This is a genomic window from Acinetobacter sp. NS-4, from assembly GCF_037402435.1.
Lineage (GTDB): Bacteria > Pseudomonadota > Gammaproteobacteria > Pseudomonadales > Moraxellaceae > Acinetobacter.
Genome location: NZ_JBBEUE010000010.1, coordinates 1 through 57,671, shown reverse-complemented (window position 1 = coordinate 57,671; position 57,671 = coordinate 1). Strand labels below are relative to the sequence as shown.

Genomic DNA, 57,671 nt, shown 5'->3' with positions numbered 1-57,671 from the left:
TAGTTAATAATAATTATCAATAACTTAATTAAATATTAACACATTGTACCATCCATATAAACACTTAATTGTTTATTTTTAATCGCCAATTTCAATTCAACTTAATAGTTATGTAAAATAAGAATCATTATTATTCTCATACATTTTCACAATACCATATTGAGTTAAAAATGGCCTTCATTAAAACACGCAAAAAAATCGTATCTTCTGCGATTGTGTCATCACTTTCAATGATGGCAGCTAATGCAATTGCACAAGATCAGGTTGCTCAGCTTGACACTATTCATGCTCAAGCAGAAGCAGAAACAACTCAAGGTTTAAAAGTAGATAAATCTGCAAACTCCAAGTTCGTTGCTCCTTTGCTTGATACGCCTAAATCAGTTTCTGTTATTTCTAAACAGCTGATTGCAGATACTCAAGTGACAACTTTAAGCGATGCTTTGCGTACAGTACCGGGGATTACTCTAGGTGCTGGTGAAGGTGGTAACCCGAATGGTGACCGTCCATTTATTCGTGGTTATAACTCTGAAAGTTCGATGTATATAGACGGTGTACGCAATGCGACATCGCAAAACCGTGAAATGTTTGCAGTAGAACAGGTTGAAGTGACCAAAGGTTCTGCATCTGCAATGGGTGGTGCAGGTACTACTGGCGGTAGCATCAACATGATTTCTAAAGTTGCTAAAAAAGGTGACTCATTAGAAGGTTCTATTGGCGCAGGTACAGATAATTACCAACGTATTACTTTAGATGGCAACAAAGATTTTGGTAACGGTATTGCTGCTCGTGTTGCAGTGATGGGCCATCACAATGAAAAAGCCGGTCAGGCGGATGGTACTGAATACAAACGTGCCGGGATTGCACCAAGCATTAGCTTTGGTTTAGACACCCCTACCCGTGCAACTTTAAGCTATTACTACTTAAAGACAGATGATATTCCGGATTCTGGTATTCCTTATAACAACCCTTTCGGTGCGCCAAGTGCCGGGGCGACTGATTACCGACCATTAAATGGAAATGGTAAGCCTATCGATGTGAAACAGGGTAAATATTACGGCTGGAAAGACCGTGATTTCCAGAAACAGGAAAACCAGTCTGCTACGATTAAACTTGAACATGACCTGACTGACAATCTAACCATTTCAAATACCGCTGTTTATAGCAATTCTAAAAATGATTATCTATGGACTAATCCGGATGATTCTCAGGGTAATTTCTATAACAAAGCTGGTTTTACAAATGAATTAATAGGTAACGTTTGGGCACGTACCAACTCACGTGTAGCTGATACCAATACCTTTACTGACCAGCTGGCTTTAACCGGCAAGTTTAATACGGGTGCCTTACAGCATAGCTTTAACCTGGGTGCAGAGTACTCAGATCAGGAAACTGACCGTACCCAATACATTATTGATGGTCTAAACGCGACAGGTAATGCACATAATGCCTGTAATGCTACTGATATTGCTTCGGGCTGGTGTACTTCAGTACAAAACCCAAACCGAGGCCCATGGAACGGCTCTATTAGCACAGAGGGGGCTGATCAGTACAATATTCAAAGTAAATCAACATCGGTTTATTTCTTGGATAGTATTGAATTCAATCCACAATGGATTTTAGATTTGGGTGTACGTTGGGACAAATTTGATACCCAGCAAACCATGATTGCAGGTAGTAAAAATACTGTTGTTCCCCCAGGCACTGTACGCAAAGCAGAAAATGACAATGATTTCTTCAACTATCAAGCCGGCATTACTTACAAACCTGTAGAAAATGGCTCTATTTATGCAAGCTATGCGACTTCAGCGAATCCGGTCGGTGTTGATGGAGGTGATGGTTCTGAATCATTCAGCAATCAAAGCGGCTCTACTAGCCTAGAACAGGCAAATTACCTCAACAATCTAAAACCTGAAGAAGTCCGCACTATGGAGTTAGGCACCAAGTGGGATGTTCTGAATGACAAGCTGAACTTAACTGCCGCGATTTTCCGTACCGAAAAAACCAATACCCGTGCAGTAGATTCTGATGGCTTCACGCGTAATATTGGTGAAACTCGTGTCGATGGTCTTGAGCTTGGTGCAAACGGTAACATCACGGATAAATGGGCAGTTTCTGCGGGTTATACTTATTTAGATAGTGAATTGGTTGATGATGGTGCTGGTACAAATGATGGCAAACAAGTTCAAAACGTTGCGAAAAACAGCGCAACCCTTTGGACAACTTATCAAGTATTACCACAGTTAACACTGGGTGGTGGTGCAACTGCAATGGATAAAGTCTACGGTAATGCTGCTAATACCAAGTTTGTTCCAGGTTATGTACGTTACGATGCTATGGCACGTTATAACGTCAACAAAAACGTTGATTTACAACTTAACCTAAACAACTTGTCTGACGAACGCTATTTCACTAAAGCTTATGCATCTCACTATGCCACTGAAGCGGAAGGCCGTAGCGCAGTATTGTCTCTAAACTTCAAATACTAAAATCGACTTTAAAAATCCCATAATTTATTTATGGGGTTTGATTTAAAATAGCCTCATAATGAGGCTATTTTTATAGCTAAAAGAATTCATCCTTCCAAAGGTATATTGCCGTGATCCATCATATTCCTAACGTCCTGAGCAAAGAACAAGTCCAATATTTCCGTGAAGAAATGAATAAAATTGAATGGGGCAATGGTAAGGTCACAGCCGGCACGCTTTCGGCAACTGTTAAACAAAACCAGCAACTGCCTGAAGATCATCCCCTCACTCACCATTTAAGTACCATTATTCTAGAGTCATTGGGGCAACATCCGCTATTTTTATCTGCGGCCATTCCGCTCGACATTATTCCACCGCTGTTTAACCGTTATGAAAACAATGAAGCTTTTGGTTTTCATGTCGATAATTCAATTCGCCGGATCCGTGGCAGTAATGAGCGCCTGCGTACAGACTTGTCCTGCACAGTTTTTTTGAGTGAACCAGAGGAATATGAAGGCGGTGACCTGGTGGTAGAAGATACCTATGGTTACCATGAGGTTAAACTACCTGCAGGCGATATGATTCTCTACCCTTCCACCAGTGTGCATGAAGTCACGCCAGTGACCTCCGGCTGCCGTCTCGCTTCATTCTTTTGGGTACAAAGCATGATTCGTGATGATGCAGAACGCCACATGCTGTTTAACCTAGACCAGTCCATTCAGAACTTGCGTATGCAGTTAGGCGATCAGTATCAAGAAGTCATCAAGCTGACCAATCTTTATCATAATTTAATGCGCAAATGGGCTGAACTCTGATTTTTTAAAGCCATAAAAAATGAATAGCTTAAATGCAGAATTGCGGCTGATATGGGTTTAATTTCGTAAAAAACCCAGCAGTAGAGTTAAGCATTTCATTGTGAGCCAGTAAAAAATCACAGCATAATCATCATTCTTGTTCATTAGCGCACTGGATTAAGCACATCCATTGCGCTTTTTTAAGCAACATTTCAAATAAAGCCTGACAATCTCATACAAACTTATTGCAAATAATAATAATTATCATTAATATTTACACCATTGTTACAACCCATAACAATATGTTCACTTTTAGTTCCAGATTACTGACCTCAAAAGTTGCAAAACAGTATTGGAATTCTGTCATATACGAAACCAGAGATTACCGACCATGGCACAAATCAAAAGCCGTAAACACCACAGAAACGCTCAACTGGTTGCATTAGCGGCATCGTTCCCGCTTATGACTCATGCAGCAACCAGCAATGGTGTAACCCAGCTGCCAACCATTACCGTGGAATCTAAAGCGGAAAATAAATATAAAGCCGATAGCCTCAGTTCCCAAAAATATACTCAGCCGCTGGTCGATACCCCGCAAACCATTTCAGTGATTAAAAAAGAATTATTAAAAGAACAAGGTGCAACATCCCTAGTTGAAGCCTTAAGAAACACCCCGGGAATTACCCTGCAACTGGGTGAAAATGGCAATACCAGTGCTGGCGATGCTTTTCAAATGCGTGGCTTTTCTACTCAAACCTCGACCTATGTCGATGGTATTCGCGATTTGGGTGCGGTCACCCGTGATGTCTTTAACGTGGAACAGATTGAAGTGGTCAAAGGCCCTTCTGGTGCGGAAGCCGGTCGTGGTGCAGCATCAGGGTATATCAACCTGGCCAGCAAACTGCCACAGACTGAAAATAGCCGTGAAGTTTCTGCCACTTACAATACTGCAGAACATGCCCGCCTGACTGCTGATATCAATCAGGTGATTAATGATGGCATTGCAATTCGCTTAAATGCCATGGGACAGGACGGCGGCGTTGAAGGCCGCGATTTTATTGAAAATAACAGCTGGGCGATTGCACCCTCGATTGCCTTTGGCCTGGATAGCGATACCCGCCTGTATCTCTATTCACAGCATATTCGTCAACGCAATATTCCGGATGGCGGTATTCCGACCATTGGCATGACAGGTTTCTACAATGCCGATTCAGCTTTAGCCGTAGCACCTAAAGTCAACCGTGAGAATTATTATGGCCACGTCGATGACCATGAAGATGTCGATGCAGACATGTACACGGCAAAAATTGAAAGTGATCTGGCTGAAAACGTCAAACTGACCAACATCACCCGTTTGGGTAAAACCAGTATGAACCGTGTTTTAACCGGGATCAATACCGGTTCAGCAGGTTTAAGAACCAATGGTTCAACTGATCCAAAAGACTGGGAAGTTAACCGTTCACGTCAGGGTATCGATCAGGAAAATAAGATTCTGGCTAACCAGAGCACCTTGAACCTGAATTTAACAACCGGTGCGATTGAGCATGATGTGGTTGCCGGTCTGGAATTCTTAAAAGAACAGCAACATACAAAAACCATGGCTACGCAAATGCCGGGTCAAGCGACGGTCGCAACCTCTTGGGCCAATCTTTATAATCCAGATCGCAATGAAGCAATGCCCGGCCTGATGTATAACGGGGGCTATACCCATGGTGAAACCGATACAGCTGCCGCCTATTTATTCGATACGCTTAAATTTGGTGAACGCTTCCAGCTGAATGGTGGAGTTCGGATCGACTATTACGACACCGAATATGATGCTTTGACGCTGCCATCAGGTAGCAGCAGCTTGGTTCCATCCAGTTTTGGTGCCCATGACACCCTGGTCAGCTGGAAACTGGGAGGATTATTTAAACCTACAGTTAAAAGTAGCATATATGCTTCTTATGCCAAATCTCTGACTCCTCCGGGAAGTGCCAACTTTAGCCTTTCAGCAGACGGGATTAACAGTGCTGCAGCAAAACCGCAAGAAACCCATCACTATGAAATTGGCACCAAGTGGGATGTGTTGAATGATCAACTGGCACTCAATGCTGCTGCCTATTACACTGAAAATGAAAACCAGTTTACCCAGGATGCAATTACCCAAGAATCCATTCAACAAGGTAAAACGACCGTGAAAGGGGTTGAACTGAGTGCTGTGGGCAAAATCACGGATGCATGGAATGTGTCTGCCGGGGTTGCGCATATGAAAACTGAACAAGAAGATCAGCTCAGCGTGAATGCAACCACAGGAGCAATTACCCGAACCAACAATGTACGCTGGTCACCGGAATGGACAGCAAGCTTATGGTCGACCTATGACATTGCCGGCTTTAAACTGGGCTTGGGTGCACGTTATGTCGATGAACAAAAACGTGTGATTACCGATAGCACGGCAGCGGCGAATATGCCTAACATTCCAGGCTATGTGGTATTTGATGCTATGGCGGGTTATAGCCTGAATAAAAATGCTTCAGTCAACTTGAATGTCTATAACCTGGCAGACAAGGAATACATCAGCACCTTGAACAATGGTGGTGGTCGTGTGATTTTAGGACAACCGCGTTCAGCAGCTTTAACCTTTAACTATAAGTTTTAAGTCATTCGCTAAGTCTTAGCAGATTGAGTATAAATGTAGTGTATTAGAGCTCTAATGCACTACATGATTTATTTTGAGTCCAATTAACGTTAGGGATGCAGATCAAGCTGATGATGTTACATATTCCTGAAATTCTGAGCAAACAGCAGGTTGCCGAGCTACGACAACAATTAGATAACAGTCAGGCCTGGATTCAGGGTCAGCACAGCGCCGGCTTTCAGGCTCAAAAAATTAAAAATAATTTGCAGATTGATCCCAACAGCATTGCTTATCAATCCTTTGCGGCCAAAATTCTTCAGGCCTTACAACACAACATCCTGCTCAAATCTGCGGCATTGCCCAAACATATTCTTCCGCCTTTATTTAACTGCTATCAGGATCAGGGGCATTATGGCAATCATGTCGATAATGCCGTGCAATATTCCAGCAGCATCGGACAAGCCATTCGGACTGACGTTTCCATCACCGTATTTTTATCTGAACCCGATGAATATGCAGGCGGTGAACTGATTGTAGAAGACAATTATGGCAGCCATGAAGTCAAGCTCGATGCGGGAGATGCCATACTCTACCCGGCGACCAGCTTACATCGGGTGGAACCGGTGACCCAAGGCAAGCGGATTGCGGCATGCACTTGGATACAAAGCATGGTCAAAGATGACTGGCAGCGCAGCATGCTGTTTAACCTGGATATGAACATTATTAAATTACGCCAGCAGATTGGCGATAACGAAGAAATTCTGGGTTTGACCAGTCACTATCATAATTTATTACGCCAATGGGGAGACCTATGAAAACCGTTGCTCCCCTTGCTCCCCTCTCGCAGATTCCGCCCTATTTACAGACTATCGCCGATTATGAAATTCAGGCACAAAAGCATCTTTCCGATATGGTCTGGCAGTACTTGCAGGGCGGTGCTATGGATGAGGTCAGTGTTCGCGACAATCTGGATCAGTTTCAACAAATTCACTTATTGCCCCGAATGCTCACAGACCTGACTCAAGGTCATACCCGCTGTAAAATTTTAGGGCAGGAATATCCGCACCCGATTTTTCTGGCCCCGATTGGACACCAGCAACAGTTCCATCCTGAAGCTGAAGCAGCAACCGCACTGGCAGCAGAAGTGCTTGGTAGTAATATGGTTCTGAGCACTTTCAGCAATACCGACATGCGTCAACTGAAACAGGAAAATCCATACAAATGGTTTCAGCTGTACTGGCAAGGTGACCGGGAAAAATCGCTGGCGCTGGTAAAACTGGCCGAACAGCAAAACTTTAAAGCCCTGGTGATTACCGTGGATTCACCGCATACCGGCATCCGAGACCGTGAACGACGGGTATTCTTTCATTTACCTGAAGGCATGCAGCATCCGCATACAGCGGCGCATATTCCCTTGCCTGAACTGCATGAGGGAGATCATCCCATATTTAATGGTTTGATGAAAATTGCACCCACCTGGGAGGATATTGCCTGGATGGTTCAACAGACCTCATTACCCGTTATTTTAAAAGGGATCGTCAATCCGCAGGATGCTCTGCTGGCCATACAGCACGGCGTACAAGGCCTGATTGTATCCAATCATGGCGGTCGTGTGTTAGACACCTGCATTCCGCCACTCACCGCATTGCAAATGATTAAAAAAGTGGTGCCGGCCGATTTCCCACTGCTATACGATGGCGGGATTCGCCGTGGTTCAGATGTATTTAAAGCTATTGCGCTAGGCGCTTCCGCGGTTTTAATCGGTCGTCCTTATATTTATGGGCTGGCAACTGCGGGGGCATTAGGTGTGGCGCATGTGATTAAAATATTGAAGGAAGAATTTGAAATTACCATGGCATTAATGGGAACAGCCACGCTAAAAGACATCAACAATGATTATATTTTCCACAATAAATAAGATTGGTGAAAAATATTTTCTTAAGTTAGCCCCTAAATGCAAAAATAGAAAAATATTTTCGGAATAAATGAATTAATATTAAGTTATAGATTTACAAGTGCTACGGTAAAACTAAATCATAATAATGCATTGGTTTTATTACAACTTTCGACTAATGTCTTCCAGTGTCAGACTTGTAAATTGCTAGAATAGACACAATCTATATAAGTAACAGGTTGCCGTTATCCACGACTTTAAGCAACCCATGTTACACAAGGAGTTACCTCATGATGTTGGCTGATCCAAGTAAAAAATATCGTCGCATGTACCAACGTGTCGACTTGCCAGACCGTCAATGGCCGAATAATGAAATTACCAAAGCGCCAATCTGGATGAGCACCGACCTTCGTGACGGTAACCAAGCCATTTTTGAACCTATGGATATGGATCAAAAATTCAAGATGTTCCAGATGTTGGTGAAAATCGGTTTCAAGCACATTGAAATTGGGTTCCCTTCTGCATCGCAAATTGATTTTGACTTTACCCGAAAATTGATTGAAGAAAACCATATTCCGGATGATGTTTACATCGAAGTATTGGTGCAGGCACGTGATCATTTGATTCAGCGTACTTTCGAATCATTGGTCGGTGCAAAACGTGCCATCGTGCATATCTATAACTCAAACTCTCCAACTTTCCGTCAAAAAGTCTTGAACGTGGATGTGGAAGGTGCACGTCAGTTAGCGATTAATGCTGCACAAAAAGTGAAACAATATGCAGCGCAATATCCTGAAACTGAATTTATTTTTCAGTACAGCCCGGAATGTTTCTCTGCAACTGAATTGGAAGTGGCAAAAGCAGCCTGTGATGCAGTGACTGAAATCTGGGAAGCCTCTCCTGAGAATAAAGTGATTTTGAACTTGCCAGCCACTGTTGAAGTTTCAGGTCCAAATGTTTATGCCGACCAGGTAGAATGGATGCACCGCAACATTCAGCGTCGTGATGGCGTGATCATTTCTGTACACTGCCATAATGACCGTGGCTGCGGTATTGCAGCATCAGAATTGGCGATTATGGCCGGTGCTGACCGTGTTGAAGGTTGTGTGTTTGGTAATGGTGAACGTACCGGTAACGTCGATGTTGCAGCTATTGCCTTGAACATGTATACCCAAGGTGTGGCACCTCACTTGGATTTCTCCAACATCAACGAAATTATTGCCACTGTTGAAGAATGTACAGGCTTGCCAGTGCACCCTCGCCACCCATATGCCGGCGACTTGGTGTTCACCGCATTCTCCGGTTCGCATCAGGATGCCATCAAAAAAGGTTTTGAATTTCAGAAAAACGAAGAAATCTGGGATATGCCGTACTTGCCAATTGACCCTAAAGACTTGGGCCGTGACTATGATGCGGTGATTCGCGTTAACTCACAGTCAGGTAAAGGCGGTATTTCTTACTTGTTGGAATCGAACTACAACGTGGTGTTGCCGCGTCGCTTACAGATTGAGTTTTCGCAAGTGGTTCAACAGGTGACTGACGAGCAAGCCAAAGAAGTTTCTGCACAAGACATCTGGACCTTGTTCAAAGACACTTATGTAGCAGCGAAAGATGCTCATTACTCGGCCAAAAACTACAAATTATCAGATGAAAATGGCAATCAGGTCATTGAGTTGGATATTGAAGTAAACGGCGAAGTTCAACACTTGCGTGGTGAAGGTAACGGTCCGATTTCTGCAATCTTGAATGCATTACAGTTGCCAATTGACGTGTTGAACTATGAAGAACGCAGTATTGGTTCTGGTGCAAATGCCAAAGCATTGGCCTTGGTTGAGCTTCAGGTCAAAGGTACCGGTAAATCAGCCTTTGGTGCCGGAATGCATGACAACATTGTGACCTCATCTATCGAAGCGATTATTGCCTGCACCAACCGCTTGATTGAGCAAGGTGTATTAAGTACCGATCAGGTGATTGCTGCTGCGGTATAAGTATTAGCAATAATATTTAGCATTAAAATGACTTTAGAAGGATACCCGCTAGTGGTATCCTTTTATTTATTGATCCTAAAGATTTAAGGCGAAAATTTCCTGTGTCTTTTCCAGCTGATTCAGTGGGCTTAGTTACCCCGCAAAAGTTTATTTTTGAAGAGCCGTTAGAGCTCGAATGTGATCGAATTCTTCCACGTTTTGAGCTCATGGTCGAAACTTATGGCGAACTCAATGCCGACAAATCCAATGCAATTCTGATTTGTCATGCGCTTTCAGGCCATCACCATGCGGCAGGTTATCATCATGAAGATGACCGCAAACCCGGTTGGTGGGATGCATGCATTGGACCAGGCAAAGCAATTGATACTTCTAAGTTCTTTGTGGTTGCACTAAACAATATTGGCGGTTGCAGCGGTTCGACCGGCCCGATTTCGCCGAACCCTGAAAATGACAACCGTCCTTATGGACCGGATTTCCCACTGGTCACCGTGCGTGACTGGGTCAAAACCCAGGCCCTGCTCTCTGACCGTATGGGCATTGATGTCTGGTATGCCATTATTGGCGGTTCTCTGGGCGGCATGCAGGCTTTGCAATGGTCGGTGGATTATCCTGAGCGTTTAAAAAAATGCGTGATTATTGCCAGTGCACCGAAACTATCGGCACAGAATATTGCCTTTAATGAAGTGGCGCGTCAGTCCATTTTGTCTGATCCCGACTTCCATAATGGCCGTTATCTGGAAAATGACAGCTATCCGAAACGCGGGCTGATTTTGGCACGTATGGTCGGTCATATTACCTACCTCTCTGAAGAAGCCATGAAACAGAAATTTGGCCGTGACTTGAAGTCGGGCAAATTTATGTACGGTTTTGACGTTGAGTTCCAGGTCGAAAGTTATTTGCGTTATCAGGGCGAGCAGTTCAGCCGTAACTTTGATGCCAATACCTACCTGATTATGACCAAGGCGCTGGACTACTTTGACCCATCACGCGAGTATGAGCAGTCATTGAAAAAAGCCATGGCAAATACCCAATGTAAATTTCTGGTGGTTTCATTTACTACCGACTGGCGTTTTACCCCGCAACGTTCACAAGAAATTGTCGATGCACTGATCAGCAACCATAAACCGGTAAGCTATGTCGATATTGATGCCGAACAGGGTCACGACTCGTTCCTGTTCCCGATTCCGCTTTACGTTAAATCATTACGTGCATTTTTAGGTGGTGTAGAACACCTCGAAGCCACACCTAAGGAGACTGTGTAATGCGTATCGATCATCAACTGGCAGAAACATGGATTAAACCCGATTCCAGCGTACTGGATTTAGGTTGTGGCGATGGTGAACTGCTGGCACATATGAGCAAAAAGCACAATATTCGTGCATATGGCCTAGAAATTGATCAGGAAAAGATTGCAATTGCAGTCAGTCGAGGGTTAAATATTATCCAACAAGACTTGAACCTCGGTTTAAGCCGCTTTGCAGACCAGTCCTTCGACTATGTGGTGATGGCACAGGCTTTGCAGGCTGTAGATGCACCGGACGTATTATTGCGTGATATGGTGCGTGTGGGGAAACAGGCCATTATTACCTTTCCTAACTTTGCGCATTGGAAGACCCGTTCTTTCTTGGCATTAAAAGGGATGATGCCTGTTTCAGAAGCATTACCGTATATGTGGTATAACACGCCAAATATTCATTTATGTACTTTCCGTGATTTTGAAGCACTTTGTGCCGAAAACGATATCCGGATTATTAATCGACTCGCCGTGAATGGGGATCAGCAAGGTAGTTTACTCAGTAAACATATCCCGAATCTGTTTGGTGAAGTCGCTATTTATCGAGTGAGCGCACTATGAAAAAAATATTATTAAGCACACTATTCGTTGGACTGTTTAGCATTCAAGCCCATGCAGAATATGTTGCACCTACAGCTTCGGTTTCAAGCCAGGCTGCGCAGTATTCTGTTATGGATATCAACAACCTGACCAAAGCCGCTAAAGCCGGTCAACCCGCTGCACAATTTTATCTTGGTACCAAATATCAATACGGCAAGGATGTTCAGAGAGATGAGCAGCAAGCCTTTACCTGGTACAAAGCCGCTGCGGACAATGGCTTGACCGCCGCCCAGCTGAATGTGGGTCGTATGCTGGCGGATGGTATTGGCACCAAAAAAGATGAAGCTTTGGCACGTAAATATTTTGAAAAAGCAGCAAGCCGTGGCGATAACCGTGCCAGCTTCAATCTAGCCAGGATGGAAGAGCAAAAGAAAAACTATGTTGGTGCATACCAGTGGTATGAATTGTCTACCCGTGACGGCATGCTCGACAATAAAGTTATTTCCCTTTCTGAAGGCAAAAAAACCGCTTTGGCTGCCAACTTGAGCCAAGAACAGATTCGTCAGGCACGTGACCGTGCGGACAAGTGGATTCAGGCACAGTAATTCTGCCTGATTCTAAAAAGCACCTGCGGGTGCTTTTTTATGCACAGGATGATTTGAGCCGAAGCATTTTAATAAAGCGCAAACCGCCAAACTCACAGACACCTGAAATACATTCAAAACCAAATTTTTTATACACAGCAACAGCATTACAACTCGAATTTACACTCACTTGCTGAGGGTTACCATCTTCCAGCCTTTGCAGCAGATAATTCCATAATAATCGTCCAATCCCCTGCCCCTGATAAGCCTGATCTACAAAAAAATGAACCAGATGCGTTGGTTCTCTATAAGCGATTACACCAATTATTTTGCTTGCTCTTTCATAAACAAAATAATGGACTTCTGTTTGTTGTAATAACCGTTCTAAAGCAGACTGGCTAAATTTCTGCTCGCCTTCTGCATGAATAGCAAAGTCAGAAATATAGGGCTGAATCAGCTGCTGTATGTCTACACTATCTGACAACTCGGCAATTCTAATCACAATTTATTTCCTTAATTTTCTTATTATTTAATTCAAACCTACAATCAGCAGCGCTGAAGCAAATTAGGAACTAAAAATCCGTTAAAATAACACTATATTTATTGATACAAAGAGCACAACAATGGCGTCTCAAGACTGGTTATCTCAAGGAACCCTCGTTCTTGCAAGCAACAACAAAGGTAAAATTGCCGAATTTGAAAAAATGTTTGCAGAACTCAATCTTCCTGTTGAAGTCATTCCACAAGGCAAACTGAATATTGAAGATGCTGTTGAAGACGGCTTAAGCTTTGTTGAAAATGCGATTATCAAAGCGCGTCATGCGTCTAAGATTTCAGGCAAACCAGCCATAGCTGACGATTCAGGAATTTGCGTTCCGGTACTGGGCGGTGCACCAGGGATTTATTCTGCACGTTATGCCGGTGAACATGGCAATGATGCCGCCAATAATGAAAAGCTGTTAGCCCGACTTAAACCGCTTCGTAAAGAAGGCGAAGTAATTGAAGGCATGTTTGTTTGTGTTCTTGCATTGGTTCAACATGCAGAAGATCCACTGCCACAAGTTTTCCAGGGTATTTGGACGGGTGAAATACTAGAAGCGGCTCGCGGTGAAAATGGTTTCGGCTATGATCCATTGTTCTGGTTGCCTGAACTGAATGTATCTAGTGCAGAATTATCAAAAGAAGATAAAAATAAAATTAGTCACCGTGGTCAGGCGATGCATTTATTTAAGGCGAGTTTAGAAAGTTAAAAAAACTTCTCAATAAAGTTCTCCCTCCTCTCAGGAGGGATGAGAAGTTCAGCTTCGCAAGGGGAGGTTAATCTTTCAAAACCCTCTCTCTAACTCCCTCCCAAAGGGAGAGAGAACTTTCAAAACTCTTCTAAACATGTCATAAATCATAAATTCGGCACTAAGCTATGTAACACCACTCCATACACGCCAATCAATATCGCACTCGCAATCGTACCCGACGCAATATATTTCGCTGAATATCCTGTGCCCTGATAATGGGTTTCAAGCGCCACAATATTAGCTGCGGGTGGAAGTAGGAAATACATCATCATAACAGCGTAGCTCAGTACTTGATGCGGAATAGGTAAAAACAAATAGGCTCCTGTTACCAAACCTAAAGCGAGAATAAAACGACCGCTAATCAGCAGCAGACTTCGCTTTAAATCGCTTAGTTGAATCCTGACTTTACTCAGCCACATCCCCAAAATACACATCCCGGCAAAAGTCACCAGAACCTTATTGGCCTGATAGCCCCACTGAATGACTGGGTGAGATTCATAAGCACTAAAATCCCAGAAGGATAGAATCCCGGCAATCGTCAGTGCCATCACCGGCGGTGATTTCAGCATATTTTTAACAATAAATTTTGGATCCTGTTTATCAGGACTGACTGCCACGACCGCACTAACATTTCCAAATAGAGAACCACCGATATATAAGGCAACAATGGTATTTAAGGCTTCAGGACCAAACAATGCCAAAGCAAATGGGAAACCGAGCCAGACACCGTTTAAATAACTAAAACACAGTGCACGTAATTTATCTCGGGAAAAAACATAGAACAGGCCAAACAGGAAGAGTGAACTACAGATACTAAAACCGATCAGCCACAAACTCCCCTGCTGATAGAACACCATGTTGTAAATCACAATCAATGGGATCAGCAGGCGTGCCAGCATAGCGGCCATTATCGGGCGAATCGGCTTTAATACATTGACACCCAAATATCCAATAAGAAACGAGATGAGTGGAAGGATAAGTGCCATGGATTGCAAATTGAATTGAAGCAGAAGTTTAAATCCTAGCACAATCCTATAAATAGCATGACCGGGTCTGCTTATTTTTCTGATTCCATCTCCATTCATGATTGTCTTGAAACTGAAATTTTTCAGTCACATTGCTGTCATGGCCAAATGTTCAGATAGAGCTAAATAAAAAAAGAGTAAAGAACATGGCAGGATTATCAATTTGGCACGTAGTCATTTTTGCAATTGTGGTGATTTTATTGTTTGGCACCTCCAAACTGAAAAACCTAGGTAAAGATGTCGGTGGTGCAGTCAAAGATTTTAAAAAATCCATTAAAGATGATGAAGCTATTCCATCTAGATTAAATGAACCCCGTACCATTGAGGCACAGGTGAAAAATCCTGAAAATTCAGTGAAAAGCTAAGAGTACCGTGCCATGCTGAATGTAGGTATGACAGAACTGCTGTGCTTTGCCATTATTGCATTGCTGGTACTCGGTCCAGAAAAGCTTCCTGAAGCTGCGCGCTTTGCGGCGAAATGGTATGGCAAAGCCAAACGTTTCATTCAGAGTGTTCAAACTGAAGTCGATCGGGAACTCAAGCTTTCAGATTTTCGTGAAGAAATCCAAAAAGAAATTGATCGCATGACAGAAATAGAACAGCGCTTGCAAAAGCAGCTGGATCATTTGACTCAGTCAACACAACCACAAAAGACTCAAGCGCCATCTCCACAGCTTTACACATGGCGAAGTCCGTGTCGTTTGACACCCTTTTCAGCGAATTTTGTTCAGTTATATGGCACTGATGCAGTCAAGGTTTCGCGCTCTTATCTCCCCTCTACATTGAAGATTGCCGTATGAGCCCAAGTCAATTGCCTGCCACTGTAGTCAAATCAGAGACTGAGAATCTGGAACAAATGCCTGTGATGCAGCATTTAATCGTTCTACGCCAGTATCTATTTAAAATCGTTGCTATTACCCTGCTGCTGTTTTTCTGTTTATTGCCATTTCGCAATTATACTTATCAGCTTTTGTCGGAACCACTCAGACAGCAATTGCCTGTCAATTCAACCATGATTGCCACCGATGTTACCGCGACCTTTATGGCACCGTTTAAGCTGAATCTATTCGTGGCTCTGATGTTGGCGATGCCGGTGATCATCTACTTCTTATGGTCATTTGTACGCCCTGCCCTGTATGAAAAAGAGCGTCACTTAGCCATTCCACTTTTAGCTGGCAGTATTTCTTTGTTTTACTTAGGCATAGCTTTCGCCTACTTCATTACCCTACCGGCAATTTTGCATTTCTTTATCAGTGTATCGCCGGAGAGCGTTGCACCAATGACCGACATCAACAGTTATTTAAGTTTTTGTTTAAAACTGTTTTTGGTGTTTGGATTGACCTTTGAAATTCCGATTGTCACTTTAGTCCTGATTCTGATTGGTGTGGTCAGCACGCAAAGTCTGGCAGAAAAGCGGCGCTTTATTGTGGTGGGCTGTTTCTTTGTCGCCATGTTTGTGACTCCACCTGATGCTCTTTCCATGGTGATGCTTGCCATTCCCATGTGGTTATTATTTGAAATAGGATTATTTTTTGGAAAGATGTTAGAAAAACGCCACGCATTCAAACCGTAATCAGACTACTTTTACCCGGCTCCAAACCTGAAACGCAAGTTTTGAGTTTTTATTTATATATATTAAAATATTGATTTTATTATTTTTAAATAAAACAAATTGTCTTTAAATTGACCAAAAAGTGTAAAAAAACTGTCATTACCCGTTTATACAATCGCTCATGATAACCAACTAAACAATAACTTAATTACACTTTACGGATTGAATATGACAACCACTTCTCATCAGCCAACTCGTCGCGATCTTTTAAAATGGTTTTCTGGAATTCCTTTTTTACCGCTTGGGGCAATGGCCACAACAGCAGCATTAACGGGGTGTAATAATAGTGATTCAGACGCCATCACTATTCCACCGACAAAACCAGTCAATTTTAAAAGTGCTAAATTTACCCCAATGACTGCACCAAGCACAGTTTCTGACATGGCGACGACATCGGTCAAATCAAAACTACAAATTACTTGGGATGATGCAACAAATACAGAATATCAGCTTGCATATAAACCCTTCTTTGTTACGGGTCAAACTGTACCCAAACATGGTGGCGGAACAATTGTTGCCGGCGGCTATTTTGATGTGAATGGCAACCCGATTATGGATAAATCCGTCGTAGGACAAGAACGTCAGTTCTTTTCTGATGCTCCGGATGGTTCATCACTCATTCATTTAGACGGTGCCAAAGTCGAGGGTGTGACGACTCCCGTATTCCATGTGGTTCAGTTTGAATATAATTCAAAAGACCAGTCAGGTGCAGACACCTACGGTCAATTGCCTTCTCCAATTGCCATTTTGACTCTAGATCAGGATCAAAAGACCGGTCATTTAGAACTTAAAAAGTATTTCAATGTGAATACTGCACCTGTGCACGGTTTATGGATTACCTGTGGTGCCAGTCTTTCTCCGTGGAATACCCATCTTTCCAGTGAAGAATATGAACCTGATGCTTTCAACCAAGGCATTGGCGGTGCAGATCCAGCCGGATTTGGAAAATACTTCTTTAATAATGATATGAGTAAAGTCAAACCATATAACTATGGTCATTTACCCGAAGTGATCGTGAACTTAGATGGCACAGGTAGCATCAAGAAACATTATTGTTTAGGTCGTATTTCACATGAACTGGTTCAAGTCATGCCTGACAATAAAACCGTCATCATGGGTGATGACTATACCAATGGCGGTTTCTTTATGTTTATTGCAGATAAAGAGAAAGACCTCTCTGCGGGAACACTCTACGCTGCTAAATACAAAGATGAATTAAATGAAACCTCTACAGCACGTATTGAGTGGATTAAGCTTGGTTCTGCAACCAGCAAAGAAATTGAAGATTTGGTCAATGTTCAAAATATTCAACCAACAGATATCATGGAAAGCTTAAACGTAAATCCAAATGATGCGAGCTATACTGAAATCACATTGGCGAAGAAAAAGCTTTGGGTCAAACTCAAACCAGGTATGGAAAAAGCAGCCGCTTTCCTGGAAACCCATCGTTATGCGGCACTGATGGGTGCGAGCATGGCATTTACCAAAATGGAAGGCACAACGGTAAATATCAAGGATAAAGTGGCTTACTCTGCCCTTGCCAATATCCAAGACTCGATGGTTGTCACAGGTAAAGGTTATGTTGCTGCACATAATGTTAAATTTGCAAAAGCATTGAAAGCAGGTGGTGTACTTGCTCATGATCTTAAAAGCAGCCAAGTTGACAGCAATGCTACACTCATTAAAAGTGAATGGGTGCCTGCGCAAAGCCATATGTTATTGATGGGCAAAGATATTAACTTTGACAACTTGGGTAACACAGCTGATCCAGAACAAATTGCCAGTCCAGATAACTTGAAGTTCTCGGAAAAACTACGCACTTTGTTTATCGGTGAAGATTCGGGCAACCATTTGAATAACTTCTTGTGGGCTTACAATGTGGATACGAACACCTTGGATCGTATCTTGTCTACGCCAGCCGGCGCAGAGTCCACAGGTTTGCATGCCGTAGATGAAGTGAATGGCTGGACCTACATCATGAGTAACTTCCAGCACCCAGGTGATGAATGGAATCGTTTCTATAAAATCGATGCTACAACTGGTGCACGTAGCGGCTTAAGCGCAGATTTACTGACGCAAATTGACACTGCAATTGATGCAAACTACAACAAAAAGTTCGCTGCGGCGGTAGGTTATATTACGGCTGACCCAATCGCTCCATCAATGCAAAAGAAAGCAACACCAAGTAAATAAACTGCCTTCTAAAAATGCCGACCTCGTGTCGGCATTTTTTTATTTATGTAAAGGTAAATGCATCTGGATAATATTGCCCTGAGTTTCCCCCTGCTGGGATTTTTCCTGCCACAGCCACGCATCATTTTGCAACCTTAAAAAATTGGAACAGCGCGTACCATACACCGGACTTTGAATAAAGGTGGAAGAGAGCAATTCTTCCATCTCTAAACTAATGCCGGTTTGTGGCAAAAGCTCGGGAATAATTTTCCGCTCATCTTCCAGAATGTCCCACACTGCAAATTCCAGATCGGCCTCAGGAGTTCCGGACTGCTGGAGCATCGGTAAAAATTCCTGGGTAAAACGCTTACGCAGATGTTTGGTCTTTTCCCAATGCTCCGTCATTAAACCATTCGATACCACATACACGCCTTTGGCTAACACCTGAGGTGCTTCACCTCTATTACTCATATAAACCGCCTGATGCTGATCACCGACAAATAGGTTAAAACCGGCATAATCACATTGCCGTTTTTCCAGGTCTTGAGCAAAACGAATCGAGGTTAAATCAGATTCTAAAAAGGCCTGAATCAAATGACCACGTGAAGTTGGATACTGCTTTTTATCAGTCGCGTCTCTAAAATTGGTCACGACTGCCCAGCGACCTGATGCAGTAATTCCCATCCATGTGCCACCTGACTGCAGGTCTTTTCCGGCAATAATCGGGCTGTTTTCCCAGTAATGTAATGCCGAACTCGGCCGCTGATAAAACTCATCCCGATTGGAAATCAGACACAGCGGCGTATCATCCAGAACCTGCCAAGCTAAAGCTACAATACACATAATTCATGCTCTTTATCTTTACACATTGAATGTACAACATTTTTCCTTGGTTTCAGCTAAAATCTGTGCAAAACATAATGACAAGGAACAGGAATGCTGAGCTATCCGAATATAGACCCGGTTGCGGTATCGCTGGGACCATTACAAGTCCACTGGTATGGACTGATGTATTTACTGGCATTTTTATTTGCCTGGGGACTGGCGACTTATAGAACCAAACAGCGTGATGGCTGGACACCCGAGATGGTTTCAGACCTGATTTTCTATGGCGCTTTAGGTGTGGTGGTGGGTGGCCGTGTAGGTTATGTGTTCTTTTATGGCTTTGAACAGTTCCTGGCCAATCCGCTATGGCTATTCCAGGTCTGGACAGGTGGCATGAGCTTCCATGGCGGATTTCTGGGTGTCATGATCGCCATGCTGTTCTGGTGCAAAAAATATCAGAAAACCTGGTTCCAGACTTTGGACTTCATTGCACCCTGCGTTCCGACGGGCCTAATGTTCGGTCGTATTGGCAACTTTATTGGTGGTGAACTTTATGGTCGTCCGGTTTCTGATCCGAACTTTGCCTTAGGCATGATCTTTCCTACTGATCCATTGCAGTTGGTGCGTCATCCCTCACAGCTTTATCAGGCACTGGGTGAAGGTTTAATCCTGTTTATTGTGCTGTGGTGGTTCAGCTCCAAGCCGCGTCCACGTATGGCTGTGTCAGCCCTGTTCCTGATCGGTTACGGTATTGCTCGTTTTGTGGTGGAATTTTTCCGTGAACCCGATAATGGCCAGCTGTTTATTGGCTGGATGAGTAAAGGTCAATTCCTGACCGTACCTATGATTTTGATTGGCCTCTGGATGATGTGGTATGCCTATCAGAAGAAAATCTATGATTGGGGCCCAAATAAAAATTCTTAATTTCTAGCGAGGCAAAAGCCTCGCTTTTTTATTGCCGTTTTTGCTAAAGTGCCATTAGCTCTCATTTATCTATCGGAACAATATGCTTGAATTTTGGTTTAATCCTAAAGTTTCCATCCTCCGTAAATTGCTAATCTTTGTGGTCATTGCTATTGCAACAGGCGTGCTGTACTGGATGGAACCTTTAAAACCGGATGCGATTCTGATGTTTCTGGGAACAGGGATTATTTTTCTAATTTGCCGTTATTGTAAAATTCATTTTGCTGCAAAAAATCCGACCGGCCTGTTCTACCGGCTATTGGTCTGGATTCCAATTGCCCTATTACTTGCGCTGATTTTCATGCATATGCAGAACGGAGAAATTCTCATTCCGGGTGCTCAAGGCATTGGTTTTATGGCATTGGCCATTTGTCTGTTTTCGCCTTTATCTTTACTGAATAAAAATGATTCTTTAGATGAGCAAAAATAATGCTGGAGTTCTGGTATTCAGACAAATGTAGCTATCAACTAAAACTGATGGTTTGCATTGCAACTTGTGTGATCATTTATCTCTGCTCTACGGTACAGCAACTTTCAGCTGTATTTACCGGGATCAGTGTGGGGATTGGTATGGCCGTACATGGATTAAGGGCTTTAAACTTAAAAATTGCTGTAGATAATCCCTATAAAAAAGGTTTTGCAATTCTTATTTTGATCATGCCGCTAATGGCTTTAATCAGCTTGATTTCAGTACTGCCAGCACAGCATAAACTGATGCTTGCCATTCAGGCGATTGGCTTTGCTGCGATTGGTTTATTTTTATTATCGGGCTTTCCCAAACGCAGATTTGATTAAAATGAACTGAGCGAACCGTCCTATATTTAGCCCTCAAAATAACCCTGAATGAATAAGGGATATTTTTAAAGCCGAAAATAAAAAAGACCGCTAAAAAGCGGTCTTTTTTTAAGTCTTAAAAGACTTATGCAGCTAATGCGCCTTTAGCTTTTTCAGCTAAAGCAGCAAATGCAACTGCGTCATGCATAGCGATGTCAGCAAGTACGCGACGGTCGATGATCACTTGAGCTTTTTTCAAGCCATCGATCATACGGCTGTACGACAAACCATTTTGACGAGCACCGGCATTGATACGTGCAATCCACAAAGCGCGGAATTGACGTTTCTTTTGACGACGGTCACGATAAGCGTATTGACCTGCTTTGATTACTGCTTGGAACGCAACGCGGTAAACGCGTGAGCGAGCGCCATAGTAACCTTTAGCACGAGCAAGAATTTTTTTATGACGGCGATGAGCCTGTACACCACGTTTTACACGAGCCATTTATAAATCTCCTTAGATGTATGGGCACATACGGCGAACTGAAGCAACGTCACTGACGTGAACCATTACACAGCCGCGTAATTGACGAATACGCTTAGCAGATTTTTTGGTCAAAATGTGGCGTTTGAACGCTTGTTTACGCTTAAAACCGTTAGCAGTCGCTTTAAAGCGTTTAGCTGCACCACGGCGAGTTTTCATCTTAGGCATAACAACCTCTTTTGAACACCTGTTCGGCTCGTTTGCACCATTACAAAACGACCTGCAGGTAAGGGAGCCAGTATTCTAAAGCATCTTTGCTTAAAACAAAAGCACATATGCTGAAAATAGCGCACCGATCATCGAGTTCACTTAGACTTATTTTCACTATCCAAAACGGGATGTTTTTATTAATAAATCAACTATTCGGCATTATAATTATCACAACATAAGAATACTGGACTCCTATGAACCCTGCACAGGATGCTTTTGCAGCCCTGCGTTATCGTGACTTTTCCATTGTGACGATCAACCAGTTCTGCCTCACCCTCGCTATTTTAATTCAAGAAATTATTGTCGCCTATTCGCTGTATCAGATTACCAAAGATCCGTTGACGCTGGGTTTAATTGGACTTGCCGAAGCAATTCCGTTTATTGCCTTGTCATTATGGGGCGGCTATTTTGCCGACCGCTTTAATAAACAGACCATCATGAAAATCTGTCTGTTTTTTGCCTTACCTCTGCCTCTGATTTTATGGTGGCTTTTTCATGCTTATGGCTTAGGTCAAATTCAGGTGAATACCCTGTCTTGGGGGATCTATGCTGTTATTTTTGGCTTGGGCACCATTCGCGGTTTTTACAATCCATCTGCAACATCGCTCAAGCCTTTTCTGATTCCACGTGAGCTCTATGCCAATGGTGCAACCTGGACCACGATTGGCTGGCAAAGTGGGGTGATTATTGGGCCGATGCTCGGCGGTTTTATGCTGGCATTTTTAGGTCGTGAAACTAGTTTACTTTCGGTAGCGGTACTCTTGGCCATCTGTTTTATCCTGATTAACCTGCTGCAAAAGCGCAGTTTTCCCAAGATTGAAACAGACAATTTACTGGAAAGTTTGGGTGATGGTTTCCGCTTTATCTGGAAAACCAAAATTGTGCTCTGGGCCATTTCACTGGATCTGGTTTCAGTACTGTTTGGCGGCGTGATTGCCTTATTGCCGATTTTTGCTGAAGACATTTTAAAAGTCGGGCCTGAGGGTTTGGGTTATTTGCGTGCTGCTCCTTCCATTGGTGCACTCATCACCATGATTGCCTTAACCAGATTTCCACCGACCCAGAATGCCTGGCGCAATATGCTGCTTGCGGTGGCCGGGTTTGGACTGTTTACCTTGCTATTTGCTTTCTCGAACAATATGTGGCTATCGCTGTTTGCCTTGGCCATGACCGGTGCCTGTGACAGTATTTCCGTGGTCATCCGACAAACCATTCTACAAATTTACCCGCCTGAAAATATGCGTGGTCGTGTCGCAGCAGTAAATGGCATGTTTGTATCATCCAGCAATGAGCTGGGCGCTTTTGAATCCGGTTTGGCCGCAAAATATATGGGTACCATTATGGCAACCGTATTTGGTGGCTGCATGACCATGGTGGTGGTGGCCATGAGCTGGGCAAAAACCCATGATTTATTTGGTGTCGATATTACTAAAGCACATGATCATGAACATTAATTGAATTTTTAGACTTGCGAGTATTTCCAATTCAGGAAATACTTCGCACTAACAATACTCCACTCCTGCCGCAAGATCTGGTTTGATTAAGAAATAAATATTTATGAAACAAATACTGTGTTTTTCTCTACTCATGAGCCTCCCGTTCAGTGCTGTCTATAGCGCCGCACCCAAAGCAGCAAAACAACTCGCCGTTCAGAAAAGTGCAGCCCTTCCAGCGCATTTGACTACCCGCATTCAGTGGACCAAATTTCCACGCCCCAACTACAAAAATGAAGATTTAAAAGAGCAGAACCGCAGTGCCATTATTCGTATTTATGCCGATGAAACCGGCAGTATTACCAAAGCTAGCGTACAAGAAAGTACCGGATTGGCACATTTGGATAACCTGTTAATGAATGCCGTGCATGAAGCACATGTTAAACCGCATATGGAAAACGATACTGCAACCCCCCTCATTGGCTATCAAACCTTTAATTTAAGATTAAGCCAAGATGATGCTGAAATTTGTTCTTATCACTTTGAATCGAAAAATTGGCAGGCTCAACAGCAGAACAGAAAAACACCTTTTTCATACCAAACCCAGCCTCAGCTAGACATCAATTCTGAATTGCTCAACGGCCACAATCGTAGCGTTAAATTCACCTTTAATGTCAATAAACACGGCGATGTAAAAAAAGTTAAAGTGAAACAGGGTTCAGGTATTTATGCTTTAGATCAACAGGTCGTTCAAGCTGTATCAAATAGTCAAGTTACTGTACAACGTACTGCCAAGACCTTATGGCTGTATAAAAAATCCAGCTTTAAAGATGAGATTAAGTTCGACTTAAATCACTGTGAATAAGCAAAATAAAAAGAGAGATACTCAGGTATCTCTCTTTTAAAATAGACTAAAAGCCAAATAGATAAATAAATAGCGCCCTATTTTAGCAATTGAAACCATCATTAAAAATCGGGCAAAATTTTCTTTCAGCAAACCGGCAATCAGGGTAATCGGATCACCAATGATCGGCACCCAGCTCAGCAATAATGACCAGTAGCCATATTTGTGATATTTCGCCTGTGCTTTCCACATTTGCTGCTCTGATACTGGAAACCATTTTTTGTCTTTGTAGTGTTCAATCTTAAAACCCAGCCACCAGTTCACACAGGATCCCAGAATATTTCCCAGACTGGCAACAGCAATTAACAGCCACACCGGATGCTGACCCTCGAACAAAAAAGTGAGCAGCACCGCTTCAGACTGCAAAGGTAATAAAGTTGCCGCACCAAAGGCAGAAATAAAAAGTAACAGGTAGGCCGGCATCAGGCTGCTACCGGTTTAAAGCCCGAGTTTTTTCTTGGTTGAGGTATATTCATAAACTGTCCAAAGCAAAGCTAGAACCAGAACCAGATAACGGCTATAGCTATAGCGCTGCGTCAAAGGCTGGATAGCTGCGTATAATGCATTTTGATCCTGCGTATTTAAAGTTGCCATAAAATTCTGGATGTGCACGGCTTCTGCAATATAAAGGATTAGACAAGCCGCTATACCAAAAATGATACTCCAGTAGATTCTGGCATTTCGTTCAAGAATACGGGTTGAATTTAAAAAGAATGCTTTCATAAGGTGCTGATCCAATAAAAAACCACCGCTGGGGTGGTTTATTTTTCTATACCGCCATCTTAACACAATTGCGATTTATGCTAACCCGTCTACCCGAATCGACAATGCTTTCTGCACAGCTGGACGTGCAGTCAGGCGATCTACATATTCTTTCACATGTGGATAATCTTCAAGCTGAATTTGCTGCCATTCATGGCGTAAAATCCACGGTAAAATGGCCATATCGGCAATCGAATATTCCCCAGCCACATATTTTTGACCAATCAGCTGCTTATTCAGCACGCCATATAAACGTTTGCTCTCAGCTACATAACGTTCAATTGCATAGGGAATTTTTTCAGCTGCAAAACGACCGAAATGATGGTTCTGCCCCAGCATCGGCCCCAAACCACCCATTTGCCACATCAGCCATTGCTCGACTTCAACACGCTGCTGTTCATCGGTAGGATAATACAGCCCGGTTTTACGGCCCAAATACTGCAAAATGGCGCCCGATTCAAATATGGAAATCGCATCGCCATTCGGACCATTCTGATCCACAATCGCTGGAATTTTATTGTTAGGAGAAATACGTAAAAAGTCAGGTTGAAACTGATCATTTTCTAAAATATTGATGGGAAAAATTTGATAATCCAAACCCATTTCTTCTAATGCTATTGTAATTTTATGACCATTGGGCGTTCCCCAATAATAGAGATCAATCATGTTTGCTACCTTTTGCCTTTTTCGTTTTACATGACGCTATTGAACTGTGTACTTATTTATAGCATGTTTTTTATGGACAAATCTTAAATCCTTAGTGACGCTTAGAAGCAAAATTACCAATCTAAACACTTATTCTGATTTAGCATGACCAGATTTCTGCATACTTTAAAAAATGAATTTCAGTGATTGAAAATATGCCAAACAGTCTTATATAAAAATAAGGCAATCATCTTTTCAGATGATTGCTTTAAATACTGTGAATGTAATAGCAAACAGGATTTTTTCCTGTTTGTAAAAACTTCGTGATCCTCAGGAGGTTCTATCAATGAGCAGTTTCAGTCTTAGTCCGCTATTCCGTCGAAGTATTGGCTTTGATCGCTTCAATGATCTATTCGATTATGCAATGCAAAGCGATACTCCCAATTACCCCCACTATAATATTGAAAAAACAGGCGATAATAATTACCGTATTGTTGTTGCCACTGCCGGATTTAATCAGGATCAGCTCGAGATTAATCTGGAAAACCAGTTATTGACCATTACTGGTAAAGCCGTTGACGAGTCTTCAGACAGCACGGTCGAGTTTCTGCATAAAGGGATTTCCAGCCGTTCCTTTAAACTGTCGCTACGTCTGGATGAACATATAGAGGTGCAACAAGCCGATTATGAAAATGGTTTACTGAAAATAGACTTACAACGTTCTGTGCCTGAAGAAGCCCTGCCACGCCAAATTCCAATTGGAGCTAAAGCTACTGAACAGCTCGCTTCACCCGAAAAGGACAAATAAAAGATAAAAAGACCCGCCAATAACGGGTCTTTTTTATAACCATCCTAAAATCCTCAAACACGCTGGATTTTCTTTGCCATATACTGACTAAAAAGCGCTTAAAAACTCAAAACAATAGTTTAAATAAAACAGGTCTATCATGAACTATACAAGACAGCTTCCGCTTAACCCGATCAGCTTATTTATGGCCTTGTTCTTTTTCTTGCTATTGGTGCTTCTCTTGCTGTTCGGTTGGCCGCATTATAAAGTGTGGAAACAAGGCATGGACGGTCAAGCTGCACTAGCAGAAGCGGAACAATCCAAAATGATTCAGGTGCAAGTCGCTAAAGCAGAACTGGAAAGCGCCAAGCTTCGTGCTGAAGCGATTAAATTGGTTGGAGAAGCGGCTAAAGATTATCCTGAATACCGTAAACAGGAATTCATTGGCGCCTTTGGTGAAGCATTGCGCGATGGGCGGATTCAACAAATCATCTACGTACCGACTGAAGCCAACATTCCCATTGTTGAAGCAGGCAAGCAGAGTACGGCGCAATAAAGTACATATCCAGGTAATAAGAATTTTAGTATTTCTCACAAAAATCAGCCATAAAAAAGCACTGCCATTGCAGTGCTTTTCTAATCAATGAGTGCTTACTTTTTACGTTTTGGTCCAAGTAGCATACCCATTTGACGACCTTCCATTTTTGGTGTTTGTTCAACTACACCGAATTCAGCTACATCTGCTTCAACTTTTTGCAATTGAGCAAGACCAAGTTGTTGGTGAGCCATTTCACGACCACGGAAGCGTAGAGTGATTTTTACCTTGTTGCCTTCTTCAAGGAACTTGATAATGGCACGTAATTTTACGTTGTAATCACCAACATCAGTCGCAGGGCGTAGCTTGATTTCTTTCACCTGTACTTGATGCTGTTTTTTCTTCGCTTCTTTCTGCTTTTGCTTAAGATCAAACAAATGCTTGTTGAAGTCCATGATTTTACAAACAGGTGGCTCAGCATTTGCTACGATCTCTACAAGATCAAGCTCAACGCTTTCTGCCGCACGTAAGGCATCAGCCAAGCTTACGATACCTTTTTGCTCGCCATTTTCGTCTACAAGACGGACTTCTTTTGCACGAATTTCATCATTCAAGGCAGGACGGTTTGATTTGTTACCGCCCTGTTGATTACGGTCAGGCTGTTTAATCGCTGTTACTCCACAATGTACCGGCCGCGTTCGGCTACGGCTGCTTTTACTAAGTCAACGAAAGCATCGATTGACATAGTACCTAAATTTTTTCCTGAGCGGGTACGCACGTTCACTGTACCTTCCTCAACTTCACGGTCCCCGAGAACCAATAAGTAAGGAATACGCTCTAAAGTACGTTCACGAATCTTAAAGCCGATTTTCTCATTTCTCAAGTCAGAAATTGCTCGAATACCGCTTTCTTTAAGTTTAGCGACGACTGACTCACATGCTTCAGCTTGCGAATCGGTAATGTTCATCACACACGCTTGAACTGGCGACAACCAAGGTGGCATAAAGCCTGCGTAGTGTTCAATCAGTATACCAATAAAACGCTCGAAACTGCCAAGAATTGCACGATGTAACATTACAGGCTGATCACGGTCGTTATCTTCTGTTACATAAGAAGCATCCAAACGCTCAGGCAAGTTAAAGTCACACTGAATAGTACCACATTGCCAGATACGGCCTAAGCAGTCTTTCAATGAGAATTCAATTTTCGGACCGTAGAATGCACCTTCACCCGGTTGAAGATCCCATGCAAGACCTGCAGCATCTAAAGCATCTGCTAAAGATTTTTCTGCCATATCCCAAAGTTTATCATCACCGACACGTTTTTCTGGACGTGTCGACAATTTCATTTGCACTTCTTCAAAGCCAAAGTCTTTGTAGACATCCAGGGTTAACTTGATGAAGTCCGCAACTTCTTGACCAATTTGTTCTTTGGTACAGAAAATGTGTGCATCATCTTGGGTAAAGCCACGCACACGCATAATCCCGTGCAATGAACCTGATGGCTCGTTACGGTGACATGAACCAAATTCTGCAAGACGTACAGGTAAATCACGGTACGATTTTAAACCTTGGTTGAACACTTGTACGTGACAAGGACAGTTCATTGGTTTAACCGCATAGTTACGGTTTTCAGAATGCGTGGTAAACATGTTGTCTGCATAGTTTGCAGCATGTCCTGATTTTTCCCAAAGGGTGAAATCAACCACTTGCGGGGTACGGATTTCAAGGTAACCGTTGTCTTGCTGAACTTTACGCATGTACTGTTCAAGTACCTGGTAAATGGTCCAGCCATTCGGATGCCAGAACACCATACCCGGTGCTTCTTCCTGCATATGGAACAAGTCTAAAGCTTTACCGATTTTACGGTGATCGCGCTTTTCAGCTTCTTCAATACGTTTGATATAAGCTGCTAACTGTTTTTTGTCTGCCCAAGCTGTACCGTAGATACGTTGCAGCTGTTCGTTTTTCGCATCACCGCGCCAGTAAGCACCAGAGATTTTAGTCAGCTTGAACGATTTTAAGAATTTGGTATTCGGAACGTGCGGACCACGACACATATCCAAATAATCTTGATGGTAGTACAAGCCCATTTGTGTTTCTTCAGGCATGTCTTCAATCAAGCGGAGTTTGTATTCTTCGCCACGTGCAGTAAATTCTTTAATTACTTCATCACGCGGTGTCATTTTTTTGATGACATCATAGTCCTGATCGATGAGCTTTTTCATACGCTCTTCGATGGCTGCCATGTCGTCTAAAGTAAACGGACGTGGCATCCAGATGTCATAGTAGAAACCTTCTTCAATGACTGGACCAATCACCATTTTTGCTTCTGGGAACAATTGCTTAACCGCATGGCCGACCAAGTGTGCACAAGAGTGACGAATGATGTGTACACCATCTTCATCTTTAGGCGTGATAATTTGTAAGCTTGCATCTTCGGTGATGAGATCAGACGCATCAACCAAACGATCGTTTACACGACCAGCAACTGTATTTTTTGCAAGACCGGGACCAATGCTAAGCGCAACGTCCATCACAGATACGGCTTGATCAAATTGTTTTTGATCGCCATTTGGCAAAGTGATAATTGGCATAAAAAATCCTTAAGGAGTGATGCCCCGTACCATAGGGCATGTCACCGCGAGATTATGATCAAGGCAGAACCTCAAAAGATAAAAACGGTGGATAAATAAAAATCGCCTAGAATTTTACACGTCTTATCCACAGGATTAAACCTTTTCGCCTAGAAAATTCGCGATTTGGCTCATTTTGAATTTATTTGCCAATGTGCTGCCATCCCCCTAATTAAGGATTTCAGCTGTCATTTTTATTCTCTAAAGCTATCCCCATGCTTCGAATTTACCCTCTGCGTAGGCATAGAGCTGCGCAAATTGAGGGATAATCGCTTCACTCTGGGTTGGTCTTAAAAATACATAATCATCCCGATCAATCTCACAGGATTTCGGCACCAGCAGCATTTCCTGATTGCTACTGCGGCCATACAAGCGATGCTGCTTGCTTTTTTCAGGATAAATAAACCGGCCTGCCAATAGCCACCGTACACAAACAGGGCTTTATATTGATGTAGAAAATGATTCAGCAATTCCAGACCCGGCAATTGGCTATGGCGCAAAACTTTTAAGACTGGCGTGGCAATCCATAAAGCACATTGCAGTTCAGCCAGACTTTGCTGGTCAATATCCCCCTGATTCAGTAGAGCCTGATTGATGGGAGCAAAATATTCGCCTAAAGCCTCCAAGCGCGTGTGCCCGCTTGCACTGTTCATTGCATTTCTGCTTCATCAAAGGCCAGCATGCCTTTTAAATGATCAATATTAAGTAGCACCTCATCCGGTCTTAGCCAAAGCACTAAACGAATGCCCGGCGCCTACTGCACGAATCTGTACATGCGATTTCACCAGTTGCTGCAGTTCATTCAGCTGTCGAGGTTGAAAAATTTCAGGATCAGCCTGCTGGCTTCCAGACCAGTTGTGCCATCCTTTATCTGCCTGTTGTATTTTCATTATTATTCCTTGGCTGATACTATTTTAATTGCCCAGTTAGAGTAAAATACCTAAAAAAGCAAACATGGGAACCCGCGCGTTCAAAAAAAGTAGTACTGCAAAATATTTTATTTATTTTTCAATGTTTTAAAAACAGCTAAATAGTACTCGACTAAAGCATAAATGCAAGATTTCCAAGAAATGCATATCTTTTTCAACAGGATATCAAAATAAATATATATAACGGAGTTTTAACATGGTTAGCGCATACGATGAATTACCGCGTACCCCCGCAAATTTTGTAGCGTTGTCACCTTTACGCTATCTGGATCGCGCAGCGTATATCTATCCAAATCAAGATGCGATTATTCATGGAAAGCGCCGTATTACCTGGCGTGAGAAATACAATCGTTGCCGTCAGTTTGCCAACCAACTCCAAAAATTAGGCATCGGTAAAAATGACACCGTTTCTGTACTGCTGCCAAACGTCCCGGCAATGATTGAAGCGCATTTTGCTGTTCCTATGGCAGGTGCTGTACTCAACACCTTGAATACCCGCCTAGATGCCAAGACAGTTGCATTTATGCTTGAGCATGCTGAAACCAAAGTGTTATTGGTCGATCCTGAATTTACTGCGCTCGCTAAAGAAGCACTGGCACTGGTGTCACAAGACATCTATGTGATTGATGTCGCCGATGAAGAGTTTGAAGGTGAAAACAACCGTATTGGTCAAGTTGAATATGAAGACTGGATTGCGCAAGGCGATGTAAACTTTGAATGGCATTTACCCCAAGATGAATGGGATGCCATCAGCTTAAGTTACACTTCTGGAACTACGGGTAATCCTAAAGGTGTGGTTTACCACCACCGCGGTGCCTACATTAACGCAGCCAGCAATATCATTGCCTGCGGTATGATGCCTCGTGCCACCTATTTATGGACACTGCCGCTGTTCCACTGTAATGGCTGGTGTTTTGCTTGGACCATGGCTGCTAACGGCGGTACCAACGTTTGCTTGCGTAAAGTTGATGCTGAACTGATCTTCAAATTGATTGCTGAACATAAAATCGATTATTTCTGTGGCGCGCCTATTGTCCTGTCGATGCTGATCAATACACCAGAAGAGAAAAAGGCCAAGATTGAACACCGTGTTGAAGTGATGGTGGCTGGTGCAGCACCTCCAGCAGCGATCATTGAAGGTATGCGTAATATTGGCATCAATGTTACTCATGTCTATGGCCTGACAGAAACCTACGGTCCTTCTGCACTTTGTGCATCACAAGCGGGCTGGAGTGATTTGTCGATTCAAGAACAAGCGCAGTTGCATTCGCGTCAAGGGGTTCCATATCCATTACAAGATGGTATGAAAGTACTTGATCCTGAAACCATGCAAGAAGTTCCGCATGATGGTCACACCATGGGCGAAATTATGTTCCGTGGCAATATTGTGATGAAGGGTTATCTGAAAAATCCTGAAGCGACCGCAGAAGCCTTCGCTGGTGGATGGTTCCATACTGGCGATTTAGCAGTTTGCCAACCAGATGGCTATGCCAAAATTACTGACCGTTCCAAAGACGTGATTATTTCAGGGGGTGAAAATATTTCCTCGCTAGAAGTAGAAGAAGTGCTGTACCAGCACCCTGCAGTGCTTACCGCAGCCGTGGTTGCAAAACCTGATCCACGCTGGCAGGAAGTACCGTGTGCCTTTGTGGAGCTGAAACAAGGCAAAACAGCAACAGCTGAAGAACTGATTGAATTCTGCAAACAACACTTAGCACGCTTTAAAGTACCTAAAGATTTGGTGATTACCGAAATTCCAAAAACATCTACCGGAAAACTGCAAAAATTTATCTTACGTGACTGGGCCAAAGAACGTGCCACAGGTGAGTTTAATTAATTTTTTCTGAATAATATCTCAATAACCTCCATCCCAACCTTCCTCCTACAAGAAGGAAGGAGAATGTGGAATATACAAAGAGAAAATTATTAAGGCATAAAAAAGCGACTCCATTGAGCCGCTTTTTTATTTCTATCATGAAACAAAAAAAATCAGTTATCTGAAATCAAAGCCACTTGCTGAATATAGTTAAACAGCTTTAACTTCGACGCGGCTAACTCTTCTTCAGATACTTGCTTGGCCATATCACGATGAATACGCAAAATATGCTGACGAATAGGATGATGCTCCGCCGCATTATGCGCTTTCATAAATTCTTTAATCACCGGATCACCTTGAGCGATCATACGGTCGACCCAACGCTGTAATTGAGCTGTTTTCTTTGCTCCTTGCTGCGGGGTTAAATAAGACAAAATCATTGCCTCATCTTCATTACGCAACAATTTACCAATCCGTAGAAACTGGCGACGACGTGCCTCACCTGAAGTAATACTACGCACATCAAGTAAAGCATCAATTAAACGTTCTTCCACAGGGAGTTTCTGAATCTGTTTAAGGCTCAATTCAGCCAGTTGTTCACCTAAAGCAGCCATACGCTGAACTGCTTTTTTTTGTTCGGTTTTGCTTGCACGTCCTTCTAAAGACTCAAAGTCATCTTCAGTAAAACGCTGTTGCGGTCGACGTGCCACGATTAATCTGCCTCGTAAAATTTTGCTGCAAATAGTGCCTGAATTTCAGATAAAGCTTGTTCTTCATCTGCACCTTCAAGCACTAAACGTAAAGTTGTGCCCTTGCCTGCACCGAGCATGAGCAAGGACATAATATTTTTTGCATCTACTAATTTGTTGCCTTTACCAATTTGAATCGATGAACGAAATTTGGTGGTCACTTCAATTAGCTTTCCAGACGCACGCGCATGTAAACCTAGTTTATTAATTACGTCAACAGTTGTGTCAATCATGACCAGTGCTTCATTTCTCTGTGTAGGACTTGGATAGACCATTTTTCCTCAAGGGCTTTTTTGAGTCTATCGACGATATATACTGAACGGTGCTGCCCGCCGGTACAACCAATGGATACCGTCATATAGTGACGATGCCCTTCTGCAAATGCAGGCAACCACTTATCTAAAAAGTGATAAATGTCTTGGAACATTTCATTGGTTTGTTCACTTTGCAGCAAAAACTGTTGCACAGGCAAATCTAAACCTGAATATTTTCGCAATTCCAGATCCCAATGTGGATTAGGCAAATGACGCACGTCAAAAACATAATCGGCATCAAGCGGAATACCGTGTTTATAACCAAATGATTGTAAAATTAAAATGAGATTATCTGATTGTCCAAGTTTAGACAACAAGGTATGTTTCAGATCATGTACGCTTTTATCGGTGGTATCAATATGTACCGTTGAACGCAACTGTATCGGAAGCAATAAGGTTTTTTCTTCCTGTATACATTCAGTCAGGCTTTTAAAACGGCTGGCTAAAGGATGCGGACGCCGCGATGCACTGAAACGCGAAATCAGTTCCTGATCTTGCGTGGTCAAATAAATGATATCCACCGAACCATATTTCTGTAATTGTTCAAAAACATGGTCAAACTCTTGTAAATCTGCGCGGGTACTGCGTACATCCACGCCTAGTGCCAGTTGTTCTAAATTATTGTCACGATCAAGCTTTTCCACAATTTCCGGCAGCAATGCCAGCGGTAAATTATCAATACAGTAATAGCCCAGATCTTCAAGCACCTGCAGGGCAGATGACTTTCCAGATCCGGATTGTCCTGTAACAATTAAAATACGCTTCATGGCAAGGCTGTCCTTTATAGCAAGAATCTATGCAGTATGCTTAACCTGCAAGTTATCAATCAGACGGGTTGTACCTAATTTAGCAGCGACAAACAGCACCACATCCTGATCAAATGCTTCTATTTTTTGTAATTCTGGAGTACGCGCTTCCACATAATCCACAATAAAACCAGCTTGTGTCAACTTTTGCTTCATATTTTCTAACACTTCCGCAAGACTAACACCACTGTGCAATTGCTTTTCGGCCGCATTTAAACTTTGGTAAATGGTCGGGGCAATGGCACGGTGTTCTGCACTCAAATAACCATTACGCGAACTGAGTGCCAAACCATCTTCAGCACGGGTAATTGGCACACCAATCACTTCCAGCGGAATGTTCAGGTCACGTACAAACTGACGAATCACTGCCAGTTGTTGATAGTCCTTTTGCCCAAAGAAGGCATAATTTGGCTGCACAATATTAAACAGTTTAGTGACCACCACCGCCACGCCATCAAAATGACCAGGACGCTGTAAACCACATAAGTCATTGGTAATATCAGACACGCTAATATTGGTTAAACGTGGCTTATTGCCATACATTTGCTCAACGCTAGGCGCAAAAATAATGTCACAGCCGACATCGGCCAACAAATGGCTATCGCGCTCCAAAGTACGTGGATAACTATCAAAGTCTTCGTTTGGCCCAAATTGAATCGGGTTGACAAAAATGCTGACTACCACAACATCACAGAGTTTTTTTGCTTCACGAACCAGGTTTAAATGCCCTTCGTGCAAATTACCCATGGTTGGGACAAAACCAATAATTTTTCGTGCCGATCGAGCTGGACTCAGTGACGCGCTTAATCCCTGAATGGTAGTTTCTGTTTTCATGTTTACAGCTCAACTTGAAAAGTTTGTTCTTTAGCAGGAAACGAATGATCCTGGACTGCAGCATGGTAGGCTTTAAAAGCATCCAGAATTGCAGTTTCCCCTGCTTGTTCTTTCATAAAATTACGTACAAATTTAGCCACATGGCCACCGGTCAATCCAAGCATATCTTGCACGACCAGCACTTGGCCATCAGTATCCGCGCCCGCGCCAATGCCAATCACAGGCGTATGTGGAAACAACTCACTAATTTCCTTACCGACCTGTGCCGGAACACATTCCAGTAAAAGTATCGCAGCACCGGCTTCCACCACTGCCTTACAGTCGGCAATCAGCTGATCGGCAGCTTCACGGGTACGTGCCTGAACTTTATAGCCGCCAAAGACATGCACAGATTGTGGGGTTAAACCCAAGTGTACGCATACAGGAATACCATTGCGGGTCAAGACCTGAACCGTTTCGGCCAGCCATGCACCACCTTCTATTTTCACCATGTGTGCGCCAGCTTGCATCACTTGTTTGGCACTGATGAGTGCATCATTCAGTGTGGCATAACTCATAAACGGCAAATCAGTCAAAATAAAAGCATGCTGGTTGCCACGGCGCACCGCTGCCGTATGATAAGCCATATCCTGTACCGTCACAGGTAAAGTAGAATCACACCCCTGAATGGTCATCCCTAAAGAATCACCAACCAAAATTGTATCAATTTCAGCAATTTCCATTGCTTTCGCCATACTCGCATCATAGCAAGTCAGGCAGGAGAATTTGCGGCCTTGCGCTTTAAATTTTCTTAAGTCACTTAGACTAATCATCCGGATATTCCTCTTATGACGACTTTCTCAAGCGGTCATGCAAAAAATTAAATATTTGCCCAATTTCCTTCATCCAGCACTGTAAGCGACGGATGTTGCAATAGCGGTAAATCTTTTAATAATTGGCCTTTGAGTTGAAAATTTGCATCCAAATCAAGCAATGGCATCAATACAAAATCACGATCCATGACACCTACATGCGGCACAGTCAAGCGCGCGTTATGAATCTGCTCTTCACCATAAATGAGCAGATCCAGGTCCAAAGTCCGTTCGCCCCAATGACGCAGTCGAACTCGACCTGATTCCTGTTCAAAACGCTGCAATTCATCCAGCAATGCAAGGGGTTCCAAGTCTGTAATGAGCTGTACAGCCGCATTTAAGTAATTGGGCTGATCTTGAGGTCCCATGGGAGGACTTTGATACAACCTGGAGGTTTTCACTGTTCCCAATGTCGCCAGCTTCTGCACTGCTTCGATCAAAATTTGACGCGAATCACCCAGGTTACTGCCTAAGCCAATATAGGTTACTGTCATCATTGTGTCGGTCCAAAAACAACCTGACTTAAATCACGTTTGACCCGTTTGCGTTTTAAAATTGGATGATCGTAGCCAATTTCGGAGCCATTTGACGAAGCAGACTGAACTGGTCTTTCAGGTTTTGCCCGGCTCTTGCGTTCACGGCGGCTACGCGGTTCAGGCTCGTTCACCAAAGGCTCAATCTCAACAGCCACCAATTTAGTTTCTACCACATCTTCTGTTGCAGTTTTACGACGGCTTTTTGCACGTTGACGGTTGTATTGACTAATGGCACGTTCTTTTTCGTCCGTCGTCATCTGTTGATACGCATCCCACCACACGCCCATGCCTTGGGTGGTGTCGTCGCCTGATTTCTCACGCAACAACAAAAAGTCAAACCCGGCACGGAAACGCGCATGGGTGGATAAAGCCTGAATTTGTTGCGGCTTCGGATTGAGCAAACGCGTTTGCATTTCCCACACTTCACGAATAAAGGTTTCTGCAAAACGTGGAATGATGGTACGGGTGGCCTGACGTTTTAAAACATCCAAACCAGCTTGTGCTCTTGCCTCTGCAGGAACAACACCTTTACTTAAATAAAAGTTGCAACGCTCTAAGAACGGTTTCCACAACAATACCGCATAAAAGAATGCCGGGTTGATGGTTTTGCCAATTTGAATACGCTGATCGGTATTAATGGCAGCACGTTCAATAAAGGTCGAGATATCCGGGCTGATGTCTGCAAACAGCTGACGCCAAATATCAAAATCAATCAGCATCGGCAGCACACGATTCAAATGCCCCATGGTGAACAACTTCTGTGATTCATCATATAAGCGGTGCGGAGAGATATCACGCAGCAACTGAGTCATTTCAGGGGTAAAAATCTCTAAAATTTCAGGCGCAATACTAAAATTTAATTTTGCAGCGAACCGCAAAGTTCGGAGCATCCGTACCGGATCTTCTTCAAAACGTAAGGTTGGATCGCCCAATAAACGTAAGGTTTTATTTTTTATATCATCAATGGCATGACAGAAATCCAGCACAATACCTTTACGCGGCTGGTAATACATCGCGTTAATGGAAAAATCGCGGCGGGCAAAATCCTGTTCAATCGTGCCCCAATTATTGTCACGTAAAATCATGCCTGAAGCAGAAGTGACTGCCTTTTTAGGCGGTGCACGGAAAGTGGCAACTTCGATCAGCTCACGACCGGCATAGACATGAGCAAGCTCAAAACGTCGTCCGATAATCCGGCAACGTCGTCCGAAGACTTCTTTCACCTGAGCCGGAGTTGCATTGGTCACCGCATCAAAATCTTTAGGATTTAGCCCTAAAATTAAGTCACGGACACCACCACCGACGATATAAGCTTCATAGCCAGCCTTGGTTAAAGCATCGATAACATCTAATATGGAAGAAGGTAATTGAGCGGTTGATAAACCACATTTTGACGCGCGCAAAGTTTGCAAAAGACGCTGTCTCCTACGTCTGAACGTAAAATATCTAAGATGACGCTAATCATATCTCTAACACAATCAAAGGGCAATTTGATTATCTCAATGCTCAATATTTTGTTTGATATTTTAAGGATCTATTGCCTTCTATTACAAAGCTAAGCGGTCTTTATTCTTGCTAAATAGCGCAGGTCCAATCCCCTTGACCTGTTGCAATTCTTCAATATTTTTAAATTTCCCATTTTTTTGCCGATAGGCAATAATTGCTTCTGCTTTCTTCTGACCTATCCCAGACAGTTCTTGTAATTGTTCAGCATTGGCCTGATTCAAATTGATCTTTGTCGCTGAAGATGTGGAGTTTAAAGCAGGCTTAGCCAGATAATGCTCTCGTGTTGAGACCCGCGGTATTTTCAACCGTGCATCGTGGGCCTGCTGTTCAGCCTTCCATTTTAAATATTGCTGGTCAAACTGTTGAGCATAACTATTAGATATACTCAATAAAGACAGCAAACTAAAAAGATAAGAAATCCCCTTCAGGATAAGTATTATTTTTTTCATTGGGAAACCTATTATTTTAATTGTTTTTTCGCCTGCTCCCAAAGTCGATCCATTTCTTCTAAAGACAGGGCTTCAATATTTTTATGTTGTTGTTGAGCCTGATCTTCAATGAAAGCAAAACGTGTTCTAAATTTATGAATGGTACTTAACAGTGCCATTTCACTAGAAAGCCCTAGTTTACGTCCAACATTGATCAATGAAAATAAACAATCGCCAAATTCGTCGAATATTTCGTCGGAATTTTGCTTTTGCATGGCTTGTTGCAATTCAGCTAATTCCTCATTCAGTTTGCCATAAGCACCTGCCACATCGGCAAAATCAAAACCAATTTTCGCAGCATTTTTTTGAATTTCATGTGCTTGCTGAATTGCAGGTCCATGTTTTATTTCATCTAAACGTGATTGTGCTTTGCCCTGTTTTTCCTGTTGTTTAATTTTCTGCCAAAGTATCGATACATCTTCCGCACTCAATTGTGAATATTGCTCTATCTGAAATACATGAGGATGGCGGCGAATCAACTTCTCGGTAATGGCATTCACCACATCATTGAAATCAAAAGCGCCTTGTTCGCTGTACATTTGTGCCTGAAACACCACTTGCAGAAGCAAATCTCCGAGCTCATCGCGTACTTCCTCTGGCTTGCCCTGCCGTACCGCTGCTTCGACTTCATAGGCTTCTTCTATGGCATATCGGGTCAGGCTTTGCGGTGTTTGCTGCTGATCCCATGGACATTTTTCACGTAGCTCTCGCATTACTGCCAATAATTGATCCATGTTGTTCTCACTCCCATCATTTCAGACACACAACCATTTTCATTATCAATCCTGATGATGCTGAACTTAAATTCGTAAAAAATGCAGCACAGCAAAACTAAATTGAAAGGAAAATCAGTTGCACAGTATAGGGATTAGTGGCGCTGTACAAGGTATTAGACTTTCTTCCATATCTATTATTAATGGACAGCTAGATTGAACTTCTTATTCAGCAGATTCATTTGCTCTACGGGATTTAGCGAAAGTCTGGAATAAAGTGGTAAAAAATGAATCTGCTTTAGGTGTAAAGCAAGTAAGACGCAGCAAAACAGAAAAATAGAACCTCTATTCTTTCATCTACTTTAGAAACAGCCTCAAAGTGCAAGGATTGGAGCAGAATAGTGAAGAACCATTTACCCATAACAATTGGTAAAACTTTACTTAAAAAACACCTATGGGCATTGCCTTATTTTGACTAGAATTATCTTTATCCCCCTTTTCAATAAGGCAATAATAATGAAAAATTCTCTTCTTATTTTAATCAGCAGCTTAAGTTTAATGGCATGCACAACTATGCCACATTCATCCGATAAAAATACTTTTCAGAATAACCCAATAAATTCGGCACCGAATGGCAATGCCAACAAAGAGGTTTCTGTCGAAGGCAGTTATACGGGTGAAATTGTAGGAGATTATAAAAATTCTAAATTTTCCCAGTTAAAAATTGGGATGTCGCAACGTCAGGTAGAAGATCTAGTGGGTGCTTCAACAGACCAAAGAAGCTATCAAACTGCCAAAGCTTGGATACCCGTTGCAGGTGCTTTTTCTAAAGATCAATTCCGTATCGAAACCTATTATCCTGGTGCAGGTCGCTTACTTTATGCAAATAATGGAACGAAATTATATCGAATTGAAGTAGATCGTAGCGAAGATGGCCTTCAATAATCTTTGCGTCTTTCATCAACGATCCGCTCTAGTCGTATCTTAACTATTTATCCATTAAAAACGAGTGATATGCCTAACTCGTTTTTTTGTTTTAAATTTTTTATATTTTTGATCTGCCATTTATTCAGATTAATTTTTTATTCTTAATATCTTATTTTTCATTCCGTTATACAAAAAAACATATTTTAAGATGACAAAAAGATTTTTATTTCAGGAAAAGCAAACCCCTTACAGGAGGCTTCAGATCGCCAGGCAACCGTGAGCATGACCTTGCCCAAATGAAAGTTTTGATAGGCAAAGGTTCCAATTAAAGGATGACTGCACAATCCCCCATCATGCAGCGGGTGAACATGGGTATCCAGCTCATTTAAGTTTAACCGCACTCCCAGTCCGGCAGCTTTTAATACCGCTTCTTTGGTGGTCCAGACTTTAAACCAATAATTTGAATCCTGCTCCAATTCATTCCAGTATGTTAATTCATGAGGATGAAAGGCATGATTCGCCAAGGCTTCAAATCTGACCTTGCGATCCAAGTCTTCAATATCCACCCCGAGATCAGGCATATTGCTACTGGTCGCCAAAGCATAATTTTTTTCGCTATGACTATGATTAAAATAAAATTGTGGAAAATTGATTAAATAAGGTTTGCCATATTCAGTCGTTGCCAACTGCTCTTGCTGAATTGACGTCTGTAACTGTTCTGTGAGTAATTGATTGCGGTAATGATAGATTTGCTGTTTTTGCAGCTGAATTTTAGCTTTACGATCTAATTCATTAGACAGCGTCACTATACGCTCAAGCGCATTCACATCTACCCGTATCCATCTACTCACTTAAGATCGTCCTATCAAAAATACAGTTACATCTTAAAAGAAAAAAGCCCAAAGATCACTTTGGGCTTTTTCAAGATCATTTAAACCTAGCGATTAACCGCGTTTAAATTTCTTCTCGGCTTTCTTGAATTTCTGTACATAACGGCGCTTACGTGCTGCAGTACGTTCATCAATCTGAGTTTTACGACCTTCAAATGGGTTTTCCGAAGTCTTAAACTCAATACGTACTGGCGTACCTTCAAGTTTGTAAACCTTACGAAACACGTTTTCTAAGTAACGACGGTAATCCGCAGGAGTTTTATCTACTTTGTTACCGTGGATCACAATCGTTGGTGGGTTTTGACCACCGATATGCGCATAACGCATTTTAATACGACGACCTTGTACCATACCCGGTTGATGCGCTTCGGTTGCATCATTCAAGATTTGAGTGATTTTTGCAGGTGATACTTTTAAACGTGAAGAATCATACGCACGGTGGATTGAAGGATAAAGATCCCCAACACCTGTACCATGTAGCGCAGAAATTAAATGTACTTTTGCCCATGGAATAAAGTCAAAACGACGATCGACATCAAGCTTACATTGCTTACGATCATACTCAGACATGTTGTCCCATTTATTGATCGCAATCACCATGGCACGGCCTGCTTCTAAAGCATAGCCAATTAAATGTAAATCTTGCTCAACAATACCATCACGCGCATCGACCACAACCACAATGACATTGGCATCTTTAATCGCTTGTAAAGTTTTCACAATCGAGAACTTCTCGATCATTTCATCAACTTTACCTTTACGACGAACACCGGCAGTGTCAATCAATGTGTATTTACGACCATCTCGTTCAAATGGAATATAAACCGAGTCACGCGTCGTACCCGGCTGGTCAAATGCAACCACACGTTCTTCACCAAGAAGACGGTTTACAAGTGTTGATTTACCCACGTTAGGACGACCAATGATTGCTAAACGCAAACCTGTGTCTTTATCGTGTTCATCCGGATTTTCATCTTCAGGTACTTCAGATAATACTTCTTCAAGCATTTGCTGAACGCCACGACCGTGACTTGCAGCGACTTGAAGCGGCTCACCCATACCCAGTTTGTAAAACTCAACCAGTGCAGCTTCAGCGTGAACACCATCTACTTTGTTGGCAACAAGATAAACTTTTTTACCCAAAGTACGCAGGTCACGTGCAATCTGTTCATCCGATGCCAGTAAGCCGGCACGTGCATCTACAACAAAGACAATGATATCAGCTTCATGAATGGCGGTTTTTGATTGTTCCGCCATGTATGAATCGATACCACCTTCACTTTCGCCAATACCGCCAGTATCGACAACGATGAATGATTTATTTTGATAAGTCGCGTCGCCATACTTACGGTCACGGGTCAGACCGGCAAAGTCAGCAACAAGCGCATCACGGCTCTTGGTAATCTGGTTAAATAACGTTGATTTTCCGACGTTCGGACGACCAATGAGCGCAATTACGGGTTTCATAAATTAACCTTTATTCAAGATCAGCCAGTAGGTCTGGTCTGAACAAGCAGAAACAATGGAAGAAATAATGGGCCAAAAATAAATAAAACACGGGGCATTGAATACTCAATCCCCCGTGTAAAAAAATACGGTTAGCTTAGTTTAACATAAGGCTGAAAAAAATTAACGGTTCTGCCAGATGCTTAAAGCACCCTTACGGGTCGCCACATAAAGTTGATTGTCAATCACACGCAGGGTACGCACTTCGCCACTGGTTTTTGAACGACCAATCAGCTGGCCTGTTGCCGGATCAATTAAATGCAATACGCCATCCAAATCACCCACCACCAGATCCTGACCCAAGATCACCGGATTACTGAGTTGGCGATTCAGCAGGCTGTCATTTTGCCATAATTGCTGACCTGTGGTCAGTGCATAAGCGGTGATTTTTCCATCAGCCTGAGCAACATAAACGGTGTTATTAAAGACTTCAGGACGCTGGATACTGCTGGCATCTTCACTCCACACAATTTGTTGTGCAGCCAGATCCATCACCGTCACTTGCCCCTGAAAACTGGTCGTTACCAGGAATTGTCCAGCTACGACAGGCTCACCATCAATATCATTCAGACGCTGAATATCCGAACGTCCGTCACTGACAGCAACACGACGCTGCATACGCGGCACACCACTGATAATATCCAGCGCATATACATACGCATTGGATGAAGCAATCAGGACAGTACGCGGATCAAGCGCCACCGGTGTAGCAACACCACGCAAGCTGAACTGTACATTCGGCAGGTTATAAGTCCAGACTTGCTGACCTGTAGCAAGATCATGCGCATAGACCGTATCATCATTGCTAATGGTAATGACACGACCGGACTGAATTAACGAAGCAGATAAAATGGCGCCTGACAACTGTGCAGTCCATTTTTGCTCACCTGTGGCCTGATCCAGAGCAAACAATTGACCTTTTTTATTGCCGACCACAACAATGCCTTCACCGGCCTCTATACCCGCGCTTAAACCCTGCTTAGAAACTTTTTGTTTCCATAAGCGTTGTTTACCTTGATAGGCAGACACTTCACCATTTGGATCGACGGCAAAAACTACACCATTAGCGGCATCTAAACGCAGACGTAACGGGTCTGCTTTACCGGTCGAAGAAACACTTTGAGAAAATACAGGAACAAGATTTTTTGCTTGCACCAATTTAGGCAATGGATTCGGTTTAACCTCTTCCACCTTGATTTTATTGGTAGAACAACCGGCAAGTGCAAATGTTAAAATTGTTAGTGCAAACGGTATTTTGTATTTTCTATCCATCACGACTCATCCACTTGTGTTTCTAAAATTGGGCGTTCCACATCAGGATCATCAACTAAAACGCCAACACTTTCGAGTTTAATTTGTAAAATTTGACGTTCTTGCTTACGTTCAAGCAACGCATCCCATGCGCTCATATACGATTTTTTAGCATTTTCTATATCATTTTTAGCCACATAGACATCACCACGTGCTTCATCAGCAGTCGCCTTAAAGGCAGGATCGGTCACCGCAGCCAATGTTTTAATTGCATCGTCATATTTCTTTTGTGCCAGCTGAGCATAAGCTAAACGAAGCTTAACCACTTGCACTAAACCGGCATCATCCAGTTTGGAATTTTCAACTTTTTTCAAGGCACGTTCTGCATGTGCATAATCGGCTTTGTCATAAGCCAGCTTAGCCATCAACAATTGAGTTTGAATGGCCTGGACAGAATCTGGAGCTTCCTTAACAATTTTGTCCGCAGTTGCAGATAAGGCATTAAATGCATTGACATCGCCTGAAACACCTTTTGCATCATCCATCAACTGTTGAACTTTGGCTGTTTGCTTTTGAGACTCAGCCAAGTTCTTCTTCTGCCAATATTCCCAGCCAAAAAAGGCAATCAACGCAATTAAAATCCCACTAATCATGGCAGAACCATATTTTTTAGTGAAAGATTTTAAGTTATCAAGTTGTTCTTCATCACTCAATGCGTTCATGGGATTAGCTTTTCCTTATGTTATTTGGCTTATTTTGAAGAAAATTTTTCGATGATAAATGGCACAAAATCAGCCACGGCAATTTCAGTCTGTTCTGCTGTTGCCAGCTCCTTGACCAGAATTTGCTGAGCTTCGGCCTCACGTTCACCAAAGATTAAAGCATAAACGGCACCCGCCTGATCGGCTTTTTTCATTTGGCTCTTCATTGAACCTTGTGAACCGGTTTTCAAACGGATGCTGCTATTGGCTGCTTCAAGCTTGTCTCGGATCTGTTCGGCAAGCATCAAGGCTTGACCTTGAGTTGCAGGGTCTGAAACCAGGAACATTTCACAATCACGAACTGGTGTGTTGTCTTCGACTTGTTCAAGCAAAAGCAACAGACGTTCCATACCCATGGCAAAACCAACGGCGGGTACCGATTGATCAGGTTTACCTTTGAGCTGGCCAACCAAACCATCATAACGGCCACCGGCACACACGGTACCTTGTGAACCTAAATGTGTAGTGGTCCATTCAAATACAGTTTTGTTGTAATAGTCCAGACCGCGAACCAGTTTCTGGTTAATCACAAACTCAATGCCGGCATCAGTCAAATATTGTTGCAATTGAGCAAAATGCGCCAAGGTTTCTTCACCCATAAAGTCATGAAGTTTCGGTGCATTTTCAAGAATTGACTGAGTTTTCGCATCTTTAGAATCTAAAATACGCAGCGGATTCGTGGTTAAACGGCGCTGTGAGTCTTCATCTAAATCAGCTTTATGTGATTCTAAAAACTCAACCAATGCAGCACGGTATTCTGCACGCTCGTCAGACTCACCCAATGTATTCAATTCAAGCTGTACTTTATCGGCCACACCCATGCGTTTCCACAAACGCGCAGTCATCAGAATCAATTCTGCGTCCTGGTCTGGCGTTGCCACACCAAAAGTTTCTACACCAAATTGATGGAACTGACGGTAGCGACCTTTTTGCGGTTTTTCATAACGGAACATCGGCCCGATATACCACACGCGCGGAGTGGCACCACGAAGCAGGTTATGCTCCAGCATGGCACGTACACAGCCTGCTGTCCCTTCAGGACGCAAAGTCAAAGACTCAGGCGGATTACCTTTGTCCAAGAAGGTGTACATTTCTTTTTCGACGATGTCGGTTGCATCACCAATTGAACGCTTGAACAGATTGGTCTGCTCAACCATCGGCAAACGGATTTGCTGGTAGCCATAAGCATCCATAAGTGATGCTAAATGTTGCTCAAGACGTCTCCATGCAGGGGTTTGCGTTGGAAGAATGTCATTAAAACCTTTGATTGCGACAATTGAACTCATGATCTACTCAGAAAAACCTGTGCGAATAATCTCTTTGGATTTAGCTTCTTCAAGCTCGGAAACACGTTGACGAACCATAGATTCGATTTCATCAACCAATTGATTGGTATCGATTAAATGGCTTTTCTCGCCATTACGATACACCAGTGAACGCGGACTTGCACCTACCACCCCAATATCGGCTTCTTTGGCTTCACCCGGACCATTCACTTTACACCCAATCACGGACACATCCATGGGGGTACGAATATCTTCTAAACGCTCTTCCAGTGCCTGCATCACTTTAATCACGTTGAATTCTTGGCGCGAACAGCTTGGACAGGCAATAAAATTAATGCCGTTAGAACGAAGCCCCAATGATTTTAAAATATCAAAACCAATTTTCACTTCTTCTTCAGGTTCAGCAGCCAAAGAAATACGCATGGTGTCACCAATGCCTTCCATGAGCAGACCGCCGAGCGCAATTGCTGATTTCACCGAACCGGTACGGTAAATACCAGCTTCAGTCACACCCAAATGTAGGGGATTATCGATTTGCGCAGACAATAAACGGTAGGCATCCATGGTCAAAAACACATTCGACGCTTTCACCGATATTTTAAATTCCTGAAAGTCCAAGCGGTCTAGAATATCAATATGACGCATCGCTGATTCAAGCAAGGCCTGACCAGTAGGTTCGCCATATTTTTTCTGAATGTCTTTTTCCAGTGAACCGGCATTCACCCCGATACGCATGGAAATATCATGATGTTTTGCTGCTGCCACCACTTCACGGATTTTCGCTTCGGAACCAATATTGCCCGGGTTAATACGCAAACAGTCTGCACCGAGGTCAGCAACGGCTAAGGCAATTTTATAGTCGAAGTGAATATCGGCAACCAAAGGCACATTCACCTGTTTGCGAATTTCGCCGAATGCTGCTGCCGCTTCCATGCTTGGCACGGAAACACGCATGATATCGGCACCAGCATCCGCACAACGCTGAATCTGAGCAACAGTTGCTGCGACATCACAGGTTTCGGTATTGGTCATACTCTGAATACTGATCGGTGCATCACCACCTACATACACAGAACCAACACGAATTTTACGAGTAGGACGGCGCTTAATCGGATTTTCAATCATTGATATCGCTCTATTCTTGACCCATTAACGTGACAAACGGAAATCTGCTTTTCCGTTCACGGTATAAGATGACAATGCAATATTTTCATTGTTCAAGGTTAAAGTCACAGCTGATGCATCATCCAGACGAATTTGGAACGGTGTTTCACCATTCAACTTCAAGTTAGATGACTGACGGCCAGTTGCCAGCACTTTACCGGTTGCATCGACAATATGTACAGAAGTTGGATGACTAAATGTAAGTTCAAGCTGATCTCCCGACACCGCAGTCGAGTTATCCAGATTCAATACCTGAACATCAGATTCAGCTGGAGCAACTTCCTGACTGTCACTTTCTGTGCTGGACGACCAGTTTTGTATCGCCATAACAGCAACAGCGATTGCAACCAGTACCGCCAAAATCACCAAAATGCGTTTTAACCATTTCTTGTTACGGTCACTCTTAGAACCAGGCAGCTTGCCCATGATTTTAATCGGTGAATTGTTTAAGGCATGATTGGGTAACAATCCGGTATCATTTTGATAGATCTCATCAAAACGTTGAATAATAGAACTTGCATCCACCTTCAGGTATTTCGCATAGGTGCGATAATAGCCCTTGATAAAGGTCGCTTCTGGCAAAGCCTTATAATCATCTTGCTCTAAAGCTGTCAAAGTTTTTACAGGGATGTTTAAATCTTTGACAACTTCACTTAATTCACGCTTTTGTGCAATTCGAACTTGACGTAAGTACTCGCCTGGACGCTGAACATTTCCTAATGCAGTGGGTACTACGCTTGAACCATTCGATTGCGGTGAATTAGGATTTACTTCCATACGGCCTCAGTACTGTACTGTAATTGCAGATAACGTTGGTATTCCGGACTTTCAGGGAACAGTGCACGCAACTGGTTAACTAAAACCTGCGTTCCCATTGTGTCACTATTTGCCCGTGCAATTCGGATACCAATCCAAAGCGCACGTGCACCTTGATTCTTTTGACCGACACTACGCACAAACTGTTCATACAATTGTGTTGCAGCGGCGGTCTGCTGTTTTGCATAAAAAATTTCTGACAACTCTAACATTGAAACATAAGAGTCACGATTGACTTGCAGGGCCTGTTTGAATGTTTTTTCAGCATTCGATACATCACCAAGTTTTAAGTAAATTCGTCCTGCATTTTCCAATGCTCTGTAGCGTTGATCATAGCCTAATGTAGCGCCTGCCACATTGAGCTGCTGAAGCGCATCATTATAACGCTCAATTTGATACAAATAAGTACCGTAGTTGTTACGCGCTTGTGCATTTTTCGGGTCAGCAGAAATCGCCCGCTTAAAATATGATTCAGCCTTATCCATGCTGATTTTACTGCCTTCTTGCTGCAGTAAAACGCCCATCATCATATTTGCCGTTGAATCACGCGAATCCACTTCAAGTGCCTGATCCAAAGCACGTTTTGCTGAATCCAGGTCACCCGATTTAATATATTCTGCCGCCAATTGAGTGCGAACTTTCACTGCCTTTTCAGGATCTTTTTTTCCTATTGTTGCTGGTGTTTGACACGCAGTAACAAAAATAGCAGACATACAAATTGTTGTAATAAAAGCTAATTTATATGCGGGCTTTCTCAATTGGCATCCCCTTTTATTATCCTTGAGTGCGCAGAATCTCATTTTGCTGCGCGACTTTCTTTTTCCACTGTTCCGCACGACGGGTACGGTCAGCAACTTGACCCACTAACTGTCCGCACGCAGCATCAATATCATCGCCACGTGTCTGACGAATCGTACACACAAAACCGGCATCAGACAAAGTTTTTTGGAAAGAAATAATCCGGTTACGACTTGAACGCCCGTATGGCGCATGCGGGAACGGGTTAAATGGAATCAAATTGATTTTGCTAGGCAAGTTTTTAAGCAGCTTAATCATTTGTTGTGCATGTTCAGGATGATCATTCACCCCATCTAACATTACATATTCAATAGTCACATGCTTACGCGAACTTTCGTTACCGTCTTTGGCGATATAACGCTGACAAGCCGCAATCAATTGTTCTAACGGATATTTTTTATTGATTGGCACAAGTTCGTTGCGCAGCTCATCGTTTGGCGCATGCAATGAAATCGCCAAAGCCACATCAATGTCTTTCACCATTTGATCGATTTTCGGTACCACACCTGAAGTCGACAAAGTCACGCGGCGTTTTGACATGCCGTATGCAAAATCATCCAGCATAATGCGCATTGAATTTAACACTGCATCATAGTTTAACAGCGGTTCGCCCATGCCCATCATCACGACGTTAGTGACTGAACGTTCACGATCTGCCACTGGCACATCTTCCATATAAGAGAAGTTTGCCATCCATAACTGACCAATAATTTCAGCCTGACTTAAATCACGCTGGAAACCTTGTTTACCGGTTGAACAGAATGAACAATCGAGCGCACAACCGACTTGTGAAGAAATACACAAGGTTCGACGTAAGCCGCTACGGTGTTCAGCAGGAATCAATACGGTTTCGACTAATGAGCCATCACCATCGCCAACACGGAATACCCATTTACGGGTACCATCTTTAGAATAATTTTTATGCACCACTTCGGGCGCTTTAATTTCACAAATCTTTTCCAGTTTTTCACGCAGTTTGCCCGAGATATTGGTCATCTCGGCAAAATCAGTCACGAAAAATTGGTGAATCCATTTCATCACCTGCCCTGCACGGAACTTCTTCTCACCCATATCTTCGAAGAATTTTTCCATTTGCGGACGCGACATGCCAAGTAAGTTCACTTTCTCGACAGCCTTTTGCTGTGCTGGAGCGGATGGAGTGTGTTGCTGTGCCTCAGAAACTGCTGATACAGCGACTGCTTCAGTACTCATGTGTATTACCTAAACCATGTCTAAAGATGAAAGGAGAAGCTCAATATGTGAGCAAAGAATTATTCAGGGAATAAAAAAACCAGATAAGTATAATAACACTTATCTGGCTTGAATACTGCGAATTAACGAGTACGTGGAGCAATCTCAGTTTGAGCGAAGAAGTAGTTAACTTCACGGTCAGCAGATGCTACAGAGTCAGAACCGTGAGCAGCGTTTTCGTCGATGCTTACAGCGAAATCTGCACGGATAGTACCAGGAGCAGCTTCTTTAGGGTTAGTCGCGCCAAGGATGTCACGGTGAGCAAGAACTGCGTTTTCGCCTTCAAGAACTGAAACAACAACTGGACCAGAAGTCATGAATGCAACCAGGTCAGCAAAGAAACCACGTTCTTTGTGCTCAGCATAGAAGCCTTCAGCTTCAGCTTGAGTCAAGTGTTTCATTTTAGTTGCAACGATTTTAAGACCAGCTTTTTCGAAACGAGCAAAGATGTCGCCGATGTGGTTTTTAGCAACTGCGTCTGGTTTTACGATAGATAAAGTACGTTCGATAGCCATGATAGGCTCCTTAAGTCAATTGTTGACATGAAAATTTGCCGCATTATACCGAGATAATGCGTATTTTTCTGCTTTTCATCTGTAAAAAAATACTTTTTTAAGATGAGTGCTTAACGTGCTTCGTCAATCCAGGCCATTTGAATCCCTTCCAGCAAACCCTCGGTAGATTTAGTCGGATCATCACTAAAGTCTGGTAACGCACAAACCCAGGCATGTAAATCGGTAAAACGAATCCATTGTGGATCCACATCTGGATGTGCTTCAGAAAGCTCAATCGCAATATCAATAGTATCTGTCCAACGCAAACCCATAGCTATTCCTAATATATTCAAATCAGTTGCGGTACTTTAGCAAATTTTAGAAAAACCGCGTGAATTTCCTGATTTATCGGCACGTATTTTTATAACATGATATTAAAAAAAGGCGCACTCACAATAATTCCACTGGCAACCACTGCACCAATCAATGCGCCCACCACGACATCACTAGGATAATGCAGACCTAATACCATCCGTGAAATTGCCACCAGAATGGTAAAAGGCAGCATCAGAATCAGTAGCATTGGCTGAATATGGCCCAGGACAGCACTTGCCATGACGGCATGCAAGGTATGACCAGAGGGAAAACTAAAATGGTCGAGCGGTTGTTCTTGCATTCGAATCACCTGATGCACCTGATAGGGTCGAGGGCGTACGGTTTTTTGCTTTAAGATTTTATAAATAAGCGTGCCTACAGATCCGCTAAGCAGCAGATACACTAACTGCACCAGATAAAATACCCCTTCCAGCATCCAGAGGCTGGCCAGCATAATTAACCAGAATAAACCATTGCCAAAACGGCTGATCATTTTAAAAAAGTAGGCCACGGCTTGTGAATGTGAAAAATGATTCAGATACAAACAACCTTTTAAATCCAGATCCAACATCGTTATTTTTGCTTTTTTAAAATTCATGATGATGCTCCTTTAAGCTGCTGCTTAAAATTTAGGATGTCATTTCCATCTCCATTGCTACCCGATACAATGCTTGCTCAAACTGTTGTACCGGGTATTGCCAGCCTATATGCTGCACAGCTTTTCGGGCGTCTAGCCCCATATATTTCAATTGCTGGTTACTCGGCAACTGATAAATTGACTGAATAAAACCTGTTACATCTCCCAATGAGCTTAACCAGCCTGTCTCACCATGTTTGACATGTAAATGTGCACTGGCATAATTATAGGCAATGACGGGCAAACCACTGGCCATTGCCTCCAGCACCACATTGCCAAAGGTTTCAACCTGACTGGCAAACACAAAAACATTTGCACTTGCATAGGCTTGAGCCAGTTTTAAACCCGATAGATTTCCGGTAAAAATAACATCATGACCTTGGCACAGCAGCTCTAATCGCGCACGACCTGGTCCCTCACCCACAATGACCAGCTTGATATCCTGCTGGGTATTTTTCTTCATTGCGACATAGGCTTGAATCAGAACCTCAATTTCCTTTTCAGGAGATAACCGTCCCACATACAGCAAGACCTGAGTGCTAGATGTGGCCTGCCATTGTTGACGCAAAACCTCTGAGTAATGGTGTGGAGAAAAACACATCACATCTACACCACGCCCCACCACCTCCAAAGGGCAATGAATGCCAAATTCTCTTAAAATATATTCCGTATCTTTGCTGGGAATACAGGTCAGTTGTGTATTGTTATGAAACCAACGTAAATAACGCTGAATCGGCTTAATTAAAAAGGCCAAATCGAAGTAACGGCTAAATTCTTGAAAAGGTGAATGGAAACCACTTGAAACAGGTATTCCCTTGTTTTTTGCAGTCTGTAAAACACTTAAACCCAAAGGACCTTCTGTAACAATATGCACCACATTAGGTGCAAATTGATCCAATGCATTGGCGACTTTTAAAAACTGTGGCCAGCCAAATTGCAGACTTGGATATCGGGGAATAGCTTGAGCTTTGACTAAACACTCCCGGTTGGGCAAAAATTCACCACAAGTCAGCTTTTGTTCTGGTCGAATCAGTAAAATTTTATGTCCTTGCTTTTGTAGCCCTTTACACAACTGTAATAAGGAAAGTGCTACCCCATTAATTTCTGGCGGCCAGGTTTCTGTCACAATCGCAATTTTCAGCCGCGGGCGAATTAAATCATTGAGTATTGCGATATCATTACAAATGCGGTCTTGCTTATTTTTTTTAAAATAAAATTGGAAATTTTCTGGAAAATTTTGTTGTTTTAGCAGGCTGGTCGCATACAAAGTTGCCATACAACACCTATATCGTTATTTTAGATTTAGCATAGATGTTATTTCTTTCAGTTTGATGATCTTTAGATGACCGTTTATTGAAACAATGTATAACCCTAACAATCAATAAAGACAGACCACCACCTCTAAACCCAACTATTTTAAGCAGCTCTTTTTAGTTCTATTTTTAATTACAGACAAGCTTTCACTGGCATACAAAGTATAATTAAAATGATAGGTTTACGTATATTACATCGCTATATATACCAACTGGGGTACGCATAGAAGGCTGTTCTTCCAATCGTACCGCAATGACATATTTACTATCTTTTGAATTTTTAGATTGGGACAGAGGAACATTCCATTGATTTCTTACCGGACCCGAAATACTCATTCTAGTTTTTAAGCGATAAGCACCATTCGATACATAACTTGAACCATCCGAACTACGCAAATTTTGACTGCTAAATTTGATTGCATAAGATTGGTCGCAAAAAACTCTAAAAGAAGTTGCAGCAAAACTATGATAATAATCTGCCAAATGCATTACGGGTTCAGATATAGCATTTAAATAACATTGTCCCGCATTCACTAAAGCACTATTTGCATACAATAAAGTCACTATTATAATTTTTTTCATTGTAATACCCTCTCTAGCGACAAATTACATCCATAACGGACTGCTCTACCGCTTTTTGGTTTTGATTTGACACTTCAAAAACACCCTGACATGTCTGACCGCCCTTGGTTTTAGCTAACAACCTATATTTATTCGGTTTTAATCCATATAAATACACTCTACCCTGAGCATCTACTGGGAAGTACTGACTGTCTTCATCATTGATATAAACTTCGCTTGTACGAGGCATAAGTTGATTGCTTTTATCTAATAAACGCAAAACCACTTGTTGGGTGTGATATACAGGAAAATTTAGAATATAACCTCGTTGATTTAAGCCAATCATTTTTTGACTCGAATAATCAAACGCATCTTCAATTGCTAACTGATTTTGATCGAATGAAATATCATAAGGAATATAAGGAATAATATTATGTACAAACAAATAACCATTTTTATTGGTGCTGCCTACAGGCGATAATGACCTTGTAACATCAATCTCTGGAGAATCTTCAACTTTAACTAAAGCAAATGCATTATCTACAGATTTTGTTAATGCCACTTTCCCGCCTAACCAAACAATAGCCCCACGATAAATCACCTGATTGTTTTCATACTCATCAGATTGATCCAACTGAACACGTAAATCGCCGACACTTGATTTCAATAAACCAGAAGCTTGATAAGCTAAATTTCCACGACGCTGATTTGCACCCAAAACATAATCAAATCCAGTTTGTGCTGGTGATGCTTTAACAAATTGTACCCTTGTTTCATTATCAGTTGAGTGTGAAAAATAAGCATTCTTATTATTCCCTAGACTATAATTTAAAGATAAATATCCACCAGAATCTTGTTCACCTTTAAATTCTTTAAAACATGAAACACTTAATGAAAGATTTGGGTGTAGCATTCTAGAAATACCAATATTTAATATACGGCTATCCGAAATATTAAAATTATTACCTTCATAATAACTTCGTTCCAAATAATTTAAATTAAAATTATTTATTATTGGTAAATCATACATACTGAAATAAAAAATATAATCATATTTTGGAATAAGAACTTCATTATCATAACCCAAAGTTTTATAATTATTAGTAGAATACTGCCCACTAAAACCTAAATAAATATTATTTAGGTTTCGACTAATCGAACCACCAACTGAATAACCAGACCCATTATTACTATCACTTCCCGCAATAAATGTATCTAATAATGCATATTTACTAATTGCTTGAGTCCATAATAAACCTAAGTTTTTTACTTCTTCACTATATGCAGCATTCAAGCCCAATGTCGTTAAGTTACCTATACCTCGTCTAAAATAAACATTAGAAAAAAATTCCCTATAATCATTACTTTGAAGATCATAATTATATCTAATTTTACCTAACGAAATATTATATTCATTTAACTTGGGTTTAAGCAATTTGTTATTTATATATACAGGAAAACTTTGAACAGTTTTATTCCCCAAAATATCTTCAACAATGACCTGAGCATCTCCAGATTGCTGAATCAATGCTCCAGGTTGTAAAGTATAACTCCCCGGAGTAATTCTCTGTTGAGAAATACTTACACCATTAATATACAAATCAACTGTTGAGGGTAAAACAGCACTTCCTTTTAAAGTCGGCATATTCCAATAAATATAATCAGGCCGAGCTGTAAAATTTGTGCCAAAGCTTACACCCCCATAACGTACTGAATTAACAAAAGGGTTGGATATAGTGGTGGTATCACCAATTGTTAAACTTAAAAACTTATCAGGAAAATCTAGATCAAAAGCTGATCTTAGACGAACTACTTTTTCTTCCTTTACTTCTTCTAGTGCAAGAGTTGGTTCTTCTTTATTCTCATCTAAGCCTCGTACAAGTATAGAATTTTGAAACAGCCAATAATCTTTAAACACACCTAATTCTGCTAATGAATTAAAATTTTCATCTTGTGAAGTCTGCCCATAAAACAGATCATAATTTAGAAACGCACCAAAAGCCGCCCTGTCAGGCATAATTAATTGTTCTTGGTTTATTTTTTTGACCTGAAAGTATTCAGCGGGTACCGTTATTTTCACAGACTGTACATGTGGATCTATTTCAGCAAGAACTGGATTCATTGAAATTAAACAAAAATCTTGTTTTATTAGATGTTTAGGAAAAAATTCACCCCTCAATTCCAAAGTATTTAAAGCTTGGCATTCTATGTATATTTTTTTATCTTCTTCAAATATAAGTGTTTCTAAATTTTTATCTATACCATTTAACCAGACACTACTAAAGACAACATTGCTCTCCTCCGCATTTACCTGTTGAACAGGCAGCACTATATTTAAAAATATGCATGGCAAAAACAATATAATTTTTTGCATAATCCATCACCCTGACAAATTAAATTCCATCGGCAATTCACTTCTATCTGTTTCAATGATTAATTTATATTTATGAAAATCCCCCAACTTAATCTCACCAAAATTAAAATTTTGTTGCTGATTATTAAGTAAATATTTCATGTCTGTCGTTACTGCAATTTCTTTTTTATTGTCGTCAAGAATGGTTATTTTTTTAATTTGGACATGCGTATTCGTATCATTTTTCACATTTAATGAAAGCTGTGATCCGTTGTATATTGGATTAAAATTTAGTTTAACCTTTTCTTGTATCCCAACGAAGAGGGGCATAGAAATATTAAATAGAAAATTGACCTTAGATTCTTTTACAGTGGGGGCAATTTCATTAAAAATGATTCGCCAAGTTTCTTCTTTTTTTGGGGGTTGCATTTGAGTAAAACCCACTCGAACAATCTGCTTACTATTGGGCTGTAATACAAAGTTTTTAGGATTGATTACCACAGAAGTATCAGGTTCCAAAACATCCTCCCCTTCTGCATTTTGCGCCCATTTCACAGCAGAAACTTCAAATATTTTAGGCTGATCAGATTCTTTATAATCCAATGTAACGGTAGCACTACGCTGTTTTTTAATATCCGAAATATACAGCTGAATAGGCGTAATTTTTAGTCCTGCATAAATTGTCTGTGAACATGCCAATACTATAGAAATAGTGAACATCGAAAATAACTTATTCATTCTTCCCCTACCAATTAATTTTTTTATTTTGGAATCTTGATATTTTTATAGGAAAGTTAGGATCACTAAAAAGTAAACCTAACTTCTTTGATTATAATTAAAAATTAGAATGAAACAGCAATTCGTAATTCTTCAGTATAAGTACCTACTGGTTTAGATACCCCAACTTGCGGACTTACAACGGTAACACTATATGGAGTCCAACCACCTGGTGTAAATGGTTGAGATCCTGTTGTAGCATTCAAAGGAATAGTTGTTGTGCCATTACGTTTAGTGGTAATTGAAATAGGAATTGTATTACTACCCATTTTAAGATTAGAACCATTTGCAGTTGTTAAACCAATTTTAAACAGTGCATTTGCCCCCACACGGAAACTACCTGTTGCAGTATCACCACCTACTTTATCTTGTAAAGTTAAGGTAGGAGTAAGTACCTGTAGTTCACAATGTGGTTCAACTTTAAGTTTAATATCAATTTTACCACTACAATCTGTATCACAACTTGATGGAGGTGGTGGAGTTGGTATACCTCGTGCCAAATCATCTTCCGCATAAGCACCTGTTGCACATACACCGAGTACTAATGCCGCTAAAGCAGCTTGTGTCATTTTATTCATGATTTTCTCCATTTCTTTTTTTAAAAAGAATATGTATATGTAGTTATTTTAACAATTACGCTGTAACTCTTTTTATTATGAGTAAGGTTACGTAACCGTTGACCTATCTTATTATCTTTATTCCAAAAAAATACAAAAGCTTTATTATTCACAATATATTTTTATTTTGTTGTTTTTTTAATTCACCATCTAAGCTTAACACTATATTTATAAAGGCTTATAACGCAAAATAAAATGATACAATTTTTAAATGTTTCCAATTATGTAGAAAAAAAAATTAAAAGCACACGTTAAATTTTTAAGTTATTAATTTTATTATATTTTTTTAAATACATTTCTTTACATAGAAAATAAATAAAGTTACTTAATTTACAAAAGTTTATAAATTAATGCTAATTATTTAGCAAATATGTGAATTTGTCGTCATTTTTTCTTTCTTTTTCATACATCACCACTTCCCTTTAGGCATAAAAATATCTACTCCAGACTCCTAGTAACAAATAAATTAATTTAAAAATAAATATTTAAAGAAAAATTAAGCATATATAAATAATTTTTATAAAAAATGGTTAGAAAAATTTATTTTTTTATATTTGTTTTTATTTAATTCGAAGCTTTTACCAACTGTAATCTATCGTACTTACTTTAATATAGTATGTAATATTTAATGATCATGACATTATAAATAGATCTACTTTTTAGATATAATAATTCATGTAAATATTTATAAAATATATAAGGTGAACATTCATTAAATTAAAATTCTATCTATTAATAATGAGCTATCAGATATAATAAGTTTATATCTATTTTTTACTCTTAGTTATTTAAAGTAGATAATTATAAAAATAGCTATAATGCAATCCGATTTTTAGATACCCACTACCATTAGGGCGTGTCCTCATTTGGCTTTGCACCAAATAAATATGCAGGCTATACGGATCATAGATTTATAATTGCGTGCTAGTTTATCGAATCGAGTTGCAATAGCACGGAAATGTTTTAATCTCGCAAAAGCATTTTCAACTAAATGTCTAAATTTATATAGATATTTATCAAATTCCTTATTCGATCTCTTACTGTTTGATCTCAAT

61 protein-coding genes and 1 pseudogene are annotated in these 57,671 nt (G+C 41.7%); 23 read left to right on the top strand and 39 right to left on the bottom strand.

Annotated features, from left to right (window positions below):
* Positions 1-170: 170 nt before the first annotated feature.
* The 9 genes from WAE57_RS09590 to WAE57_RS09550 all read left to right on the top strand — a co-directional run bounded on the left by WAE57_RS09590 (position 171) and on the right by WAE57_RS09550 (position 12,200).
* Positions 171-2,486 carry a TonB-dependent siderophore receptor gene (locus WAE57_RS09590; RefSeq protein WP_337710423.1) on the top strand — a complete coding sequence of 772 codons (2,316 nt, stop codon included), beginning with the start codon at positions 171-173 and terminating at the stop codon, positions 2,484-2,486.
* 110 nt (positions 2,487-2,596) lie between these two features.
* The gene (locus WAE57_RS09585; RefSeq protein WP_337710421.1) at positions 2,597-3,280 is read left to right on the top strand and encodes a Fe2+-dependent dioxygenase; all 684 of its coding nucleotides are present in this window, start codon (positions 2,597-2,599) and stop codon (positions 3,278-3,280) included.
* A 370-nt stretch (positions 3,281-3,650) separates the two neighbouring features.
* Entirely contained in the window at positions 3,651-5,900 is a 2,250-nt protein-coding gene (locus tag WAE57_RS09580) for a catecholate siderophore receptor Fiu (RefSeq protein WP_337710419.1), read from the top strand.
* Between the two features lie 110 nt (positions 5,901-6,010).
* Positions 6,011-6,694: a Fe2+-dependent dioxygenase gene (locus WAE57_RS09575; protein WP_337710417.1), complete on the top strand. Its 684-nt coding sequence runs from the start codon at positions 6,011-6,013 to the stop codon at positions 6,692-6,694.
* Positions 6,691-7,797 carry an alpha-hydroxy acid oxidase gene (locus WAE57_RS09570; protein WP_337710415.1) on the top strand — a complete coding sequence of 369 codons (1,107 nt, stop codon included), beginning with the start codon at positions 6,691-6,693 and terminating at the stop codon, positions 7,795-7,797. Before WAE57_RS09575 ends, WAE57_RS09570 begins: the two co-directional genes overlap by 4 nt.
* A 266-nt stretch (positions 7,798-8,063) precedes the next feature.
* Positions 8,064-9,761, top strand: coding sequence for a 2-isopropylmalate synthase (leuA, locus tag WAE57_RS09565; protein WP_337710413.1), 1,698 nt, complete (start codon positions 8,064-8,066; stop codon positions 9,759-9,761).
* 101 nt (positions 9,762-9,862) lie between these two features.
* A complete protein-coding gene (locus tag WAE57_RS09560) occupies positions 9,863-11,023 on the top strand; it encodes a homoserine O-acetyltransferase (RefSeq protein ID WP_337710411.1) in 1,161 nt (386 codons plus the stop codon).
* The gene (gene metW / locus WAE57_RS09555) at positions 11,023-11,616 is read left to right on the top strand and encodes a methionine biosynthesis protein MetW (RefSeq protein ID WP_174558499.1); all 594 of its coding nucleotides are present in this window, start codon (positions 11,023-11,025) and stop codon (positions 11,614-11,616) included. The genes WAE57_RS09560 and metW overlap by 1 nt, the downstream gene beginning before the upstream one ends.
* Entirely contained in the window at positions 11,613-12,200 is a 588-nt protein-coding gene (locus WAE57_RS09550; RefSeq protein ID WP_086175818.1) for a tetratricopeptide repeat protein, read from the top strand. The genes metW and WAE57_RS09550 overlap by 4 nt, the downstream gene beginning before the upstream one ends.
* Positions 12,201-12,237: 37 nt before the next feature.
* Here WAE57_RS09550 and WAE57_RS09545 read toward each other — a convergent pair whose 3' ends face one another.
* Positions 12,238-12,681 carry a GNAT family N-acetyltransferase gene (locus WAE57_RS09545; protein ID WP_337710406.1) on the bottom strand — a complete coding sequence of 148 codons (444 nt, stop codon included), beginning with the start codon at positions 12,679-12,681 and terminating at the stop codon, positions 12,238-12,240.
* A 121-nt stretch (positions 12,682-12,802) separates the two neighbouring features.
* Between WAE57_RS09545 and rdgB the strand changes: the two genes are divergently transcribed.
* A complete protein-coding gene (gene rdgB, locus WAE57_RS09540; RefSeq protein WP_337710404.1) occupies positions 12,803-13,429 on the top strand; it encodes an RdgB/HAM1 family non-canonical purine NTP pyrophosphatase in 627 nt (208 codons plus the stop codon).
* A gap of 146 nt (positions 13,430-13,575) precedes the next feature.
* On the opposite strand, the gene WAE57_RS09535 is transcribed toward rdgB, so the two are convergent.
* Positions 13,576-14,457, bottom strand: a complete 882-nt coding sequence (locus WAE57_RS09535) for a permease (protein WP_337710402.1) — start codon at positions 14,455-14,457, stop codon at positions 13,576-13,578.
* Positions 14,458-14,642: 185 nt separating this feature from the next.
* On the opposite strand from WAE57_RS09535, the gene WAE57_RS09530 reads away from it, so the two are divergent.
* From WAE57_RS09530 to WAE57_RS09515, 4 genes are all read left to right on the top strand, one after another.
* Entirely contained in the window at positions 14,643-14,861 is a 219-nt protein-coding gene (locus WAE57_RS09530) for a Sec-independent protein translocase subunit TatA (protein WP_086175821.1), read from the top strand.
* A gap of 12 nt (positions 14,862-14,873) precedes the next feature.
* Entirely contained in the window at positions 14,874-15,296 is a 423-nt protein-coding gene (gene tatB, locus WAE57_RS09525; RefSeq protein ID WP_337710400.1) for a Sec-independent protein translocase protein TatB, read from the top strand.
* Positions 15,293-16,069: a twin-arginine translocase subunit TatC gene (gene tatC / locus WAE57_RS09520; protein WP_337710397.1), complete on the top strand. Its 777-nt coding sequence runs from the start codon at positions 15,293-15,295 to the stop codon at positions 16,067-16,069. The genes tatB and tatC overlap by 4 nt, the downstream gene beginning before the upstream one ends.
* A 207-nt stretch (positions 16,070-16,276) precedes the next feature.
* Positions 16,277-18,301, top strand: coding sequence for an alkaline phosphatase PhoX (locus WAE57_RS09515; RefSeq protein WP_337710395.1), 2,025 nt, complete (start codon positions 16,277-16,279; stop codon positions 18,299-18,301).
* Positions 18,302-18,340: 39 nt separating this feature from the next.
* On the opposite strand, the gene WAE57_RS09510 is transcribed toward WAE57_RS09515, so the two are convergent.
* A complete protein-coding gene (locus tag WAE57_RS09510) occupies positions 18,341-19,123 on the bottom strand; it encodes an NRDE family protein (RefSeq protein WP_337710393.1) in 783 nt (260 codons plus the stop codon).
* Between the two features lie 93 nt (positions 19,124-19,216).
* Between WAE57_RS09510 and lgt the strand changes: the two genes are divergently transcribed.
* The 3 genes from lgt (at position 19,217) to WAE57_RS09495 (ending at position 20,863) form a co-directional block, all read left to right on the top strand.
* On the top strand, positions 19,217-20,029 hold the full coding sequence (gene lgt, locus WAE57_RS09505) for a prolipoprotein diacylglyceryl transferase (RefSeq protein WP_337710391.1): 813 nt from the start codon (positions 19,217-19,219) through the stop codon (positions 20,027-20,029).
* 82 nt (positions 20,030-20,111) lie between these two features.
* On the top strand, positions 20,112-20,498 hold the full coding sequence (locus WAE57_RS09500) for a hypothetical protein (RefSeq protein WP_237788013.1): 387 nt from the start codon (positions 20,112-20,114) through the stop codon (positions 20,496-20,498).
* On the top strand, positions 20,498-20,863 hold the full coding sequence (locus WAE57_RS09495) for a hypothetical protein (protein WP_337710389.1): 366 nt from the start codon (positions 20,498-20,500) through the stop codon (positions 20,861-20,863). Before WAE57_RS09500 ends, WAE57_RS09495 begins: the two co-directional genes overlap by 1 nt.
* Positions 20,864-20,987: 124 nt before the next feature.
* Here the strand turns inward: WAE57_RS09495 and rplT are convergent, their stop codons facing one another.
* Both rplT and rpmI read right to left on the bottom strand, forming a co-directional pair.
* Positions 20,988-21,347, bottom strand: a complete 360-nt coding sequence (gene rplT / locus WAE57_RS09490) for a 50S ribosomal protein L20 (RefSeq protein WP_004867327.1) — start codon at positions 21,345-21,347, stop codon at positions 20,988-20,990.
* 12 nt (positions 21,348-21,359) lie between these two features.
* Positions 21,360-21,554: a 50S ribosomal protein L35 gene (gene rpmI / locus WAE57_RS09485; protein WP_004278281.1), complete on the bottom strand. Its 195-nt coding sequence runs from the start codon at positions 21,552-21,554 to the stop codon at positions 21,360-21,362.
* Positions 21,555-21,790: 236 nt separating this feature from the next.
* Here rpmI and WAE57_RS09480 point away from each other — a divergent pair, with 236 nt between their 5' ends.
* Both WAE57_RS09480 and WAE57_RS09475 read left to right on the top strand, forming a co-directional pair.
* The gene (locus tag WAE57_RS09480; protein WP_337710354.1) at positions 21,791-23,050 is read left to right on the top strand and encodes an MFS transporter; all 1,260 of its coding nucleotides are present in this window, start codon (positions 21,791-21,793) and stop codon (positions 23,048-23,050) included.
* A 103-nt stretch (positions 23,051-23,153) separates the two neighbouring features.
* Positions 23,154-23,894 (top strand): TonB family protein, encoded by a 741-nt coding sequence (locus WAE57_RS09475; protein ID WP_337710352.1) that lies wholly within the window; start codon positions 23,154-23,156, stop codon positions 23,892-23,894.
* A 36-nt stretch (positions 23,895-23,930) separates the two neighbouring features.
* On the opposite strand, the gene WAE57_RS09470 is transcribed toward WAE57_RS09475, so the two are convergent.
* From WAE57_RS09470 to WAE57_RS09460, 3 genes are all read right to left on the bottom strand, one after another.
* The gene (locus WAE57_RS09470; protein ID WP_337710350.1) at positions 23,931-24,356 is read right to left on the bottom strand and encodes a YqaA family protein; all 426 of its coding nucleotides are present in this window, start codon (positions 24,354-24,356) and stop codon (positions 23,931-23,933) included.
* 15 nt (positions 24,357-24,371) lie between these two features.
* Complete coding sequence (locus tag WAE57_RS09465) at positions 24,372-24,656, bottom strand: hypothetical protein (RefSeq protein ID WP_337710348.1); 285 nt, start codon at positions 24,654-24,656, stop codon at positions 24,372-24,374.
* Between the two features lie 75 nt (positions 24,657-24,731).
* A complete protein-coding gene (locus tag WAE57_RS09460) occupies positions 24,732-25,361 on the bottom strand; it encodes a glutathione S-transferase N-terminal domain-containing protein (protein ID WP_237788019.1) in 630 nt (209 codons plus the stop codon).
* A 325-nt stretch (positions 25,362-25,686) separates the two neighbouring features.
* Between WAE57_RS09460 and WAE57_RS09455 the strand changes: the two genes are divergently transcribed.
* Together WAE57_RS09455 and WAE57_RS09450 are read left to right on the top strand one after the other, a co-directional pair.
* Positions 25,687-26,148: an Hsp20 family protein gene (locus WAE57_RS09455; RefSeq protein ID WP_337710344.1), complete on the top strand. Its 462-nt coding sequence runs from the start codon at positions 25,687-25,689 to the stop codon at positions 26,146-26,148.
* 139 nt (positions 26,149-26,287) lie between these two features.
* Complete coding sequence (locus WAE57_RS09450; RefSeq protein WP_337710342.1) at positions 26,288-26,683, top strand: hypothetical protein; 396 nt, start codon at positions 26,288-26,290, stop codon at positions 26,681-26,683.
* 95 nt (positions 26,684-26,778) lie between these two features.
* On the opposite strand, the gene infC is transcribed toward WAE57_RS09450, so the two are convergent.
* The 4 genes and pseudogenes from infC to WAE57_RS09430 all read right to left on the bottom strand — a co-directional run bounded on the left by infC (position 26,779) and on the right by WAE57_RS09430 (position 30,187).
* The gene (gene infC / locus WAE57_RS09445) at positions 26,779-27,330 is read right to left on the bottom strand and encodes a translation initiation factor IF-3 (RefSeq protein WP_086175836.1); all 552 of its coding nucleotides are present in this window, start codon (positions 27,328-27,330) and stop codon (positions 26,779-26,781) included.
* Between the two features lie 5 nt (positions 27,331-27,335).
* Positions 27,336-29,258: a threonine--tRNA ligase gene (thrS, locus tag WAE57_RS09440; protein ID WP_086175837.1), complete on the bottom strand. Its 1,923-nt coding sequence runs from the start codon at positions 29,256-29,258 to the stop codon at positions 27,336-27,338.
* A gap of 246 nt (positions 29,259-29,504) precedes the next feature.
* A pseudogene (locus WAE57_RS09435) lies at positions 29,505-29,854 on the bottom strand (hypothetical protein); the annotation flags it as partial.
* 156 nt (positions 29,855-30,010) lie between these two features.
* Positions 30,011-30,187, bottom strand: a complete 177-nt coding sequence (locus WAE57_RS09430) for a hypothetical protein (RefSeq protein WP_337710339.1) — start codon at positions 30,185-30,187, stop codon at positions 30,011-30,013.
* Positions 30,188-30,422: 235 nt separating this feature from the next.
* Here WAE57_RS09430 and WAE57_RS09425 point away from each other — a divergent pair, with 235 nt between their 5' ends.
* Positions 30,423-32,063: an acyl-CoA synthetase gene (locus WAE57_RS09425; RefSeq protein WP_337710337.1), complete on the top strand. Its 1,641-nt coding sequence runs from the start codon at positions 30,423-30,425 to the stop codon at positions 32,061-32,063.
* Positions 32,064-32,215: 152 nt separating this feature from the next.
* Here WAE57_RS09425 and yjgA read toward each other — a convergent pair whose 3' ends face one another.
* The 9 genes from yjgA to mazG all read right to left on the bottom strand — a co-directional run bounded on the left by yjgA (position 32,216) and on the right by mazG (position 38,860).
* Positions 32,216-32,752, bottom strand: coding sequence for a ribosome biogenesis factor YjgA (yjgA, locus tag WAE57_RS09420; RefSeq protein ID WP_086175840.1), 537 nt, complete (start codon positions 32,750-32,752; stop codon positions 32,216-32,218).
* 2 nt (positions 32,753-32,754) lie between these two features.
* Positions 32,755-33,024, bottom strand: a complete 270-nt coding sequence (locus WAE57_RS09415; RefSeq protein WP_086175841.1) for an HPr family phosphocarrier protein — start codon at positions 33,022-33,024, stop codon at positions 32,755-32,757.
* Positions 33,021-33,872 carry an RNase adapter RapZ gene (gene rapZ / locus WAE57_RS09410; protein WP_086175842.1) on the bottom strand — a complete coding sequence of 284 codons (852 nt, stop codon included), beginning with the start codon at positions 33,870-33,872 and terminating at the stop codon, positions 33,021-33,023. The genes WAE57_RS09415 and rapZ overlap by 4 nt, the downstream gene beginning before the upstream one ends.
* A gap of 27 nt (positions 33,873-33,899) precedes the next feature.
* Positions 33,900-34,745, bottom strand: coding sequence for a pantoate--beta-alanine ligase (gene panC, locus WAE57_RS09405; protein ID WP_086175843.1), 846 nt, complete (start codon positions 34,743-34,745; stop codon positions 33,900-33,902).
* Between the two features lie 2 nt (positions 34,746-34,747).
* Positions 34,748-35,557, bottom strand: coding sequence for a 3-methyl-2-oxobutanoate hydroxymethyltransferase (gene panB / locus WAE57_RS09400; RefSeq protein ID WP_337710331.1), 810 nt, complete (start codon positions 35,555-35,557; stop codon positions 34,748-34,750).
* Between the two features lie 47 nt (positions 35,558-35,604).
* A complete protein-coding gene (gene folK / locus WAE57_RS09395; RefSeq protein ID WP_237788040.1) occupies positions 35,605-36,090 on the bottom strand; it encodes a 2-amino-4-hydroxy-6-hydroxymethyldihydropteridine diphosphokinase in 486 nt (161 codons plus the stop codon).
* Entirely contained in the window at positions 36,090-37,544 is a 1,455-nt protein-coding gene (gene pcnB, locus WAE57_RS09390; protein WP_337710330.1) for a polynucleotide adenylyltransferase PcnB, read from the bottom strand. The genes folK and pcnB overlap by 1 nt, the downstream gene beginning before the upstream one ends.
* A 135-nt stretch (positions 37,545-37,679) precedes the next feature.
* Positions 37,680-38,087, bottom strand: a complete 408-nt coding sequence (locus tag WAE57_RS09385) for a ComEA family DNA-binding protein (RefSeq protein ID WP_337710514.1) — start codon at positions 38,085-38,087, stop codon at positions 37,680-37,682.
* Between the two features lie 11 nt (positions 38,088-38,098).
* Complete coding sequence (gene mazG / locus WAE57_RS09380; protein ID WP_237788026.1) at positions 38,099-38,860, bottom strand: nucleoside triphosphate pyrophosphohydrolase; 762 nt, start codon at positions 38,858-38,860, stop codon at positions 38,099-38,101.
* A gap of 495 nt (positions 38,861-39,355) precedes the next feature.
* On the opposite strand from mazG, the gene WAE57_RS09375 reads away from it, so the two are divergent.
* Positions 39,356-39,784: a hypothetical protein gene (locus tag WAE57_RS09375; RefSeq protein ID WP_337710329.1), complete on the top strand. Its 429-nt coding sequence runs from the start codon at positions 39,356-39,358 to the stop codon at positions 39,782-39,784.
* A 185-nt stretch (positions 39,785-39,969) separates the two neighbouring features.
* Here the strand turns inward: WAE57_RS09375 and WAE57_RS09370 are convergent, their stop codons facing one another.
* The 18 genes from WAE57_RS09370 to WAE57_RS09285 all read right to left on the bottom strand — a co-directional run.
* Positions 39,970-40,617 carry a 4'-phosphopantetheinyl transferase superfamily protein gene (locus WAE57_RS09370; RefSeq protein WP_337710328.1) on the bottom strand — a complete coding sequence of 216 codons (648 nt, stop codon included), beginning with the start codon at positions 40,615-40,617 and terminating at the stop codon, positions 39,970-39,972.
* 93 nt (positions 40,618-40,710) lie between these two features.
* The gene (der, locus tag WAE57_RS09365; RefSeq protein WP_086175850.1) at positions 40,711-42,123 is read right to left on the bottom strand and encodes a ribosome biogenesis GTPase Der; all 1,413 of its coding nucleotides are present in this window, start codon (positions 42,121-42,123) and stop codon (positions 40,711-40,713) included.
* A 162-nt stretch (positions 42,124-42,285) separates the two neighbouring features.
* On the bottom strand, positions 42,286-43,434 hold the full coding sequence (gene bamB, locus WAE57_RS09360) for an outer membrane protein assembly factor BamB (RefSeq protein ID WP_237788029.1): 1,149 nt from the start codon (positions 43,432-43,434) through the stop codon (positions 42,286-42,288).
* Positions 43,434-44,135: a tetratricopeptide repeat protein gene (locus WAE57_RS09355; RefSeq protein WP_237788030.1), complete on the bottom strand. Its 702-nt coding sequence runs from the start codon at positions 44,133-44,135 to the stop codon at positions 43,434-43,436. The genes bamB and WAE57_RS09355 overlap by 1 nt, the downstream gene beginning before the upstream one ends.
* Positions 44,136-44,164: 29 nt before the next feature.
* Complete coding sequence (gene hisS, locus WAE57_RS09350) at positions 44,165-45,460, bottom strand: histidine--tRNA ligase (protein WP_337710322.1); 1,296 nt, start codon at positions 45,458-45,460, stop codon at positions 44,165-44,167.
* A gap of 3 nt (positions 45,461-45,463) precedes the next feature.
* Positions 45,464-46,585, bottom strand: coding sequence for a flavodoxin-dependent (E)-4-hydroxy-3-methylbut-2-enyl-diphosphate synthase (gene ispG, locus WAE57_RS09345; RefSeq protein ID WP_301434320.1), 1,122 nt, complete (start codon positions 46,583-46,585; stop codon positions 45,464-45,466).
* Between the two features lie 24 nt (positions 46,586-46,609).
* On the bottom strand, positions 46,610-47,401 hold the full coding sequence (locus WAE57_RS09340) for a helix-turn-helix domain-containing protein (protein WP_337710318.1): 792 nt from the start codon (positions 47,399-47,401) through the stop codon (positions 46,610-46,612).
* A complete protein-coding gene (pilW, locus tag WAE57_RS09335; protein ID WP_171264027.1) occupies positions 47,392-48,153 on the bottom strand; it encodes a type IV pilus biogenesis/stability protein PilW in 762 nt (253 codons plus the stop codon). The genes WAE57_RS09340 and pilW overlap by 10 nt, the downstream gene beginning before the upstream one ends.
* A gap of 61 nt (positions 48,154-48,214) precedes the next feature.
* Positions 48,215-49,450 (bottom strand): 23S rRNA (adenine(2503)-C(2))-methyltransferase RlmN, encoded by a 1,236-nt coding sequence (gene rlmN / locus WAE57_RS09330; protein ID WP_337710315.1) that lies wholly within the window; start codon positions 49,448-49,450, stop codon positions 48,215-48,217.
* 122 nt (positions 49,451-49,572) lie between these two features.
* Complete coding sequence (gene ndk / locus WAE57_RS09325) at positions 49,573-50,004, bottom strand: nucleoside-diphosphate kinase (protein WP_035265623.1); 432 nt, start codon at positions 50,002-50,004, stop codon at positions 49,573-49,575.
* A gap of 110 nt (positions 50,005-50,114) precedes the next feature.
* On the bottom strand, positions 50,115-50,315 hold the full coding sequence (gene iscX, locus WAE57_RS09320; RefSeq protein ID WP_086175858.1) for a Fe-S cluster assembly protein IscX: 201 nt from the start codon (positions 50,313-50,315) through the stop codon (positions 50,115-50,117).
* An 89-nt stretch (positions 50,316-50,404) separates the two neighbouring features.
* Positions 50,405-50,956, bottom strand: coding sequence for a phosphatase PAP2 family protein (locus WAE57_RS09315; protein WP_337710307.1), 552 nt, complete (start codon positions 50,954-50,956; stop codon positions 50,405-50,407).
* Positions 50,957-50,987: 31 nt separating this feature from the next.
* Entirely contained in the window at positions 50,988-52,271 is a 1,284-nt protein-coding gene (locus WAE57_RS09310; RefSeq protein ID WP_337710305.1) for a glycosyltransferase family 1 protein, read from the bottom strand.
* Between the two features lie 205 nt (positions 52,272-52,476).
* Complete coding sequence (locus WAE57_RS09305; protein WP_237788036.1) at positions 52,477-52,890, bottom strand: hypothetical protein; 414 nt, start codon at positions 52,888-52,890, stop codon at positions 52,477-52,479.
* A 13-nt stretch (positions 52,891-52,903) separates the two neighbouring features.
* Positions 52,904-55,243 carry a fimbria/pilus outer membrane usher protein gene (locus WAE57_RS09300; protein ID WP_337710303.1) on the bottom strand — a complete coding sequence of 780 codons (2,340 nt, stop codon included), beginning with the start codon at positions 55,241-55,243 and terminating at the stop codon, positions 52,904-52,906.
* 6 nt (positions 55,244-55,249) lie between these two features.
* Positions 55,250-55,960, bottom strand: coding sequence for a fimbria/pilus periplasmic chaperone (locus WAE57_RS09295; RefSeq protein ID WP_337710301.1), 711 nt, complete (start codon positions 55,958-55,960; stop codon positions 55,250-55,252).
* Between the two features lie 104 nt (positions 55,961-56,064).
* The gene (locus tag WAE57_RS09290) at positions 56,065-56,577 is read right to left on the bottom strand and encodes a hypothetical protein (RefSeq protein WP_237788039.1); all 513 of its coding nucleotides are present in this window, start codon (positions 56,575-56,577) and stop codon (positions 56,065-56,067) included.
* A gap of 901 nt (positions 56,578-57,478) precedes the next feature.
* The coding region (locus tag WAE57_RS09285) for a transposase (RefSeq protein WP_337710297.1) at positions 57,479-57,671 on the bottom strand (193 nt) is incomplete at its 5' end.

What these genes read in the sequence shown, in the direction of transcription:
- WAE57_RS09310 (WP_337710305.1), bottom strand. Translation starts at nt 52,271, where the DNA reads ATGGCAACTTTGTATGCGACCAGCCTGCTAAAACAACAAAATTTTCCA.
- WAE57_RS09425 (WP_337710337.1), top strand. Translation starts at nt 30,423, where the DNA reads ATGGTTAGCGCATACGATGAATTACCGCGTACCCCCGCAAATTTTGTA.
- WAE57_RS09590 (WP_337710423.1), top strand. Translation starts at nt 171, where the DNA reads ATGGCCTTCATTAAAACACGCAAAAAAATCGTATCTTCTGCGATTGTG.
- der (WP_086175850.1), bottom strand. Translation starts at nt 42,123, where the DNA reads ATGAAACCCGTAATTGCGCTCATTGGTCGTCCGAACGTCGGAAAATCA.
- WAE57_RS09510 (WP_337710393.1), bottom strand. Translation starts at nt 19,123, where the DNA reads ATGTGTATTGTAGCTTTAGCTTGGCAGGTTCTGGATGATACGCCGCTG.
- WAE57_RS09530 (WP_086175821.1), top strand. Translation starts at nt 14,643, where the DNA reads ATGGCAGGATTATCAATTTGGCACGTAGTCATTTTTGCAATTGTGGTG.
- WAE57_RS09570 (WP_337710415.1), top strand. Translation starts at nt 6,691, where the DNA reads ATGAAAACCGTTGCTCCCCTTGCTCCCCTCTCGCAGATTCCGCCCTAT.
- WAE57_RS09430 (WP_337710339.1), bottom strand. Translation starts at nt 30,187, where the DNA reads ATGAAAATACAACAGGCAGATAAAGGATGGCACAACTGGTCTGGAAGC.
- WAE57_RS09295 (WP_337710301.1), bottom strand. Translation starts at nt 55,960, where the DNA reads ATGAATAAGTTATTTTCGATGTTCACTATTTCTATAGTATTGGCATGT.
- rlmN (WP_337710315.1), bottom strand. Translation starts at nt 49,450, where the DNA reads ATGAGTACTGAAGCAGTCGCTGTATCAGCAGTTTCTGAGGCACAGCAA.
- tatB (WP_337710400.1), top strand. Translation starts at nt 14,874, where the DNA reads ATGCTGAATGTAGGTATGACAGAACTGCTGTGCTTTGCCATTATTGCA.
- WAE57_RS09470 (WP_337710350.1), bottom strand. Translation starts at nt 24,356, where the DNA reads ATGCCGGCCTACCTGTTACTTTTTATTTCTGCCTTTGGTGCGGCAACT.
- mazG (WP_237788026.1), bottom strand. Translation starts at nt 38,860, where the DNA reads ATGGATCAATTATTGGCAGTAATGCGAGAGCTACGTGAAAAATGTCCA.
- WAE57_RS09300 (WP_337710303.1), bottom strand. Translation starts at nt 55,243, where the DNA reads ATGCAAAAAATTATATTGTTTTTGCCATGCATATTTTTAAATATAGTG.
- rpmI (WP_004278281.1), bottom strand. Translation starts at nt 21,554, where the DNA reads ATGCCTAAGATGAAAACTCGCCGTGGTGCAGCTAAACGCTTTAAAGCG.
- WAE57_RS09575 (WP_337710417.1), top strand. Translation starts at nt 6,011, where the DNA reads ATGATGTTACATATTCCTGAAATTCTGAGCAAACAGCAGGTTGCCGAG.
- metW (WP_174558499.1), top strand. Translation starts at nt 11,023, where the DNA reads ATGCGTATCGATCATCAACTGGCAGAAACATGGATTAAACCCGATTCC.
- WAE57_RS09460 (WP_237788019.1), bottom strand. Translation starts at nt 25,361, where the DNA reads ATGATTGATCTCTATTATTGGGGAACGCCCAATGGTCATAAAATTACA.
- folK (WP_237788040.1), bottom strand. Translation starts at nt 36,090, where the DNA reads ATGACAGTAACCTATATTGGCTTAGGCAGTAACCTGGGTGATTCGCGT.
- rapZ (WP_086175842.1), bottom strand. Translation starts at nt 33,872, where the DNA reads ATGAAGCGTATTTTAATTGTTACAGGACAATCCGGATCTGGAAAGTCA.
- WAE57_RS09355 (WP_237788030.1), bottom strand. Translation starts at nt 44,135, where the DNA reads ATGAACGCATTGAGTGATGAAGAACAACTTGATAACTTAAAATCTTTC.
- rplT (WP_004867327.1), bottom strand. Translation starts at nt 21,347, where the DNA reads ATGGCTCGTGTAAAACGTGGTGTACAGGCTCATCGCCGTCATAAAAAA.
- WAE57_RS09515 (WP_337710395.1), top strand. Translation starts at nt 16,277, where the DNA reads ATGACAACCACTTCTCATCAGCCAACTCGTCGCGATCTTTTAAAATGG.
- WAE57_RS09455 (WP_337710344.1), top strand. Translation starts at nt 25,687, where the DNA reads ATGAGCAGTTTCAGTCTTAGTCCGCTATTCCGTCGAAGTATTGGCTTT.
- tatC (WP_337710397.1), top strand. Translation starts at nt 15,293, where the DNA reads ATGAGCCCAAGTCAATTGCCTGCCACTGTAGTCAAATCAGAGACTGAG.
- panB (WP_337710331.1), bottom strand. Translation starts at nt 35,557, where the DNA reads ATGATTAGTCTAAGTGACTTAAGAAAATTTAAAGCGCAAGGCCGCAAA.
- WAE57_RS09305 (WP_237788036.1), bottom strand. Translation starts at nt 52,890, where the DNA reads ATGAAAAAAATTATAATAGTGACTTTATTGTATGCAAATAGTGCTTTA.
- ispG (WP_301434320.1), bottom strand. Translation starts at nt 46,585, where the DNA reads ATGATTGAAAATCCGATTAAGCGCCGTCCTACTCGTAAAATTCGTGTT.
- leuA (WP_337710413.1), top strand. Translation starts at nt 8,064, where the DNA reads ATGATGTTGGCTGATCCAAGTAAAAAATATCGTCGCATGTACCAACGT.
- WAE57_RS09415 (WP_086175841.1), bottom strand. Translation starts at nt 33,024, where the DNA reads ATGATTGACACAACTGTTGACGTAATTAATAAACTAGGTTTACATGCG.
- ndk (WP_035265623.1), bottom strand. Translation starts at nt 50,004, where the DNA reads ATGGCTATCGAACGTACTTTATCTATCGTAAAACCAGACGCAGTTGCT.
- thrS (WP_086175837.1), bottom strand. Translation starts at nt 29,258, where the DNA reads ATGCCAATTATCACTTTGCCAAATGGCGATCAAAAACAATTTGATCAA.
- WAE57_RS09500 (WP_237788013.1), top strand. Translation starts at nt 20,112, where the DNA reads ATGCTTGAATTTTGGTTTAATCCTAAAGTTTCCATCCTCCGTAAATTG.
- WAE57_RS09450 (WP_337710342.1), top strand. Translation starts at nt 26,288, where the DNA reads ATGAACTATACAAGACAGCTTCCGCTTAACCCGATCAGCTTATTTATG.
- WAE57_RS09340 (WP_337710318.1), bottom strand. Translation starts at nt 47,401, where the DNA reads ATGGAAGTAAATCCTAATTCACCGCAATCGAATGGTTCAAGCGTAGTA.
- WAE57_RS09385 (WP_337710514.1), bottom strand. Translation starts at nt 38,087, where the DNA reads ATGAAAAAAATAATACTTATCCTGAAGGGGATTTCTTATCTTTTTAGT.
- WAE57_RS09315 (WP_337710307.1), bottom strand. Translation starts at nt 50,956, where the DNA reads ATGAATTTTAAAAAAGCAAAAATAACGATGTTGGATCTGGATTTAAAA.
- iscX (WP_086175858.1), bottom strand. Translation starts at nt 50,315, where the DNA reads ATGGGTTTGCGTTGGACAGATACTATTGATATTGCGATTGAGCTTTCT.
- WAE57_RS09290 (WP_237788039.1), bottom strand. Translation starts at nt 56,577, where the DNA reads ATGAATAAAATGACACAAGCTGCTTTAGCGGCATTAGTACTCGGTGTA.
- WAE57_RS09550 (WP_086175818.1), top strand. Translation starts at nt 11,613, where the DNA reads ATGAAAAAAATATTATTAAGCACACTATTCGTTGGACTGTTTAGCATT.
- WAE57_RS09465 (WP_337710348.1), bottom strand. Translation starts at nt 24,656, where the DNA reads ATGAAAGCATTCTTTTTAAATTCAACCCGTATTCTTGAACGAAATGCC.
- lgt (WP_337710391.1), top strand. Translation starts at nt 19,217, where the DNA reads ATGCTGAGCTATCCGAATATAGACCCGGTTGCGGTATCGCTGGGACCA.
- WAE57_RS09580 (WP_337710419.1), top strand. Translation starts at nt 3,651, where the DNA reads ATGGCACAAATCAAAAGCCGTAAACACCACAGAAACGCTCAACTGGTT.
- bamB (WP_237788029.1), bottom strand. Translation starts at nt 43,434, where the DNA reads ATGGATAGAAAATACAAAATACCGTTTGCACTAACAATTTTAACATTT.
- WAE57_RS09495 (WP_337710389.1), top strand. Translation starts at nt 20,498, where the DNA reads ATGCTGGAGTTCTGGTATTCAGACAAATGTAGCTATCAACTAAAACTG.
- hisS (WP_337710322.1), bottom strand. Translation starts at nt 45,460, where the DNA reads ATGAGTTCAATTGTCGCAATCAAAGGTTTTAATGACATTCTTCCAACG.
- rdgB (WP_337710404.1), top strand. Translation starts at nt 12,803, where the DNA reads ATGGCGTCTCAAGACTGGTTATCTCAAGGAACCCTCGTTCTTGCAAGC.
- WAE57_RS09480 (WP_337710354.1), top strand. Translation starts at nt 21,791, where the DNA reads ATGAACCCTGCACAGGATGCTTTTGCAGCCCTGCGTTATCGTGACTTT.
- WAE57_RS09375 (WP_337710329.1), top strand. Translation starts at nt 39,356, where the DNA reads ATGAAAAATTCTCTTCTTATTTTAATCAGCAGCTTAAGTTTAATGGCA.
- WAE57_RS09475 (WP_337710352.1), top strand. Translation starts at nt 23,154, where the DNA reads ATGAAACAAATACTGTGTTTTTCTCTACTCATGAGCCTCCCGTTCAGT.
- WAE57_RS09535 (WP_337710402.1), bottom strand. Translation starts at nt 14,457, where the DNA reads ATGGCACTTATCCTTCCACTCATCTCGTTTCTTATTGGATATTTGGGT.
- pilW (WP_171264027.1), bottom strand. Translation starts at nt 48,153, where the DNA reads ATGTCTGCTATTTTTGTTACTGCGTGTCAAACACCAGCAACAATAGGA.
- panC (WP_086175843.1), bottom strand. Translation starts at nt 34,745, where the DNA reads ATGAAAACAGAAACTACCATTCAGGGATTAAGCGCGTCACTGAGTCCA.